The organism is Palleronia aestuarii, from assembly GCF_003253995.1.
GTDB lineage: Bacteria > Pseudomonadota > Alphaproteobacteria > Rhodobacterales > Rhodobacteraceae > Palleronia > Palleronia aestuarii.
This window is the reverse complement of sequence record NZ_QKZL01000006.1, coordinates 1-57,671: the sequence shown is the minus strand read 5'-3', so window position 1 is coordinate 57,671 and position 57,671 is coordinate 1. Positions and strand designations below refer to the sequence as shown.

Below are 57,671 nucleotides of genomic sequence, written 5' to 3'. Positions count from 1 at the left end.
TGTTCTTGATCGCCGCCCCGAGCGGGTTCGCGACCTGCGCCGCATCCGCCATGTTCGCGACGTAGCTCACGTCCTTCAGGGCGTTCGTCAGGGTGAACTTGTGCGCGTCGCGGTCCCGGTCGACGACATACTGCATGAAGGTCTCGAAGAACCCGCTCGACATGCGGCTGCCGCCGATCACTTGCCGCACCATCTGCGGTGACAGGCCGTTCTTCGCCGCCAGCGTCAGCGCCTCGGAATAGAGCGCGCCGTAGCCCATGGCGAGAAAGTTCATCACGAGTTTCATGCGGTGCGCGCTGCCCGTCTCCCCGATACGCGTGGCCGAGGCGGACCAGCACGCGAGCACCGGTTCGATCTCCTCGAAGGTCCTTTCGTCGCAGCCGACCATCGCGTCGAGCGTGCCCGCCTCCGCCTCCTTCGGCGTGCGCCCGAGGGGCGCATCGACGAAGCGCATTCCCGCGTCCCCGAGCTCCGCGGCGAGCCTGTCGGTGGAGGCGGGATCGGCGGTGGTGCAGTCGATCACGATCAGCCCGGACTTTCCGGACGCGAGGATCCCGTCGGGACCGTAGATCACCGCCTCGACCTGCGGCGAATTGCCGAGGCAGATGTGGACGATGTCGCAGGCCTCCGCCATCGCTTTCGGGCTCTCGGCCTCCGTTGCGCCGCGAGAGACGAGGTCGTCCACGGGCGCACGGTTGCGATTGCCCCTGACCTGAAGCGCGTAGCCGCCTTCGAGGATGTTCTTCGCCATGCCGTGGCCCATGTAGCCCACGCCGATGAATCCGATGACGGGTGTGCTCGCCATGCCTGTCTCCCTGCTTCGCTTGCCGACCCCGTGGATTGGTATACCATCGCGGCCGGTTCACAACCCGTCCGATCGCCCGCGGAGTTCCGAATGCTTGCCTTCGCCGCCGCCGTCTTCTTCCTCATCGTGACGCCCGGGCCCGGGGTGATGAGCGTCGCGGGGGTGGGATCGGCCTACGGGTTCCGCGCGGCCATGTCCTATGTCGCGGGCCTCTTCGTCGGCCACGCGCTGGTGTCGCTCGCCGTGATCACCGGGCTTTCCGCGATCGTGCTGGGCGTGCCCTGGGTTCGGGACGTGCTGATGGCGGCGTCGATCTCCTACCTCCTCTATCTCGCGGGGCGGATCGCCTTCGCCGGATCGAAGATCTCGTTTCTGGAGACGCGTTCGGCGCCCGGCCCCGGCGCGGGCATCGCGCTCCAGGCGATCAATCCCAAGGCCTATGCGGTGAACACCGCCCTCTTCACGGGCTTCGCCTTCCAGGGACAGAGTTTCGCGACGGAGACGGTGCTCAAGCTCCTGATCCTCAACGTGATCTGGATCCCGATTCACCTCGCATGGCTCTGGGCCGGCGTCACGCTCCGACGCCTCGATCTGAGCCCCCGGGCGCAGCGGGCAATCAATTTCGGAATGGCCGCGGCGATGCTCGCCGTCGTCGCTCTCGCGATCTTCGCAGCGCTCCGGACGCGATGAGGCATGACGAGACGTTGATGCGGCCGCTCCGACACATATGTCCGAGCGATGTCTGAGACCGAGCTCCCCGAGACCGCCCCGCCATCCGGCCCCGTGCTGTTCCTGCGCGCGGTCGAGCCGGCATCCGTCCGCCTCGCCGCGACCGTGATCCGGCCCGAGGGCGAGGCCGCGCCGGTCCTCGCCACCGCCGATGGCGAGATCGCGGCCGAAATGATCCACTCCGCTGCCGGCGTGGTGGTCTGGCGCTACGAATTCGCGTTGCCCGTGGCTCCGGATACGGGCTTCACGCTCGACGGCACGCCACATCCCGTCGCGACCGAGCTCGGCGGCGACCTTCGGATCGCCTACGTCGCCTGCAACGGTCAGGAACACGGCGACCTCGACCGGCCCGTGGCGAGCCGCAACGCGATGTGGCGCAGGCTCGTCGAACAGCACGCGGCCGAACCGTTCCACTTGCTCCTGCATGGCGGGGACCAGATCTATGCGGACGAGGTGACGAACGCCCACCCTCTCGCGCGCGACTGGCCCGAACGCTGGCCCGAGAGGCTCGACGACGCGCAGGAAGCGGAGATTGCCGAGGCGCTCGGCCAGGCCTTCTTCCTCCGCTACGCCGTGCAGCAGGCGCAGGGCGGTTACGGCGAGGCGCTGGCCTCGATCCCCTCCCTCGCCATGTGGGACGATCACGACATCTGCGACGGCTGGGGCTCGCTGCGGCCGGAGGCGCTCGACTCGCCGCTCGGCGTCCTTCTCTTCAAGGCGGCGCGGGACGCGTTTCTTCTCTTCCAGTTCGGGTGCCGTCCCGACGAGGTGCCGGAGATCTGCGTCTCCCGCGAGGGGCCGTCGCTCGACTGGGCGCTGAAGCTGCCCGGTCTCGACATCGTCGCGCCCGACCTGCGCAGCACGCGGCGGCCCGACCGGGTGATGGACCAGAACGCCTGGCGCGATCTCGACACCGTGCTTGGAAATGCGGGGCCCGGGCGGGTGCTCGTGATGTCGAGCGTGCCGGCGCTCGGGCCTCGGCTCTCCCTCGTCGAGCGCGTGATGCGGCTCACGAAACGGATGGAGCGCTACGAGGACGATCTCAGAGATCAGTGGCAAAGCTATGCCCACCGCGAGGAATGGAAACGGTTCCTCGCCGCGCTCGTCGCGGTGGACGACCGGGCGGAGACGGACGTGACCGTGCTCTCGGGCGAGATCCATCTCGCCACGCGCGGGACGATGAAGGTGGAGGACGGCGTCCTGCACCAGCTCGTCGCCTCCGGCATTTCCCATCCTGCGCCGCACCGTGCCTACGCCTTCGGTCTGGCCGCGCTGGCACGGCTGGGCGAGGGGCCGCTCGCGGACCATCCGATTCGAATGAAACCCCTGCCCGGGAAGCGCACGATCTACACCGCGGAACGCAACTACCTCGTTCTGACCCGCACGGAGGAGGAATGGACGGCCTGCTGGGAGCTCGAGAAGTCCGGTCCGACGCCGCCGATGTCGATCTAACGCGGCAGGAGCGTCACGATCTCCGCCTCGAGGCGGCCGCCTTCGACCGTCACGATCGCTAGGGTGACCGGCAGGGAGAAGCGGCGCGGTCCCGCACTGCCCGGATTGAGGAAGAGGACTCCGTCCCGCCGCTCCATCCCCGGCTTGTGGGAATGGCCAAAAACGACCGCGTCCCAGCCCTCCTCCGCCGGAGCCGCGTCGAGATCGGCGATGTCGTGGACGATATGGAACCGCGCGCCCGCGATCTCCACGGTCTCGCGATCAGGCAAGGCCGCGGCCGGGCCCTCCCGATCGATGTTGCCGCGGATCGCAACCACCGGGGCGATCGCCTCGAGCGGAGAGAGCATGTCGCCCCGCCCCAGATCGCCCGCATGGAGGATGTGATCGACGCCTTGGAGCGCGGCGAGGGCCTCCGGTCTGACGAGCCCGTGGGTGTCGGAGATCACGCCGATCCGCATCCTGCCTCCTAATGTCGCAATCACTGCGGGAACCTTCGCCCCGTGCTTCGGTTCCTGATCCGGGAAACGAGAGGCTAGCCATGAAGATTACGTTAAACGTCAACGCGACGCCCCATGATCTCGAACTTGATCCGCGGACGAGCCTGCTCGACGCGCTGCGCGACCATCTCGACCTCACCGGGTCGAAGAAGGGATGCGATCACGGACAATGCGGGGCCTGCACGGTGCTCGTGAACGGCCGGCGGATCAATTCGTGCCTGGCGCTCGCCGTGATGCACGAGGGCGACGAGATCACCACGATAGAAGGCGTGGGTACGCCCGACCACCTGTCGCCGCTGCAGAAGGCCTTCATCCGTCACGACGGGTATCAGTGCGGCTATTGCACGCCGGGCCAGATCATGTCGGCCACCGGAATGCTGAACGAGGTCGCCGAGGGGTGGCCCAGCAACGTCACCGCGGACCTGGAGGGCGATACCGACCTCACGCGGGAAGAACTGAGCGAACGGATGAGCGGCAATCTCTGCCGGTGTTCGGCTTATCCCGGCATCGTCGCCGCGATCTTCGACGCGGCCGAGGAAGACCGGCCCGGCGCCGATCAGAAGTCAATTGAAGAGAAGAGGGTGGCCGCGGAATGAGAAGTTTCGAATATATCCGGGCATCGAAGCCCGAGGACGCGGTTCGTAGTGGCGCGACGATCATCGCGGGCGGCACGAACCTGCTCGATCTGATGAAGCTCGAGGTCATGACGCCGGAAACGCTCGTCGACGTGACGCGGCTCGACATGAAGTCGATCGACGCAGACGATGACGGGGTCAGGATCGGCGCGCTGGTGACCAACAGCGATCTCGCGGCCGACCCGCATATCCGCCGCGACTACGCGGTGCTGAGCCGCGCGTTGCTCGCGGGCGCGTCCGGGCAGCTGCGCAACAAGGCGACGACCGGCGGCAACCTGTTGCAGCGCACGCGCTGTACCTACTTCACCGACACGTCCCAGCCCTGCAACAAGCGCGACCCCGGTTCGGGATGCGCCGCGATCGGCGGCAAGAACCGCATCCTCGCCATTCTCGGCGCTTCGGAGAAGTGCATCGCCACGCATCCGAGCGACATGGCCGTGGCGATGCGCGCGCTCGACGCCAGGGTAGAGATCCGCGGTCACGACGGGGAGATCCGTCTCGCCACGCTCGACGACTTCTATCTCCTGCCCGGCGGCAACCCGGAGAAAGAGACGATCCTCGGCGAAGGGGACCTGATCACCTCGATCCATATTCCCAAACCGGAACCGGGCAAGCACATCTACCGCAAGGTGCGCGACCGGTCGTCCTACGCCTTCGCGCTCGTTTCCGTGGGCGGTGTGCTCGGCATAGAGGGTGGCAAGATCGCCCATGCCTCGCTTGCCTTCGGCGGGCTGGCGCCGCGCCCCTGGCGGAACGCGGAACTCGAGCATGCGCTCGTGGGCCAGACGCCCGACGCGGCGCTCTTCGACCGTGCAGCCGACATCCTGCTCGCCGACGCCAAGGGCCAGGGCGACAACGACTTCAAGATACCGCTCGCCCGCCGCACGCTGAAAGCGGCCCTTCGCGAGCTGACCGGAGTAAGCCAATGACCGAACACCTGAAGATGGACAAGGTCCAGCCGCGGATGCTGGACGAAACCGGACAGGGCGCGATCACCGTGCCGATGGATCGGCCCGAGGGGCGGCTGAAGGTCGCGGGCCAGGCTACCTACGCCGCGGAATACAAGGCGGAGAACATGGCATACGGCGTGCTCGTCCGCGCGACGATCACGAAGGGCCAGGTCACGTCGATCGACGAGGGCAGCGTGACGTCGCTGCCCGGCGTGCTCGGCGTCTTCGCGACGGGGAAAATGCCCCGCAGCCCGGCGCAGGGCACGGCGGGCGCCGCCCCGATCCAGCCCGAGGGCCGAGTGGACTATTTCGGACAACCCATCGCCGTCATCGTGGCCGAGAGCTTCGAGCAGGCGCGGCATGCGGCAAGCAATCTGAAGATCGCGTACGAGGCAGAGACGGCCGAGACCGATCCGGAAACGGCGAGCGAAATCGACGTGCCGGACGGCCAGTTGCTCGACCAGGGCGATATCGAAGCGGCGATGTCCGATGCCGCATTCACCGTCGACGCAACCTACACGACGCCCCCGCACAATTCGGCCGCGATGGAGCCCCACGCCTCCCTCGCCGAATGGCACGGGGACAACCTCGTCCTGCACGGCGCCTACCAGATGCTGAAGTTCAACCGCGAGGAACTTGCCGATTCCCTCGGCATCGATCCCGAGAAGGTTCGCATCCATTCGCCCTATGTGGGCGGCGGTTTCGGCGGCAAGCTCGGGATATCGCAGGAGGCCATCGCCGCCGCCGTGGCGGCGCGGGAACTCAAGCGCCCGGTGCGGGTGGTCATGGCCCGCCAGCAGGTCTTCGAGATGACAATGCGCCGGACGGAAAGCCGCCAGCGCGTACGCCTCGCCGCCGACAAGGACGGCAAGATCACCGGGCTCGCCCATGAGGACCGGGTGTCGAACCTGCCCGAGGAGGGCTTTTCGGAGCCGACGGCGGTCGCCAGCCATTTTCTCTACGGGGGTGAGAACCGGTTCTTTCGCCAGGAGGTCGCCCGGATCCATCGCACGACCGCCGGATCGGTTCGCGCGCCCGGCGAGGCGATCGGCCAGCTTGCGCTCGAATGCGCAATGGACGAGCTCGCGGAGAAGACGGGCATCGATCCCGTGCAGCTGCGCATCCAGAACATCCCCGAGAAGCACCCGGAATCGGGCCTGCCCTTCTCGTCGAACAGCCTGGCGCAATGCCTCACCGACGGGGCGGAGCGTTTCGGCTGGTCGGAGCGCAAGGGCGTGGGCAAGCGGCGCGAGGGCGAGTGGTTCGTCGGGATGGGCGTGGCCTCTGCGGCACGGACCAACATCCTGATGGAGAGCCGTGCGCGCGTCACGTTGAACCCGGACGGTACGGCACTCGTGGAAACCGACATGACCGATATCGGTACCGGTACCTATGCCATCCTCGGACAGATCGCGGCGGAGATGCTCGGTTTGCCCACTGAGAAGGTCACGGTTGAGCTCGGCGACACGAACCTCCCTGGCGCGTCCGGATCGGGCGGTTCCTGGGGCGCGGCCTCGGCGGGATCGTCGGTCTTTCTCGGCGCGAAGGCGATCCGGTCGAAGATCGCAAAATCGCTCGGATGCGCGCCCGAGGAATTGCGGCTGAAGGACGGGATCGCGACAGGGGCAAACAATCGCCGTCCCCTGGCAGAGCTCATGTCGGGCCCGATCAGCGAAGAGGGCCATATCGAGCCCGGCACGACGATGGAGGAATTCGCGCAATCGGGCTTTGGCGCGCATTTCTGCGAAGTGGGCGTGAATGCCGTGACGGGCGAGGTGCGCGTGCGCCGGATGCTCGCGGTCTTCGCCGCAGGGCGGATCCTGAACGAGAAGACCGCCCGGTCGCAAGGCCATGGCGGGATGATCTGGGGTATCGGCTCGGCACTTACGGAAGCGATCGAGCACGATCCCCGTGACGGCCGGATCGTGAACCACGATTTCGCCGAGTATCACATGCCGGTGCATCTCGACGTGCCCGATCTCGACGTGATGTTCGTCGAGGAACTCGACGACCATTCCAATCCGCTTCAATCCAAGGGGATCGGCGAGCTTGGCCTTTCCGGCGCGGGCGCGGCGGTGGCGAACGCGATCTACAATGCCTGCGGCGTCCGGGTGCGGGATTATCCCGCGACGCCGGACAAGATTTTCCCGCATCTGCCCGAGTAAAAGGGCGCGGGCATCGCAAAAGAAAGGCGGCGGACCCTCGGGCCCGCCGCCTTTTTCGTTCTGAACCGAATTTGAGTTCAGGCAGCTTTCTTTGCAGCCGACGTGGTCTTCTGCGCGGCCTTGTTGGCGTTCGCGAAGACAGCCTCGGCGCCGTCGGTCACGATCTCGCTCGTTTCCGTGCCTGCCCGCTGCGTGACGCTGGCCAGTTCCTCGGCCGAACGGCGTGCGAGGTCGGCCTGACGGCGCATGAAGTCGGAATACGCTTCGGCATATTCGCCCGGCTCGTCCCGCATTGCGGTGAGATCACGGATGTTCGACAGCGTCTCGTGCGTCCCGGCCGTTGCGATCTCGGTCGAGCGGGCGGCGGCGTCGAGGAAGATCGACGTCATGCGCGCGTTGCGCTGAGCGGCATCGGACATCGCGTCCTGAAATGCCTTCGCATCGAACATGGAAGGGATATTCGAAAAGGTCGGGTTGCTCTTGGTCGTCTTGGCCATTGGTGCGTCTCCTCGGTCTCGTATCAGTTCCGGGGCTGTCCCCGTCTTCTAATCTCTAAATAATGCTGCACTGCAGCATTGCAAGTGCAGCATTGCGAAAATCCCGAATTTCCTGGGAGCTCTTTCGAGCACCTTCAACTTGCGGATGTCAGCACGTCCAGTCGAAGCGGACCGCACGGTCAGAGGACAGCCACGGAAAGACTGAATCCGTTTTGCCGCGGCCGGGCGCGATGCTAGAGAGGCTGAGGACGTGCGCCTTGACGCCGGACGAGGGGGTCTCGGCGGAACAGGGTGTGTCTCGTAGGTGTTCGTCCGAAACGATTGGAAATGGGGATAATTCGCATGGCCGGTGAGGCAGGACAAAGCAAGGCGACATTCTGGATCGTCGTTGCGGTGGCAATCGTGGGCTGGCTGGTGGCCGTCTGGGGCTGGACCACACAAAGCGCGACGGAGACCCGCCTGACCGAGGAAGTCGCGTCCGTGACCTCCGAACGGCAATCGGTTGAGGCCGAGCTTGCCAGCCAGATCGAGACGGCCGGAACCGTCGACGAACTGGAAGGGCGGCGCGAGTCGCTGTCCACCGAGATCGGATCGCTGACCGACGAGCGCGACAGCCTGACGAACGAATTGCCGCCCCTGCGGGACGAGACGTCTTCCCTGCAGGAGCAGTCGTCCAATCTGAGCGATCAGATCGCGCAGCGGGAGCAGACGCTTACCGAACTCACGCAACGCGTGGAGCCGATGCGCGAGGAAATCGCGACCTTCCAGGACCGGCGCGATACAGCGGAGCAATCCGTGATCGACCAGACGGCCGAGCTCGCCGCGGTCGGAGCCCGGCTCGAGGAGGCACGCTCGCAGGAAGCCGAGACGCAGCAAAGCGTCGCGAACCTGACGAACGAGGTCGCGCGTCTGACGCAACAGGCATCCGAGGCGGAATCGCGTCTGCAGCAATCCGTTTCGCAGGAAGCGAGCGTGCAACAGAACCTCGCCGACCTCCGCGACGAGGTGGAACAGCTTCAGTCGCGCGAAACCGAGTTGAACCGCAACATCGCCGATCTGACGCAGCGGCAGGAGACCTTGGCCAACGACGTAGCGCAGGCCACGACTCGGCGCGACGAATTGCAGACGCAGGTCACGGAGATGTCGCAGACCCTCTCCGCCCGCTCTGCCGAACTCGCAAGTACCGAAAACCAGATCGCGGAGACGCAGCAGCGCATCAATCAGCTCCGCGCCTCTGCCGGTACGCAGGAAATGGAGGAAGGCGGGGATCAGGCGCAATCGGGCGAGGGCGAAGAGACCTCGTCCGATGAGGGACAGGCGCAATCGCAGTCGGATGGCGACCAGGCCCAGAGCGGTTCCGATGGCGGCGACACGGCGCAGTCGGCAGGCAGCGATGGCGCATCGTCCGGCGAGGCTTCGGGAAACGAGCCGGCGCAATCGGATACGGACAGCGAACAGCCGCAGTCTGACTCCGACGCGTCGCAAGCCGCAGGCAGCGACGAAGCATCCTCCGGCGAGGCGTCGGGGGAGGAACCGGCGCAATCTGAGTCGGGCAGCGAACAAGCACAGTCCGGCTCGGAAAGGGGCGACGCGGCCCAATCCGGTGATGCATCCGAGCAATCGCAAGAGAACGCGGCATCGAACGGTGACTCCGGGCAATCCTCCGAGAATGGCGATGCGTCGGGCGGGGATGCGCAATCCGGCGAAGCGGGCGATGATGGACAATCCGCCTCCTCGCAGGACGAGGCTGACGCGTCCGGTGGTGCGGAAAGCGGGACGATCGTCGCCCCGGGGCAGTACCGCGTGCAGTCGATCACCGCGACGTTCACCCAGGAGGGGTCGTTCCAGATGTCGAGCGAGGATCAGCTGCAGAACGTCCGCGGAGACTACGCGGTGTCTGACGGGACGCTCACGCTCGACAACGTCGACGGCGATATCGGCAATGCGCAATTCCCGATGTCCTGCCCGGTGACTGAGACCGATGGCGGCTTCGATGTCGGGGACGCGGACGGTTGCCTCTTCTCCGGCGAGACTTTCGAACGTCAGGAATGACGTGGCGGGCGGGGCGTCCCCGATGCCCCTGCCCCGATCGAATGGGTCGCGGCGCGTCCAGCCGAGGGAAACGGACGCGCTGCCGCGAAGTCTGACGGCAGACCGGACAGAAGACTTGGGCCGGGCGGCGGAATACGGACGGAAGAGTGACGATGAGCAGCCCCGACATCGTAATCCTCGGCATCTTCGTCGCCGACACGACCTATCGCGCGGAACGTCAGCCCCGGTTGGGTGAGACGATCCTCGGTCGGTCGTTCTCCCTCGGTCCGGGCGGCAAGGGTTCGAACCAGGCCGTCGCCGCGGCGCGGGCGGGCGGTCATGTCGGAATGATCACGCGGCTCGGGCGTGACGTCTTCGCCGACATGGCGCTCGACATCTGGCGGGAGGCGGGCGTGACATCGCTCGCCTCGACCCACGACGACGGCCAGACCGGGGCGGCCTTCATCTTCGTCGACGACGTTTCCGGGGACAATGCGATCATCGTCACGCAGGGCATCGCGGCCGAGATCGGGCCCGAGGACCTCGACGCGCGCCGCGCCGAGATCCAGGGCGCCAAGGTGTTCCTCACCCAGCTCGAACAGCCACTCGACGCGGCCCATCAAGGGCTCGCGATCGCCCGCGAAGGCGGCGTTCAGACCATCCTCAATCCCGCTCCGGCCACCGAGCTGCCCGACGCGATGCTTGCGCTCTGCGATGTCCTGACCCCGAACGAGACCGAGGCAGAGGCGCTGACGGGGATCGCGGTATCCTCCGTCGCGGAGGCGGAACGGGCAGCCGATACGCTGCTCGCCAAGGGCGTGGGCGCCGTGATCGTGACGCTGGGAGAGCGGGGCGCGCTCTATCGCGATGCGACGCGCTCCCTGCACGTCGAAGGCCTCGATGCGGGGCCGGTCGCGGAGACGACGGGGGCGGGCGACGCGTTCAACGGCGCGCTCGCCGTGGCCTTCGCGGAAGGGCTCGATGCGGCGGATGCCGTCCGTTTTGCCAATGCCACCGCCGCGCTTTCGGTCACGCGGTCCGGCGCTGCGGCCTCGATGCCCGATCGTGCCGGGATCGACGCCCTTCTCGAACGGAGCAGGCAAGCGGAGTAACGTTCTCTACCCGAGAACCCCGCTGCGGACCCATAGAATTCGCGCTTCGCGATCCGCCCATAATTTACCGTTTGATAAAAAAACGTTCCGTGCCACTCTCGATGGATCATCGAGGATGGACGTTCATGACCGACACCCTGACCCCCGGCATCGCCACCGGCCGCCTGAGCGAGGAGCGCGTGGCGGCGAATTTCGCGGACCTACACCGCCCGCTCGACCTGCACGAGGCGGCGGTGGCGGCGGATCGCTGCTACTTCTGTCACGATGCGCCCTGCATCGCCGCCTGCCCGACCGAGATCGACATACCGCTCTTCATCCGGCAGATCGCGACCGGCCAGCCAGAGGCCGCGGCGGAGACAATCCTCGCGCAGAACATCTTCGGCGGCATGTGCGCGCGCGTCTGCCCCACGGAGGATCTCTGCGAAGGGGCCTGCGTGCGGGAGGCGGCGGAGGGCAAGCCGGTGGAGATCGGCCGGCTGCAGCGGCACGCCACCGACGCGCTGATGGCGCGGCAGGGCCACCCTTTCACCCGCGCCCCTGCGACGGGCAAACGCGTCGCCGTCGTGGGTGCCGGTCCCGCCGGCCTTGCCTGCGCGCACCGTCTTGCGACGAAGGGGCACGAGGTCGTCGTCTACGACGCGAAGGACAAGCCCGGAGGCCTCAACGAATTTGGGATCGCCGCCTACAAGTCCACCGACGATTTCGCCGCGCGGGAAGTCGAGTGGCTGCTGGAGATCGGCGGCATCACGCTGGAGCGGGGCCGCTCGCTCGGACATGGCCTGTCACTCGACGCGCTGCGTCAAAAATTCGACGCGGTGTTCCTTGGCCTGGGCCTCGGCGGCGTCAATGCCCTGTCGGCGGATGGGGCGGGTAAGGACGGCGTGATGGATGCCGTGGGCTTCATCGCCGCGCTGCGCCAAGCCGACGATCTCACCGCCCTGCCCGTCGGGCGCAACGTCGTCGTCATCGGGGGCGGCATGACCGCCATCGATGTTGCGGTGCAGTCAAAGCTCCTTGGGGCGGAGAACGTGACCATCGCCTATCGTCGGGACCGCGACCGGATGGGTGCATCGAAGTACGAGCAGGATCTCGCGGCCTCCAAGGGGGTCCGCATCGTCTGCAACGCGATGCCGGTGGCGATCCACGGCAATGGTGCCGCGGCGGAGATCGAACTCGAATACACCGCCGATAACGGAACCGGCCTCACGGGGACGGGGGAGCGGATGCGCCTCCCCGCGGATCAGGTCTTCCGCGCGATCGGGCAGACCCTGACGCTCGAGGCGGGGCTCCACCTAGAACGCGGTAAGATCGTCGTGGAAAAGGCGGGGCGCACGTCGATGGACGGCGTCTGGGCCGGGGGCGATTGTACGAATCGCGGCGACGATCTCACCGTGACGGCGGTGGCACAGGGGCGCGACGCGGCGGAGGACATTCACGCAGCACTTTCCCGCTCCGATGCCTGAACTGCCCGAGGCGGAGGCGAACCGCCGCCGGATCGAGGCGGATGCGCTCAACCGCACGATCGAAGGGTTCTGGCTCGGCGATACGGAGCATGTCGATATCCCCGGAGACAACGAACGCGCCCGTCTTGTCGGGCGGCAGATCACGGAAACCCGGCGCCACGGAAAGATCATCTTTGCCGGTTCCAAATCGGGCCCCTGGCTCGCCGTCCATCTGGGCATGACCGGATCGCTCCGGCCCTATGACGGGGAAGAGCGACCGGAATACACGCGGATCGCAGTTGAGTTCGAGGGCGACCGGCGGCTCGGGTTCCGCGATCCGCGGAAGTTCGGCTGGATGAAGGTGATCGACGATCCGGAGACCTACCTCGCCGAGGATCGGGTCGGCCCGGACGCGCGCCAGATCGGGCGTGACGCCTTCCGCGAGGTGATCGGCGGCAGCGGCGGCGCGTTGAAATCGGCGCTGATGAATCAGGGCAAGCTCGCGGGGCTCGGCAATCTCTGGTCCGACGAGATGCTGTTCCAGACAGGTGTCGCCCCCACGGCCAAGGGCAGCGATCTCGACGAAGAGACGCTCGACGCGCTTTTCGACGCGATGGGAGAGGTTTTGGGCACGCTCATCGAGGTGAATGCGGATTACTCGAAGCTCCCCTCCGACTGGCTGAAGCCGGGCCGCAAGGAAGGCGCGGATTGTCCGCGTTGCGGGGGGACCATCGCCAAGCGCAAGGTCGGAGGCCGGACGGCCTTCTATTGCGACAGTCACCAGGGCGCCTGAGCGCCGATCGAGAGGATTTGCAGATGGCCGATCTGAGAAGCGACTTCGTGGGGATCAAGTCTCCGAACCCGTTCTGGCTCGCCTCCGCGCCGCCGACGGACAAGGAATACAACGTCCGCCGCGCGTTTCAGGCGGGCTGGGGCGGGGTCGTGTGGAAGACGCTGGGGGCGGAGGGGCCGCCGATCGTCAACGTCAACGGCCCCCGCTACGGCGTGGTGCACGGGGCGGACCGGAGGGTGCTGGGCCTCAACAACATCGAGCTCATCACCGACCGGCCGCTGGAGGTGAACCTGCGCGAGATGAAGGCGGTCAAGCGCGACTGGCCGGACCGCGCGCTCGTGGCCTCGATCATGGTGCCCTGCGAGGAAGAGGCGTGGCGGGCGATCCTGCCGAAGGTGGAGGAGACCGGGGCGGACGGGATCGAGCTCAATTTCGGCTGCCCGCACGGGATGAGCGAGCGTGGCATGGGCTCCGCCGTGGGGCAGGTCCCGGAATACATCGAGATGGTGGCGCGCTGGTGCAAGCAGTACACGCGGATGCCGGTGATCGTGAAACTGACGCCCAACATAACCGATATCCGCAAGCCCGCGGAGGCCGCGCGGCGGGGCGGGGCGGATGCGGTGAGCCTGATAAACACCATCAATTCAATAACCTCCGTCGATCTCGACGCGATGTGCCCGGAGCCCACGATCGACGGGAAGGGTTCTCACGGCGGCTATTGCGGGCCGGCGGTCAAGCCGATCGCGCTCAGCATGGTGTCGGAGATCGCGCGGGCGGAGGCGACGCGGGGGATGCCGATCTCCGGCATCGGCGGGATCACGACGTGGCGCGACGCGGCGGAGTTCATGGCGCTCGGCTGCGGCAACGTGCAGGTCTGCACGGCGGCGATGACCTACGGCTTCAAGATCGTGGCGGAGATGACGGCGGGCCTGTCGCACTGGATGGACGAGAAAGGCTACGCGCAAACCTCTGATTTCGTTGGCCGCGCGGTGCCGAACGTGACGGATTGGCAGTATCTCAACCTCAATTACGTAACCAAGGCCCGGATCGACCAGGATGCCTGCATCAAGTGCGGGCGGTGCTACGCGGCCTGCGAGGACACATCGCACCAGGCGATCGCGATGTCGCCGGAGCGGGTCTTCACGGTGAAGGACGAGGAATGCGTGGCCTGCAACCTCTGCATCGACGTCTGCCCGGTGGAGGATTGCATCACGATGGTGGAGATGCGTCCGGGCGAGACCGACCCCAGGACCGGGAAGGTCGTCGAGGAGGAATACGCGAACTGGACGACCCATCCGAACAATCCGGGCGCGGTGGCGGCGGAGTAGCCGGAGGCCTGGCACAGCGCGTACACCGGTCGTGCGGATAACGTGCACGGGACGTGCGGCGCGCGTGCACGTTGCGTCATGCGGGCGTGCAGCGAACGTGCATACATCGTGCATGGAATGTGCAGCGAACGTGCACCGCCCGTATGACGCGGCCCCGAACGGGGTGCCGGCGGATTAACGGGGCGTTCGATGGCGGTCGGGACCGGGCAGGCCGGGGCGACGCCCCCTCGCCCGTCGCGACGGCCGCATCAGCGGGCGCGGGATCGGCACGGCCCCGCGATCGGGCCGTGCCGGGCGTCGGGGTCAGGTCGCGGCGGGTGTCCGGCGGTCGCGGACCACCGGTTCGCTTCGCAGCCCCATGACGATGCTCACGCACATGAGGAGCAGGACGAAGGCGAAGGGAAAGCCCGTCGTCACCACCATGGATTGGAGTGCGCCGAGACCGCCGCCGAGCAGGAGCGCGATGGCGACCAGCCCCTCGAAGATGCACCAGAACACCCGCTGCGGGATCGGCCCGTCATCCTTGCCGCCCGCGGTGATCGTGTCGATGACGAGCGAGCCGCTGTCCGAGGAGGTGATGAAGAACACCGCGACGAGGATGATGCCGATGAGCGAGGTGAGCTGCGCGAGCGGCATCACGTCGAACATCTCGAAAAGCTTCACCTCGAGCGCCGCGTCGGCCACGGCGGTGTAGCCGTCGTTGATGTACTGGTCGAAGGCCACGCCGGCGAAGATCGACATCCAGATGATGCAGACGGCCGAGGGGATCAGCATCACGCAGACGATGAATTCCCGCACCGTCCGGCCGCGGCTGACGCGCGCGATGAACATGCCGACGAAGGGCGACCAAGACACCCACCAGGCCCAGTAGAACGAGGACCAGCCCTGCGCGTAGTTCTCGTCCTCGCGTCCGAAGGGCATGGAGAGGGCGGGCAGGTAGGCGAAGTAATCAACCACCGAGGTGCCGACGCGCGACAGCGCCGCACCGGTCGGGCCCACGAAGAGGACGAAGAGGAGGAGCAGGAAGGCGAGCGCCATGTTGATCTCGGAGGCGAGCTTCACGCCGCCGTCGAGACCGCGCAGCACCGAGGTCAGGGCGACGCCGGTGATGACGGCGATGAGGACGATCTTGACGAAGCTGTTGACCGGCACGCCGTAGAGATAGTTCAGGCCCGCGTTGATCTGCTCCGCCCCGAGACCGAGCGAGGTGGCGAGGCCGAAGAGCGTGGCGAGGACGGCGAGGGTGTCGATGATGTGCCCCGTCCAGCCCCAGACGCGCTCTCCGAAGATCGGGTAGAAGGCCGAGCGGAGCGCGAGCGGCAGCCCCTTGTTGAAGGCGAAGAGCGCGAGCGCCAGCGCCACGACGGCGTAGATCGCCCAAGCCTGCAGGCCCCAGTGATAGAGCGTCGCGGCCATGCCGAGGCGGGCCGAGCCCGCCACGTCGCCGGGCATCCCGCCGAGCGGCGCCCAGCTTTCCGGCGTGCCGGCATCCTCGGCCACGGAACTCGCGAAATGGGTCATGGGCTCACCGACGCTCCAGAAGAGAAGGCCGATCCCCATGCCCGCGGCGAAGAGCATGGCGAGCCATCCGGAGGTCGTGAAGTCGGGCTTCGCATCCGGCCCGCCGAGCCGGACCTTCCCGTAGGGCGAGATCGCGAGGAAGATCGCGAAGACGAGGAAGATGTTGGCCGTCAGGATGAAGAACCAGTCGAACCGGGTCGTCACCCAGGACATCATCGCGCCGAAGACGCCGGTGGCGGTATCCGGGAAGAGGAGCGTCACGATCACGAAGATGATCACGCTCACGCCCGATATCGCGAAGACGGGATTGTGGATGTCGAGGCCAAAGGGGCCGATCTGGCCCCGGATATTGTCCTGGCCGATCTTGTAGTCGGTCTGGATCGCGCTTTCTTCGGGCGCCGGGGCGCCGGTTGCCGTCGTGTCAGCCATCGTCAGGTATCCCTCCTGGAACCGACGCGCCGACGCGATGCGATGCGCACGGCAAGCGGACCGTGCGGCGCGAATGGGCCACGTTAACGCCGCCGTGATTTCCGCCAAAGCGTTTTGTGGCCGCAGGGCGCCCTCTGCACAAATTTAGCGCAGCACTCCGCGTCGGTCGTCGTCGCGCGGGCGGTGGTCATTGGAAAACGGCGCCCGTCCGGGAGGGCATCGTCTATGTTCTGCAGCCAGTCGATCCCCTTAAGGCGTCATTCAGGGCGCCTACGCGCGCGGCGCGAGCAGCCTTTCGAAAAGCATCTCCAGATGCGCTTCCGCCCCGTCGAGGGGATCGTCGCGGCCGAGCACGGCGCGGACCTGGACGTCGAAATCGGCGTAATGCTGGGTGAGCGCCCAGACGGAGATGATGAGGTGGCGCGGATCGACGGGCGCGATCGCCCCGGTCTCCGCCCAGGCCGCGATCGCCTGCGCCTTCTCCTCGACGAGATCGCGGAGCGCGCCCGAGAGCGTCGGGCCGATCCGCGGCGCGCCTTGCAGGATCTCGTTGGCGAAGAGGCGGCTCTCGCGCGGATGGCTCCGGCTCAGCGCCAGCTTGCGGCGGACATAGCCGAGGAGCTCCGCCATCGGCTCGCCGTCGGGGTCGATGCGGCGCAGGGGCGCGAGCCAGAGATCGAGGAGGCCCGAAAGGAGCGCCTCGTGGACCTCTTCCTTCGAGGGGAAGTAGTAGAGCAGGTTCGGCTTCGAGAGCCCCGCCTCGCCCGCGATCCGATCGAGCGTCGCGCCGCGGAACCCCTCGGCGGCGAAAACCTCCAGCGCCGCGCCCAGGATGGCCGCGCGCTTCTCCGACTGGATGCGGGAGGGTCCGGTTTCGGTCAAAGCGCAGGCATCGCGGCCCGAGGGGATCGAAATCCGCCCGTATTTCCGGCAAAGCTCGGCCCCATCCGCGCCATCCTTGACTGACCCCCCCGCTTTGGTAGCGTCGCTTTGACCTTTTGGTCAAATCGGGATTGCGGGGGAACGGGAATGAGCGCTGCAGCGGGCGAGAACATGCGGGTCGATGGCGACCGTCTCTGGCAGAGCCTGATGGAGATGGCCGAGATCGGCCCGGGCGTGGCGGGCGGCAACAACCGCCAGACGCTGACCGACGCGGATGCCGAGGGCCGCGCGCTCTTCCAGCGCTGGTGCGAGGCGGCGGGCTGCGAGATGGGGCTCGACCGGATGGGCAACATGTTCGCCCGGCGCGAGGGAACGGATCCGGACGCCCTGCCCGTCTATGTCGGCTCCCATCTCGACACGCAGCCCACGGGGGGCAAGTACGACGGGGTGCTGGGCGTCCTCGGCGGGCTCGAGGTGGTGCGCACGCTCAACGACCTGGGCGTGAAGACCCGCCATCCGATCGTGGTGGTGAACTGGACCAACGAGGAAGGGACGCGCTTCGCGCCCGCGATGCTCTCCTCCGGCGTGTTCATCGGGCAATACGAGACCGACTGGGCCTACCAGCGCACGGACGCCGCCGGCAAGCGCTTCGGCGAGGAGCTGGAGCGGATCGGCTGGAAGGGCGAGGAGGAGGTCGGCGCGCGCAAGATGCATGCCTGCTTCGAGCTCCATATCGAGCAGGGCCCGATCCTCGAGGCGGAGGGGCGCGACATCGGCGTGGTCACGCATGGCCAGGGGCAATGGTGGCTGCAGGTGACGCTGACCGGGCGGGACGCGCATACCGGCTCGACGCCGATGGCGATGCGGCGGGACGCAGGCCTCGGCATGGCGCGGATCCTCGAGCGGGTCAACGAGATCGCGATGGCCGCGCAGCCCGACGCGGTGGGGGCCGCGGGCCATATCGACGTCTATCCCAACTCGCGCAACGTGATCCCCGGCCGCGTGGTCTTCACCGTCGATTTCCGCTCGCCCGACCGCGAGAAGCTCGACGGGATGAAGGCCGCGCTCGAGGCCGACGCGCCGCGCATCGCGCAGGAGATGGGGCTTGGCTGCGAGATCGAGGTGGCGGGGCATTTCGACCCGGTGACCTTCGACGAGGGCTGCGTGGCGGCGGTCCGCGGGGCGGCCGAGCGGCTCGGCTACAGCCACATGGACATCGTCTCGGGCGCGGGCCACGACGCCTGCTGGATCAACCGCGTGGCGCCGACCGCGATGGTCATGTGCCCCTGTGTCGAGGGTCTTTCGCACAACGAGGCGGAGGAGATCACCAAGGACTGGGCGCGGGCGGGAACGGATGTGCTCCTCCACGCGGTGGTGGAGACGGCCGGGGTGGAGGGGTGAGGGCCGCCTCCCCGCGCCATGCCGCCCCGGGCTCGACCCGGGGCCTCGCCGGGCGGAGGAGCGAGGATGGCCCATTACGTCTACCTGCTGGCCTCGCGCCCCGGCGGTGCGCTCTACCTCGGCTCGACGAACGATCTGCGCCGGCGGTTGGAGCAGCATCGCTCCGGCGCGATCCCGGGCCACACGCAGCGCTACGGCATCCGGACGCTGGTCTGGTTCGCGGCGTTCGAGACCTATTCCGAGGCGCTGACGCAGGAGCGGCGGATGAAGCGGTGGCGGCGGTCGTGGAAGATCGATCTGATCGCCGAAAGCAATCCGGACTGGCAGGACGTGAGCGCGCAGATCCCGCACGCGTGAGCGGACCCGCGAGGCCCCGGGTCAAGCCCGGGGCGGCGGGGAGACGATGCACCGACCACCTGTCCCGGATCCTGTCCGGGATGGCGGGGAACAGGCGAGGAGCGAGACGCACATGACAACCGTGATCAAGAACGGCACGATCGTCACCCACGACCTCACCTACGAGGCCGACATCCTCGTGGAGGGCAACAGGATCGCGGAGATCGGGCCGGGGCTCGGGGGCGACGAGGAGATCGACGCCACGGGATGCTACGTCATGCCGGGCGGGATCGATCCGCACACGCATTTGGAGATGCCCTTCATGGGCACCTATTCCGCCGACGATTTCGAGAGCGGCACCCGCGCGGCGCTCGCGGGGGGCACCACGATGGTCGTGGATTTCGCCCTCCCCTCCCCCGGACAGGGGCTGCTCGACGCGCTCAAGATGTGGGACAACAAGTCGACGCGGGCGCATTGCGACTATTCCTTCCACATGGCCGTGACCTGGTGGGGCGAGCAGGTCTTCGAGGAGATGGAGGCGGTGGTCCGCGACCGCGGGATCAATTCCTTCAAGCACTTCATGGCCTACAAGGGCGCGCTCATGGTGCAGGACGACGAGATGTACGCGTCGTTCAAGCGGCTCTCGGAACTCGGGGGCATCGCGCTCGTCCATGCGGAGAACGGCGACGTCGTGGCCGACCTTTCCGCGCAACTCCTCGCGGAGGGCAATACCGGGCCGGAGGGGCACGCCTATTCCCGCCCGCCGCAGGTCGAGGGGGAGGCCACGAACCGCGCCATCATGATCGCCGACATGGCGGGCGTGCCGCTCTACGTCGTCCACGTCTCCTGCGAGGAGAGCCACGAGGCGATCCGGCGCGCGCGCCAGCAGGGCAAGCGGGTCTGGGGCGAGCCGCTGATCCAGCACCTGACGCTCGACGAGAGCGAGTACTTCAACCAGGACTGGGACCATGCCGCGCGGCGCGTGATGTCGCCGCCCTTCCGCAACAGGCAGCACCAGGCATCGCTCTGGGCCGGGCTGCAGGCGGGATCGCTCTCGGTCGTGGCGACCGATCACTGCGCCTTCACGACCGAGCAGAAGCGCACGGGGGTGGGCGACTTCACCAAGATCCCCAACGGCACCGGCGGGCTCGAGGACCGGCTGCCGATGCTCTGGACCCACGGGGTCGCGACGGGGCGGCTCACGCCCAACGAGTTCGTCGCCGTGACCTCCACCAACATCGCCAAGATCCTCAATTGCTATCCCCGCAAGGGCGCGGTTCTCGTGGGCGCGGATGCCGATCTCGTCGTGTTCGACCCCGAGGCGGAGAAGACGATCAGCGCGGGTACCCAGCAATCTGCGATCGATTACAACGTGTTCGAGGGCCAGCGCGTGAAGGGCCTGCCGCGCCACGTGCTCTCGCGCGGCAAGCTCGCCTATTCCGACGGTGCGATCCGCGCGGAGGAGGGCCACGGCACCTTCGTGCCCCGCCCTCCCAAGGGCTCCGTGAACCAGGCGCTGTCGTCCTGGAAGGCGCTGACCGCCCCCCGACCGGTGGAACGGTCGGGGATCCCGGCGAGCGGGGTGTGAATGGCGTCGCGGCCGGACGGTCTTCTGGAGGCAACGCGTCGCGTTCGCGGTCACGCGGGCGACGGCATCGCATTCGGCGTGCCGAAGTGCCGGGCTGCGGCGTGAGATCCGCCACCCCGCACCGACGCGCCCCGGCCCCCGAGCCGGGGCCGCGTGGAGCGGCGAGGTCCCGGGTCGCGCCCGGGGCGCGTGGCGCGAGGGGGGGCGCGTGAGCGCGCCGGTCGTCCGGGCCGAGGGGCTCGACCTGACCTTCGCGACCGGCGACGGGTCGGTCCATGCGCTCTCCGACGTATCGCTCGATATCGGCCGCGGCGAGTTCGTCTCCTTCATCGGGCCGTCGGGCTGCGGCAAGACGACGTTCCTGCGCTGCGTCGCGGGCCTCGAGACGCCGACGGGCGGGACGCTCGAGGTCAACGGGATGAGCCCCGACGCGGCGCGGCAGGCGCGGGCCTACGGCTACGTATTCCAGGCGGCGGGGCTCTATCCGTGGCGGACGATCGCGGGCAACGTGGCGCTGCCGCTCGAGATCATGGGGTTCGCGAAGGCGGATCGGCGGCAGCGGGTCGAGGAGGCGCTCGCGCTCGTCGATCTGGGCGGGTTCGCGGGCAAGTTCCCCTGGCAGCTTTCGGGCGGGATGCAGCAGCGCGCCTCCATCGCGCGCGCGCTCGCCTTCGACGCCGACATCCTCCTGATGGACGAGCCCTTCGGCGCGCTCGACGAGATCGTGCGGGACCGCCTCAACGAGGAGTTGCTCGCGCTCTGGGCGCGGACCGGCAAGACGATGCTCTTCGTCACCCATTCGATCCCCGAGGCGGTGTACCTGTCCACGAAGATCGTGGTGATGAGCCCGCGGCCCGGACGGATCAGCGACGTGATCGAGAGCCCCCTGCCGGCCGAGCGTCCGCTCGACATCCGCGACAGCGCGGAGTTCATCGCCGTGGCGCATCGCGTCCGCGAGGGGCTGCGCGCCGGCATGGAGGCCTTGTGAGCGACGCGCCCCTCTCCGCGCCCTCCGGAGGGATCGGGCGGTCCGCGCGGGTGGCAGCAGTGGCGCGGGGGATGGGGCACCGGGCGGGGCCGGTCGTGGCGGTCGTCGCGGTGCTCGTCGCGATCTGGTACGCGGCCTGCCTGCCGATGAACGTGGGCAATACACTGCTGCAGGCCGAACGCGCGGGGGCGGTCGTGACGCCCGAAGGCCCGGCGGCGCGGCGGCAGATGGGGAGCGTGGCGCTGATGGCGGCCAATCCCTCTCTCCTGCCGGGCGCCTGGAGCCTCGAGCGGCCGCGCCTGCCGGCGCCGCACCAGGTGGCCGTGGCGCTCTGGGACGGGGTCGCGGGGCAGAGCGTGACCTCCGCGCGGAGCCTCGTCTACCACGCCTGGGTCACGCTTTCGGCGACGCTTCTGGGGTTCGCCATCGGCACCGGTCTCGGCATCCTCCTTGCCGTGGGGATCGTCCATAGCCGCGTGATGGAGATGAGCGTCATGCCCTGGGCCATCGTCAGCCAGACGGTGCCGATCATCGCGATCGCGCCGATGATCATCGTCGTGCTCTATTCCGTGGGGGTGCAGGGGATCGTGCCGAAGGCCGTGATCTCCGCCTACCTGTCGTTCTTTCCGGTCGTGGTCGGCATGGTGACGGGGTTCCGCAGCCCCGACGCGATGCAGCTCGATCTCCTCCGGACCTATGCCGCGACGCGGGCGCAGATCTTCGGCAAGCTGCGCCTGCCGGCGTCGCTGCCCTACCTCTTCGCGTCGCTGAAGATCGGCGTGGCGGCGAGCCTCGTAGGGGCGATCGTGGCGGAACTGCCCACGGGGGCGCAGGCGGGTCTCGGCGCGCGGCTCCTCGCGGGGAGCTATTACGGGCAGAACATCCAGATCTGGGCGGCGCTCTTCGCCGCGGCGCTCCTCGCGGCGGGGCTCGTGGGACTGATCGGGCTCGTCGAGCGCGGGCTGCTCGCGCGGATGGGGATGGGGCAGTGAGCCTCGTTCTGGTGGCCCTTCTCCTCTGGGCCGGGCTCTGGGCGCTCAATGTGCGGCTCGCCAACCGGTCCGGACCTGCCGGGCGGGGGCGGCGGATCCTCGTGCCGGTGATCTTCGGGATCACGCTTCTGCTGGTGTGGGAACTGGTCGTGCGCGGCCTCGACGTGCCGCTCGTCATCCTGCCCGCGCCGAGCGTGATCGCCGCGCGCTTCGTGGGCGCGCTGCCGATGCTCTGGGCCGATTTCGTGCAGACGATCGTGAAGGGCGCGCTCTCGGGCTATGCGATGGGCTGCCTCGCGGCCTTCGCGGTGGCGATCCTCGCCGACCGGGTGGAGTTCCTGCGCCGCGGATTGCTGCCCGTGGGCAATTTCATGGCGGCGCTGCCCATCGTCGGCACCGCGCCGATCCTCGTCGGCTGGTACGGGTTCGACTGGCAGTCGAAGGCGGCGGTCGTGGTCGTCATGGTGTTCTTCCCGGTGCTCGTGAACACCGTGGCGGGCCTCCGCGACACCTCCGCGATGCAGCGCGACCTGATGCGGACCTACGGCGCGTCCTATGCGCAGACGCTTCTGAAGCTGCGGCTGCCCGCGGCGATGCCCTTCGTGTTCAACGGGCTCAAGATCGCGACCACGCTGGCGCTCATCGGGGCGATCGTGGCGGAGTTCTTCGGCTCGCCCACACAGGGCATCGGGTTCCGGATCTCCACCAGCGTGGGGCAGCTCGCGCTCGACACCGTGTGGGCCGAGATCGTCGTCGCGGCCCTTGCGGGGAGCGCGTTCTACGGCATCATCGCGCTCATCGAGACACGGGTGACGTTCTGGCACCCGTCGCACCGGAGATGACATCCGGAAACGACCTTCACCAGGGAAAGGGTACGTCATGAGGAACTGGACGATCGCGGCCACGGCCGCGTTGGGGCTCGCCGGCGCGGCGGAGGCGCAGGATGCGGTGACGCTGCAGCTCAAATGGGTCACGCAGGCGCAGTTCGCGGGCTATTACGTGGCCGAGGACCAGGGCTTCTACGAGGAGGAGAACCTCGACGTCACGATCAATCCGGGCGGGCCCGACATCGCGCCCGAGCAGGTGATCGCGGGCGGCGGCGCGGACGTGATCGTCACCTGGATGGCCGCGGCCCTCGCGGCGCGCGAACGCGGCGTGCCGCTCGTCAATATCGCGCAGCCCTTCGCCACCGGCGGCCTGCAGCTCACCTGCCTCAAGTCGAACGGGGTCGAGAGCCCGGAGGATTTCCCCGGCCGCACGCTCGGCGTCTGGTTCTTCGGCAACGAATATCCCTTCTACGCCTGGATGGCGCAGCTGGGCATTCCCACGGACGGATCGGACGAAGGCGTAGAGGTGCTGCGCCAGGCCTTCAACGTCGATCCGCTGCTGCAGGGGCAGGCCGATTGCATCTCCACCATGACCTACAACGAGTACGGACAGGTGCTCGACGCGGGCTATGCGGAGGACGAGCTCGCCAACTTCAACTATCTCGAGGAGGGGATCGGGATGCTGGAGGACGGGCTCTACGTAATGGAGGGGAATCTGGAGGATTCGGCCTTCGTCGACAAGATGACCCGCTTCGTCCGCGCCTCCATGAAGGGCTGGAAATGGGCGGAGGAGAACCCCGAGGAGGCGGCGCAGATCGTGGTCGACAACGACATGACCGGCGCGCAGACGCTCGATCATCAGGTCTACATGATGAGCGAGGTCGCGAAGCTCACCTCGGGCTCGGACGGCGCGCTCGATCCCGCCGCCTACGAGCAGACCGTCGAGACGCTGCTCTCGGCCGTGAGCGAGGAGAACCCGGCGATCACGGAGGAGCCGTCGGACGGCGCCTGGACGCACGAGATCACGGACCAGGCGCTGAACTGACGCGCCGCCCCCGCGCGTGCCCGGGCGGCGCGTGCGGGGGACGCATCGCGCCGGTCCCGAGGTTTCGGGGTTCGCTGTCGATGAGAGGCCCGATCCCGGGCCCCTTTCCCGGGCGTCGTTCCAAAAGCATCGGCGGTGGCGGCCCCGGCGCCGTTCGAAGGCCCCGCGCGGGCGAGCCGCGTCGTCCCGGGGCGGGTTTCCGCCGCGTCGTTTGCAAAGCTCCGCTCGGGGCCGCACTATCTCCGGCGCCGTTCCGATGGATGCAGCCGGGCCGCGCCCGACGTCCGGGCATGATCTGCATCGCGGCGGTCGGGCCGCATCGGTCCGGCCGCATCGCGCCGTCATAACGAGGATCCGCCACGTGGCTGCCACAACGCATCTCGAAGCGAGCCTCGCGCGTCGCAGGTCGCTGACCGACGAGGAGCGCGTCGTCCTGCGCGCCCTCCCGTCGGAGAGATCGACATACGCGCATGGCGATCTGATCGTCCGCGAGGGGATCGCCCCGGAGGGCTCCTGCCTGCTCGTGCGCGGCATGGCCATGCGGGCCCACCGGATCGGGCGGTCCGAGCGCGTCGTCAGCGCGCTGCACGTGCCGGGCGACTTCGTGGATCTGCATTCCTTCCTTCTCGACCATCTCGACCACGACATCGTGGCCGTGGGGCCCTGCACGATCGATTTCGTCGCCGCCGAGCATCTCGAGGAGATCACCCGGGACTACCCGCATCTCGGCCGGCTCCTCTGGCTGGAGACGCTCATCGACGCCAAGATGCACCGGATGTGGGTCGCGACGCGCGCGGCGCTGCGCGGCTCGCAGCGGGTCGGGCACCTGATCTGCGAGCTGCATGCCCGTCTCGGCATGGTGGGGCTGGTGAACGGCGGCGGCTTCGAGATGCCGCTCGATCAGCGCGGCCTGGCGGAGGTGCTGGGATATTCGGTGGTCCACGTGAACCATGCCGTGCGGGACCTGCGGGCCGAGGGGCTCCTCGAATGGACGGGTGGACGCATGCGCCTCCCCGACCCCGGCGGATTGGCCGAGTTCGCCGGTTTCGATCCGGCCTACCTCGAGCTTACTCACCCTAAGGGGTAGCTGGATAAACTTGTTAAACGAAAGCTTGTTAAGGGCCATATCCGGCTAGCTGCGTGACGTGACCATCCCGTTCGGGTGGGAGGATTCATGCAGACCGCTTGCCAGACCCCCGACCCCCTCACCGCAGCCACGCTCGCCCTTGCCATTCCCAAGGTGCTCGACCGTCTGCGGACCGCGACCGCTACGGCGGCGCGCGACCTGCCCGACCTGAGCGCGGCGCTCGACCTGCTGCGCGGCGCGGGCGTCCTGCGTGCCGTGCTGCCGTCTCCGGAGGGCTGCGGGCTCGGCTGGGCGCGGGGCACGGCGCACCCGCTGTCCGACCTCCTGCGCCGCATCGGCAGCGCCGACCTCGCCCTCGCCCGTCTCGTCGAGGGGCATGTCAACGCGGCCCTCCTCGTGGAGGTGCATGGCGAGCGCCCCGTGCGCGACGCGATGCGCGCGGCCTTGCGGGGCGGCGCGCTTCTGGGGGTGTGGGGGGCCGACGGGCCCGAGCCGCTCGAATGGGTGGACCGGATCGAGGGCGGCGTCGAGCTCAGGGGGCGAAAGCGCTTCGCCTCGGGGCTGGGACACGTGGATCTCGCCGTCGTGACCGCGCGGGCCGCACCGGGCGCGCCCGGGCGCATGTTCCTCGTCCCCGCGGACGATCCGGCGCGCCACGACCATGACGCCTGGACGGCTTCGGCGATGCGGGCCACGCGCTCCGGCGGGTTCGACGCGACTGGGATCGTCCTCGACGAGACGGGATACGTGGGACGCGCAGGCGATCTCATGACCGAGCCGTGGTTCGAGGGCGGCGTCTGGCGATATTGCGCGGCGCATGTCGGGGGGGCCGAAGGCCTGATCTCGCGCTGGACGGAGGTCCTGCAGCGCATGGGCCGCCTCGACGATCCGGTGCAGCGCGACAGGCTCGGCCGGGCGATGGCCGAAGTCGTCGCGGCGCGCGCCGTGGTGGAAGCGGCGGCCAGGGCGGTGGAGGAGGCGGGCGACGCGTCCCCCGAGGTGATCGAGCGGGCGGTCGCGCACGGGCTTCTCGCGCGCGAAGCCGTGGAGGGGTCCTGCATCCGCATCCTCGCGCTCTGCGAGCGGTCGCTGGGCATGGGGGCGCAGGACACGCACGGACCCGTCGATCTGATGCGGCGGGACCTGTCGCTGTTCCTGCGCCAGGCCGCGCCCGACGCCAAGCTCGACCGCGCCCTCTCCATCGCGACGGATGCCGGGCTGGAGGCGCTCAGATGAGCCTCGACGACCTCGTGGAGGGTGCCGCGCCCGTCCTCGTCCTCGCGCCGCATCCCGACGACGAGACGCTCGGTTGCGGGCTCCTGCTCGCGGAACGCTGGGCGCGCGGGCGTCCCGCCCATGTCGCCTGCCTCACCGACGGCGCCGCCTCCCATCCCGGCTCGACCTGCTGGCCGGGCGCGCGCCTCGCGGAGCTGCGGCGACGCGAACTGGAGGAGGCCATAGGCCGGTTGGGCGGGGACCCGGCGCGGGATCTGACGTGGCTAGGCTTTCCGGACGCGGCGCTACATCGCCTGCACGGGCCGGGCGTCGATCTTGCCCGTGCGGTGGCCCGGTTGGCGGACGAACTCGCCGCCGGGACCCTGCTCTCCGCCTCGCCCGCCGATGCCCATTGCGATCACGAGGCCGGCGCCGAAGCGGCGGCGCTTGTCTGCGATCGTTCCGCGCATCTGCGGCTCTGGCATTACCCGATCTGGTCGCGCTGGATCGCGTGGCAGGCCGGGGACGAGATGCCGGGGCTCCCCCTCGACCTCTCCGCGCGGCGCCGCGCCAAGCGAAACGCGATCGCGGCGCATCGCAGCCAGATGGGTCTCGTGGTCCGTGACGATCCGGACGGGTTCGCGATGGCGCCGGCTTTCGTCGAGCGGTTCTGCGAGGAGGCGGAAATCTACATGCCGGTTCGCCCGTGAGCGGTCACTCGCCCGCCGATCTCGGCCATCTGCTCAACCTCTACGACGCGACGGACGACCCATGGAACTTCCGCACGTCGGCCTTCGAGCTGGGCCGCCTCGACGCGGTGGCGCGCGCCCTGCCCCGGCCGCGATACGAGAGCGCCCTGGAACTCGGCTGCGGCAATGGCGAGCTGGCGCGCCGGATCGCCTCCCGCTGCGCGGCCTATACGGGGCTCGACGCCGTTCCTACCGCTCTGGCGGCCGCGCGCCTCGCGGTGCCGGAGGCCTGCTTCGTCGAGGGCTTCCTACCGTGCGACCTGCCCGGGGAGAACCACGACCTCGTCCTTCTAAGCGAGATCCTCTACTTTCTCGACCGCGACGCGATCCGCGACCTCGCCGCCTGCATCGACCGGACCTCTCCGCAGGCGGATGTCGTGACGGTCACCTGGGGCGGTCCGACGGGTCATGCGTTGACGGGCGCGGAGGCCGTCGCCGCCTTCGCCGACGCCACCCCGCGTGCGCGGCGTCAGATCGAGACCGGGGCGCTCTACCGGATCGAAATCTTCACCCCCCTCGAGCAGGCGGCGCGATGATCCCGATCGCGGTGATCCCCGCCCGCGACGAGGCCCGCCGCCTGCCCGCCGCGCTCGCCGCGCTGCATCGCGAGGGCGTGACGGCGCTGGTCGTGGCGAATGGGTGCTGCGACGCGACCGCTTCGGTCGCCCGCGCGCTCGGCGTCGAGGTGATCGAGACGCCGATGCTTTCCGGCGGCGTGGGCGAGGCCCGCGCGATCGGATTGTCCTCCGCGCTCCTGCGCAATCCCGCCTGGGTGATGACCACGGACGCGGATTGCGTCCTCGCCCCGGGCACGGGCGCCGTCCTTGAGCGCGCGTTGCGCGACGCGGATGCCGTCTTCGGCCGGGTGGAGCCCGATCCGGGCGAATTCGCGGACCTGCCCCCCGCCGTCCGCCATCACGGCCTGCTCGAGGATCGCCGCGACGTCCTGAGCGCCCTGATCGCGGGTCACGTGGCCGCCTGTTCGTGGAACCCGATACCCTGCCACGGCCAGAGCCCCGGCGCCCTGATCGCGTGGCGCCCCGACGCGTACCGGTCGGTCGGCGGGATCGTCCCGATGCCGCGCAACGAGGATCGCCGGATGGCGGCCACGCTGCAGGATGCCGGATTGCGCGTCGCGCGCCCGTGGGACGCCGTCGTGATCGCGTCCTGCCGTCTTCGGGGCCGCGCACCGGGCGGCATGGCCGCCACGATCGCCGAACGCGCCCGCTCCGACCTGTCCCTCGAGACCGTCGCGCTCGGCCGCGAATGCGCCGCCCTCGAACGCCGCCTCGCGGCGCTCGTGCCACGCGAGGCATGGCCCCCGCTCCCCACACCGCATGAAGGAGACTGCGATGTTCTACCATTCAGGCAAGCTGCAATATGAGGTCCGGGTCGATCGGCCCGATCCGGTCTTCGCGAAATACCTCCAGCAGGCCATCGGCGGCGTCGAGGGCGAGATCCGCGTGGCCATGCAGTACATGTTCCAGGCCATGGGCGCGCGGGGCGAGAAGCGCTTCCGCGACATGCTGATGATGACCGCCACGGAGGAGCTGAGCCATATCGAGTTCCTGGGCCACGCGGTCGCCCTGAACCTCGAGGGGGCGCCCCTGTCCGCGCAGGAAGCCGCCTCCGCCGATCCGGTCGTGGGCGCGATCCTCGGCGGGCAGAACCCGCGCCACGTCCTGTCCTCGGGGCTGGCCGCGATGCCGGTCAACGCCAACGGCATCCCGTTCGACATGTCGCATATCTACGCCACCGGCAACATCGCCGCCGACATGCTCGCGAACGCGATGGCCGAATCCTCCGGCCGGGTCCTGGCGAGCCGCCTCTACAACATGACGGACGATGCGGGCATGAAGGACATGCTGTCCTTCCTGATCGCGCGCGACACGATGCACCAGCAGCAATGGCTCGCCGTGATCGAGGAGCTGGGTGGAATCGAGGCCTGCATGCCGGTGCCGAACTCGACGCCCGAGGAGCACGAGAACCTCGCGCATTCCTACTACTTCCTGAACACCTCGCTCGACGAGCCGACGCCCGAAGGCGTCTGGACGAACGGCGGCCCGGCGATGGACGGACGCGGCACCTACACCGCCCGCGATCGGGTCGAACCCGAAGGCCAGGTCCCGGATCTCGGCCGCGCCCGCGAGGGATCGGGCGCCCAGACCGAACAGATGTGACCCCGGTCTGTCGCCCCGTTCCGGCGGGGCGACAGTCATCCCGGTCCGCGCGCTCGGAATGACGCTGCAGGGCGGCGGATGCGACGGGGCACGATTTCGACGGAGAGATGGTTGCGCGAAGACCCGATACCGCTCGCGTCAGAGACAGTGAACGTATGCGCAGTCGCCACAACGGCTAAGTTTCACCGACTTGATTATCACCTTGCTTAGGCTCCAGGCCCATTGATTGAGAGCCAGAACGGAACGCTTCCTGCGAGGGCGATTGCTGACAGGGAGACCTTTGGGCAGCGATCATATCGAGTAGCTGCGCGACGCCAGTTCTGCAGACGCCCGAACATGATCTCGATCCTGCTGCGGCGTTTGTCGTATCGGACGGGCATGTCGCGCGACTTTCGCCTCGGAATGCAGGGCGTCATGCCCTTGCCTGCAAGGTCTTCCCGGAACCAGTCGGCATCATATCCGCGATCTCCCAGCAGCCATTCTGCCGCTGACAAACTGCCCGACAAAGCCCTGGCCCCGGTATGGTCGCTGACCTGACCGGCCGTGATGAAGAACCGGATCGGGCGCCCGATGCTGTCGGTTACGGCGTGAAGCTTCGTGTTCATCCCGCCGTCCTCGGGGAAACGATCCACTGGATCGTCTCCTGATCCTCGAACTCCGCCCGATCAGCCTGCCACGCCCCCTCTTTCAACCGCAGGCTGGAAGCCGTGCGGTGCGCCTTGAGATACTTGCGCAGGCTCTCTCGAACGCATGACGTTCCCCTGCTCACGTCGATCATGATCGTCTTGTGCTCGGGGCTATCGGCCGCCAGGCCATCCATGATCCTGGCGAACACCCCCATATCGCTCCACCGCTTCCACCGGTTCTAAAGCATCTTCGGCGGGCCATACTCGCTGGGATCAGACACCTAGGCTATGGACGACAACCGCGAGCGCCCCCATTCGGCCCTGAATTGCTGAACCCTCATGCCTACGCGCGGACCCTGACCTGCGCCATTGCCCGCCCCGCTGCGCGACATGAGGGCTCCGCGCGTCGGGCGATTGCTCAAGCCGCGCCCACACGCGTAAATACCAAACGGGCTCCGGTCGAAGCTGGATGAAACTCCAGCGGCAAGGCAGCAGTCCCTAAGTGAAATTACGTTGGATGATTGTCGACAACATTGCTATCAATTCCTTGTCGACCTTTTGTTCTACCTGTCGAGAAGGAAACAGAGATCGTGTCTTATGACGTGCAGACCCACGTGGCGGAGTCACCACGCGGCAAAAACCGATGCGCCGGGTTCCGCAAATGAGGCAACGCCCCGTTGTACATGTACTGGGCTCCGTACACCCCTCAGCTATCGCACTTCTCGAACACTCGGCTGATGTCCTTACTGATGCGGACCAGTTTCCTTCCGATTGCGATGCCGTGATTGTAAGAACTCGCCCGATCCCAAGAGCCGATATGGAGGCCTGTCCGAATCTCAGGGTCATCGGCAAGCACGGGGCCGGTGTCGATGCCATCGATGTCGAAGCTGCCGCCGCACGGGGAATCGTGGTTGAATCGACGCCCGGCACGAACGCCGGGACAGTCGCCGATCTCGCCATCGGGTTCGCACTGGCGCTTTTGAGGAACATCGTGCCGATCACGCTTGCCCTCAGGGACGGTCGCTCGGTGGACCCGTCCCTGCGCGTGGGCTGGGACCTTGGCGAACTCGAAGCGGGTATCGTGGGCTTCGGGGCCACGGGACAGGCCGTGGCGCGCCGCCTCGTGGACGGGTTCGGCACGAAGACCATGGCCTATTCCCCGAGGCTGGCGGACGCTCCCCCCGTCTCGGGCGTGATCCGGGCCGACAGCCTCGACACTCTGCTGCGCCACAGCCGGATCGTCTTTCTGCACCTGCCGCTCATTCCCGAAACGCGAAACGTCATCAATGCAGATGCCCTGGCCGCGATGCCAGAGGGATCGTATCTGATCAACTGCGCCCGTGGCGGGATCGTCGACGAAGACGCACTGGCCGATGCGCTCGCCTCGGGACATCTGGCAGGAGCCGCATCGGACGTCTTCGCGGTCGAGCCCCCCACGCCCGAAAACCCGCTCCTGCATCAGCCGAGCTTCCTTGCGATGCCGCATCTGGGTGCGTCGACCAATGGCGGTCTCGAACGGGTGGGGACGGAGATTGTTCGCAAGGTTCTCAATCACTTCGAGAGCGCCTCGAGATCGCGAGCATAGAACCGAAGGAAACATCGATGTCCGGAACACCCGAAATGACCGAGAAGGCCAAGGCACCCAGCGGGACTGCGCCGAACGCCGCGCCGTCCCCACGCTACGAGCCGGCAGTCTCGAAACGCGAGAAGACGATTGCGCCGCGCGGTCTGCGCCGGGCCTTCTCGCTCGACGATTTCGAGGCCGCGGCACGCAGGTACCTGCCGAAACCGGTCTTCGGTTACGTCGCGGGGGCCGCCGAGACCGGTCGCAGTTTCGCTGCCAATCGATCAGATTTCGCTGCCATCGGCTTCGTCCCCAATGCTTTGCAAGGTCATGTCGACCGGTCCCAGAAGACCACGCTCTTCGGCCGGCAATACGATCGGCCTTTCGGCATCGCGCCGATGGGTTTGAGCGCACTGGCGGCCTATGACGGTGACGTCGTGCTGGCGCGGGCGGCAGCTGAACGCGGCACTCTTGCGGTAATGAGTGCGACCTCGCTCACGTCGCTCGAGCGGGTCGCGTCGGAAGCAGGAAGCCGATGGTTCCAAGCCTATTTCCCTGGTGACAAAGACCGCGTCCTTGGCATGACGGACCGGATCGCGCAGGCGGGATTCGAGACGCTCGTCGTCACCGTCGACGTTGCCGTGAACGGAAATCGCGAGACCGATCTGCACAACGGCTTCGCCACGCCCTTGAAGCCGACGCCGCGCCTTGCCTGGCAGGGTATCACACATCCCGAATGGCTCTGGAACACGGCCTTCCGGACGCTGCGTACCCACGGGATGCCGCATTTCGAGAATCTCGACGTGGATCGGGGTCCGCCGATCCTCGCGCGCGACCTGATCCGGTCCTTCTCCGGGCGCGAGCAACTGAAATGGGATCACGTCGAGGCCGCGCGGGACCGCTGGAAAGGCAACTTCGTGCTGAAGGGCGTGCTGTCGCCCCGCGACGTCGAACGCGCGCGCGCCATCGGCTGCGACGGCGTGATCGTCTCCAACCACGGGGGCCGTCAGCTCGACGGTGCCGTCTCGGCCATCTCGACGCTGCCGCGGGTCCTCGATGCCGCGGGAGACATGACAGTGATGCTCGACAGCGGCGTACGACGGGGCACGGACGTCCTGAAGGCCCTGGCGCTCGGGGCGCAGTTCGTCTTCGTCGGGCGGCCCATGCTCTACGCCGCTGCAGTCGCGGGAGCACCTGGTGTTCGGTACGCCATCGATCTCCTCTCGGCCGAGATCGACCGGAACATGGCGCTTCTCGGCATCGCAGGAACGTCCGAGATGACGCAGGATCTGTTGGCTATGCCCGATGTCGGGCTATCGCATCGGATGACGACCGGGCAGCATCCATGATCGGACAGTTGTACGGCGTGCCGGCGCCAGTCGTAGCTTTCTTCGGCGCCGATCACGCGCCAGACGCTGACCGGTAGCTCGTGCATCGCCGCCGGCTCCATGAGCGGGATGGTGGCTGAACGTCTCACAGATGACGCCGAGCACCATCGCCTTCTCCATGCCCAAAGCCGCGCGCCTGCAACGCCCGTTTTCCTCTCTGTCTTTGCCATATTCCGCAGATCAACAACGTGCCGACCCCGCACGACCTGATCGAACGGTTACTGCGGGTTTACCCCGACACCGTTCGTGGCCGGGAGGAGTTCTTGCTCGAGGCTTGGCGCAATGGCGGTTCGGGTTGTAACTCGATCACTGCGGAGATCAGGTGATCAATCGGTGATGGGAAGTCCAGCTTTCGGAATCGCCATCAACGTTCTGCACTGACACCGGGTGCGGCCACCTCTGACGATGTTCGACGACGGGACCGTGCAACGGCTGCATAACACCTTGCCGGAGCAATCCTTCGCAATGCCAGACGATTGGAAGGTGCGGGGGTCCTGCCTGAACGGCGGAACCCGTCAGTCATCTGATGAGGGAACTTTTCCGGTAGCGGCCGGCACGAGGAAGCTGAAATCGCATCCCCTGTCTGCCTGGAGCACGGAGCTCAAGAACAGGTTCAGATAACCGCGATCGGACCCCTCATGGCTGCGCTCGGTGACCTCTCCGCGTCGGCGCTCGAGTTCCTCTTCCGGCACATCCAGTGTCAGCCGCCGCGCTGCCACGTCGAGTTCGATCATGTCGCCATCGCGCACGAGTGCCAGTGCGCCTCCCGCGCTGGCCTCCGGCGTGACGTGCAACACGATCGTTCCCGATGCCGTGCCGCTCATCCGGGCGTCCGAAATGCGGACCATATCCTTGATCCCATCGCGGGCGAGTTTTCGCGGGATCGGCATGTAGCCCGCCTCCGGCATTCCCGGGGCGCCTTTCGGTCCTGCGTTCTGCAGGACGAGCACGTCTTCGGCCGATACATCGAGATCGGGGTCGTCGACCCGCGCGCCCATATCCTCGACGGACGAAAAGACGACGGCGCGACCGCGGTGTCGCATCAGTTGAGGACTTGCCGCGGACTGCTTCACGATCGCGCCGCCCGGAGCGAGGTTGCCGCGTAGCACCGCCATCCCGCCTTCCGCATATACCGGATCGGCAACGGACGAGACGATTTCCTGCTCGAACCCGGCAGGCGCAGCATCGATCTCCTCGCCAAGCGTCCGTCCGGTGACCGTCACGCAATCGAGGTGGAGATGCTCCCGCAAGGCACGCAGGATCGTCACCAACCCGCCGGCGTGGTGCAGATCCTGCATGTAGTGCCGGCCCGACGGCTTGAGGTCCACCAGCACCGGGACGTCGCGCCCGATCCGATCGAACGCTTCTAGATCAAGGGAGAGCCCGGCGCGGCCGGCGATCGCGGCCAGATGCACGATGCCGTTGGTGGAGCCCCCGATCGCGAGAAGCACGGTCAAGGCGTTCTCGAACGCCTTTCGGGTCATGATGGCCCTGGGCGTTCGGCCGTCACGGGCCATCGAGACGGCGCACGCGCCGGTGGCCTCTGCGATCCGGCGTCGATCGGCGGAAACGGCGGGCGCGGTGGCGCCGCCTGGCAGCATCATGCCCATCGCTTCGGTAACGAGCGCCATGGTCGAGGCCGTACCCATCACGCCGCAGGTTCCCGCACCGGGCACCAGTTGGTCGTTGACCTCGGAGATTTCCTGGTCGTCGATCTCCTCGGCGCGGTAGCGCGCCCAGAAGCGCCTGCAGTCGGTGCAGGCACCGACACGCTCGTTTCGGTGGCTGCCCGTCAGCATGGGGCCGGTGACAAGCTGGATCGCCGGAATACCGGCGCTTGCGGCGCCCATCAGCTGGGCGGGGACGGTCTTGTCGCAGCCACCGATCATCACCACGGCATCCATCGGCTGGGCGCGGATCATTTCCTCGGTATCCATCGACATGAGGTTCCTCAGATACATCGAGGTCGGATGGGCGAACGATTCATGGATCGAGATGGTCGGGAACGGCACCGGGAGCGCCCCGGCCAGCATGACGCCACGTTTCACCGCCTCGATAAGGTCGGGCACGTTGGCATGGCAGGCGTTATAGCTGCTCGACGTATCGACGACTCCAATGATGGGACGTTCGAGCGCATCGTCGGAGTAGCCCATTCCCTTGATGAAGGCCTTGCGCAGAAAGAGGGAAAATCCAGCATCCCCGTAACTCGTCAGACCCCTCTTCAGACCCCGTGTGTCATCGGACATAAGGACCCTCCTTCAGTGCAGATTTCATCGCTACCGACGTGATACGGCACAGGTAGAATTGTCAACAATATGTTTGACAGTCTTCGAAAGCGCCGTCTAACGTTCACGCAGTGCGCTTGGGGGAGCGCCGATTTCTACGGATCAGGGAGGTTCCTCATGAGATTGACCATCGCCGCGGCACTCGCCGCCACAACGACCCTCACCGGTACGGCCGGTGCTCAGGATTCAGGATACAGCCAGACCGAAGTCGAGGTCATGCAGGGCTTCAAGGCCGGAGGCGGATCCGACGCGCTCGCGCAGCTCGTCCAACCATACCTTGCCGAGGAACTCGGCGTGAACTTCGTCAACGAATACATTCCCGGCGCGACCGGCGCCATCGCCTGGACCCGCCTCGCCAAGCAGGCTCCCAATGACGGCTCGACGATCAGCATTACGAACACGCCGATGCTGACGACGAATTACATCATGAATCCGTCGATCACCTACACGATCGACGAGATCACTCCGATTGCCAATATCGTCACCGATCCCGGCATCGCGGTCGTATCAAGTGATAGTCCCTTCCAGACATTCGAGGACTTCGTGGAGGCCGCCGAGGCCGCGCCCGGAACCGTGACGGTGGGCAATTCAGGGGTCGGCGGCGACGATTACTTCACGTCCCTTCAATTCGAGAAGGCGGCCGGAGTGCAATTGCAGAAAGTTCCGTTCCAGGGAGACGGCCCGTCGTGGACTGCGGCCATGGGCGGCAAGATCGACGCGAGCTTCACCAATGTCGGAGTGACCTATCCGCAGATCAAGGACGGCAATCTTCGCGCTCTCGCCGTCTTCGCCGAGGAGCGTCTGCCGGAACTTCCGGATGTCCCGACAGCCACGGAGTTGGGATATGAGTTGGTGGCCGGGTCATCGCGTGGCTACAGCGGCCCGGGCGATTTCCCTTCCGAAGACCGGGACGCGATGATCGCCGCAATGCAGAGGGTGATGGATAATCCCGACTTCCAGAAAGCCGCGGCGGACCAGGCTCTCAATATCGACTTCATTCCGGGCGACGAATACGCCGCGATGCTGAAGGAGCAGGAGGCCGAGTACCAGGAGATCTGGGCATCCATCAAAGACGAAGTCCAGGCAAAGTAACCGGTGATGGTCGGGCCCGCCATCGCGCCCGGCCAACCCGTGGAACGGAGGCGTCAGGATGGGCCGCATACTCGTTTCTCTGGCGGCGATCGCGCTGGTCGTCCTCTTCCGCATCCGGGCGGCGGAGTACCCCGAAACCGCGGCGCGTCTGCCCAATCTCATTGGCTGGGTGGTGGCCGGGCTTGCCTGCCTTGCCATCCTTCAGGTGGTTCTAAATTGGCGACGCCAGAATGCCGAAGGGCGGCTGGAAATCCTGCCGCCCCCCGATTGGCAAGCAATCGGTATCGGCGGCGGCTTCCTTCTGCTGATCCTGCTCTATGCCTGGAGCATCACCACCCTTGGCTACCTCATCGCGACGCCGCTTTTCATGCTGATCCCGTTTCTGGGACTGCGCCCGATCAGCCCGCTGGCAGCAGTAGCGACGACGGCGGCCGTGACGGCATTCATCTGGTTCGTTTTTGTCTGGTTCCTGAACCTGTCCATACCGCTCTACCCGGCAATGTGAGGAGCGCACGATGACGGATTCCTTCTTGCTCGTAGGGCTCTCGAACGTCGTCCAACCCTACAACCTCCTCGCAATTCTGGCGGGGACGATGATCGGAATGTTCATCGGCGCGATGCCCGGGCTTTCGGCCACGATGGCCATCGCGCTGCTCTTGCCGCTGACATACTCTCTTCAGCCAGAGACCGGGCTGGCGATGCTGGCCTCGCTCTACCTCGCGGCAATGTATGGCGGGTCCATCGCCGCGATCCTGCTGCGAACGCCCGGAACGCCTGCAGCCGCCGCAACCGTCATAGACGGCTACCCGATGGCCCAGAGTGGACAGGCGGGCAAGGCGCTCGGGCTGTCACTCACCGCGTCGTTGATCGGCGGGGTGATGTCGGCGGCGGCTCTCCTTTCCATCGCGCCGCTACTCGGTCGGATCGTGCTCAACTTCGGTCCCGTCGAGATATTCGCGGTTGCGGTGCTCGGGATCACTATCATCGGCTCGCTTTCCGCGGGATCGGCGATCCTCGGGTTGATGTCCGGCGCGATCGGATTGCTACTCGCAATGGTGGGGATGGACCTGACCACGGGCACCCCGCGATTCACGTTCGGATACCTGAACCTCTTCGGCGGCATCGATTTCACGGTCGCCCTGATCGGCCTCTTCTCGATTCCCCAGGCGGTCAGATTGATCGCGAAAGGAGACGGCCAGAGTGGTGAGACCGTCTCGAAGGTACGCGACCGCATGCTGCCGACGGGACGGGAGTTCCGTGCCCTCATTCCAAACAGCTTGCGGTCGGGCGCAATCGGCATCTTCGTCGGATTGATCCCGGGAACGGGCGGCGATACCGCATCTTGGTTCGCGTACAATGAGGCAAAGCGGTTTTCGAAGCGCAAATCCGAGTTCGGTACGGGGTGCGCCGCCGGCATCGTCGCGCCGGAGGCCGCCAACAACGCCGTCGTCGGCGGCGCGCTGATCCCCACCATCGCGCTGGGAATACCCGGTTCGTCCTCGACGGCCGTGTTGCTCGGTGGTCTGATGGTGCATGGAATTCTGCCCGGTCCGTCCCTGATGACGGACCATGGCGATGTGACCTACACCCTTCTATGGGCCGTGCTCTTCGCCAATGTCATGCTGTTCCTGGTTGGACTGCTCTTCACCCGCGCCTGCGTCGTCGTCACTCGTGTCCCGAACCGGGTGGTAGGCCCGGTCATCGTGGTTCTGTCGGTGATCGGATCCTACGCGATTAACAACTCCGTCTTCGATATCGGCCTGATGATTACGTTCGGGATGATCGGCCTGGCCTTCGACAGCTTCCGCATCCCGACACCGCCACTGGTGATCGGTCTTATCCTCGGGCCCATTCTCGACTCGACATTGCAGCAATCACTCCTGATCGGTGGCGGCAGCTATGCCATCTTCTTCCAGAACCCGATCTCGGCAGTCCTCCTCGTCATAGCGGCCCTCTCGGTCCTGCAGGCGACCCCCTTTTTCGGGTCGATTGGACGGCTTATCGGACGCCGCAAGGGCCAGCTCCGCCCCCCGCACAGACAGGCGGGTGGAAGTGCGGACGACTGACGTTCGCGATGGCGCAGCTTGATCGCCCGGATGCGAAAACGTATCGGGGCAAAAAGGCCGATATGGGCGGGACGATGACGGCGGACAGTACTGGCCATGCGACAAGTGCGGCGGCCGTCGTGACCGCACTCGAGGAAGACATCGTTCTTGGTCGCCTGCAGCCGCGCGAGCGCCTGATCGAGGAGGAACTCGCCGAGCGCTTCGCGGTCAAGCGCCATCTTATCCGGCAGGCGATCGCGGGCCTCGAGCGTTTGGGATTGATCGAACACGTACGTCACCGCGGCGCCGTCGTCCGCCTCTACACTGCGCAGGAGGTCGAGGACATCAACGCGGTCCGCGATCTTCTGGAGGGCCACGCCGCGTCGCTGGTGGCCTTGCCCGCCCCTGATGCGGACCTCGCGGCTCTCAGTGCCATCGCGGAACGTCATCTTGCCGCCATCACGGCGGGTCGGCATCGGGAGACATTCCGCAGCAACCTTGAGTTCCACAGTCGGCTATTCCGGCTTTGCGGAAATTGTGCCCTTGTCGCCGCCATCGAGATGCATGCTCAGAAATCGCACGCCTATCGTTCGATCCTGGTCAACGATCAATCATATCAGGAGTGGGCCGCGGACGCGCATCTGGCGATGATCGAGGCAATGCGCAGAGGCGACAGGGAGGCGCTCGTCCGGCTCTGCCGCGAGCATCTGACGCCCGCCAAAAACCGCTATATCGAGGTCTGGAATTCCCGGTACAGCTGACCTCCGGGCGTTCCACCTAGTTGGCCATTCTCGTGAAACTGGCGGAAATCGAGCCCTTGTTCGGATATTCCCGAGATAACGACATTGATCCGATAGGGGGCTAGGCACACCCTTAATTCGGGCGGAGGCGTCCGATCATGATCCACTCGGCGCCTCGGATGCGTTGGCACGTTTCTTCCAGATGCGGCTGGAAACCATCACCGTCCAACCGGCATCTTTTTGTCATTCCGGACCCGTCATGCCCAATCGTCGAGCGCATAGCTTTTGAGTGCACCGTCGTCGAAGTTGAAGCTCAGTCCCGGACCGGTCGGCAGAACCAGGTCCCCGCCGCGCAACTCAAGCTGGTGGTCGATCAATCGTCGGAAGTTCAGCACCTGATCGTCCGGAAAGTACTCCACGAACTCGCCGTTCGGCGACGATCCGACCAAATGGACGTGAAGGTCGTGAAACCAATGCGGACATACGTTCACACCATAGCTCGCTGCAGTGGCCGAGATGCGTCTGTACTCCGAAATGCCGCCGCAGACGGCGGCGTCGGTCTGTAGTATCTGCGCGGCGCCTTTGTCGAGCAGATCGCGGAAGCGCCAACGGCCGGCCTCGATCTCGCCGGTGGCGACAGGAATCCGGGTGCGGGCCGCAAGACGCGCGTGATTGTCGATATCGTCGGGTGAGAACGGCTCCTCGATCCAATACGGATCATAGGGTTCGTAGCGCGTCATGTACCGCATGGCGGTCGGCAGATCGCGCCAAGCGTTGTTGGCATCGAGCATCAGCAGAACGTCGGGGCCGATTGCATCCCGCACGGCACGGATCCGATCCTCTTCCTCGCTCGGATCGAGACGGCCGACTTTCATTTTGACGGCCTTGAAACCCTCCGACACATAGCCTGCCATCTCCTCGGCGAGACGGTCGGGGCCTTTCCCGTCGATGTAGTAACCCCCGGAGGCATAAGCTGGCACCGTTTCGTCATGGTACCCCCCAAGGAACCGATGAAGCGGCATTCCGGTCGCGCGGGCGTTGCGATCCCAGAGCGCCGTGTCGAGGATCGAAAGGCCCCGCATAACCGAACCCGCGCGCCCGTGCAGGAGTCCACTGGCGTACATCTTTTGCCAAAGCCCCTCCACCCGCGTCGCATCTTCGCCCATCAGGAGCGGCGCGAAGAGGTCGCGGACGGCATGCGCCACGAGTATGCCGGCATCGCTGCCGCCGTAGCAAAATCCGATCCCGCACACGCCGTCCTGCGTCTCAATGCGGGCGAGGACGTAATCACGGTGCGCGATGACACGTGTGGATAGGGAAGTCGTCACATCCAGCGGCACACGTACGGCGCGGGCTTCAACGCGGATAATAGCAGAGTATTTAGACACGGTACGTCTCCCGCAATAGTTCAGTTTCTGACCACCGGTGATGGCTTGTCCTGAACTGACGAGACTATGGCTTTTGAGGTGTCGCGTGTCCATTGCCAACGCGGCCCCGTGACCGTGGCCCGCGCTTGTCGGTTGGTCCGCCTCAAGCGGATGGTTGCCGTCTCCCGGCTCTGTTGCACGGAACGCCTGAAGGTCGCGCTTCCCCTTTCCGTTGCCGATGTCAGCCGACGGCCTCTGTGACGGGGATGCCGAGGGCGTTGAAGCGGTTCGGGATGGCAATGCGGATTTGAAGCTCGGCGGTCTGTCGATCGAAGGTGAGGCATCGAGCTGCCATCGGTCCGAGGCCGATGCCGAACGGCCATGAGCTTCTGGCCGAGCAGCTTCATGCAGTTCATTTTCGTCTCGTCTCGTCTCGTCTCGTCTCGGCGCGGCTTCGGCGATGGTATCCACTCCAGCGCCGCCAGATAGTCCGGCCGAGGCGCTTCATGGCACGCAGCGCCTCGTTCCTGCTTGTTGCTCCGGGGCTGTCTTTCTTCCACGGCCTTGCATTGCGCCGGGGCGGCACGACCGCGTCCGCGCCCCTGTTCGCGATGGCATCGCGGCAGGTGAGCTGGCGCGGCGCCACCGGTTCGAGCCCGCTGGCGAACGGTGTCGTAGGCACCGTCGGCGGTAACGGATGCGATTGGCTTGTCCACAGGGACTTGGCCAAGCAGGTCGGGCAATGAGGAGGAACAGGGATCGATCCAGTGGATCGATACCCCGACGAATGGCGCATCGCCGATGCCGCTGCCGTCTACCGGCTCTCTCGGACCAGTGGCATGCGCCAGTGAACTCTCGACTGCACGGATCTCGAGCGTGTTCTCATCGACGGCGAGGTGGACCTTGCACCAGACCCCCCTGCGCGCTCCACCATGCTTTCGGGCATGCCATTCGCCCTCGCCGCGGACTTTGACGCCATTCGGCTCCACCCTCGGACCGATGGCGGTCGATGCCTCATTGTCTACGAACAGGTGCAAAGGGTCGCCGCTACCACGGTCAGGCAACTGCACGGCCAAGGTCTTCTGCCGTCGGCAGAGCGTCGAGACTGAGGAGGATCAGCGAGTCTTCCAGTGGAAGGATCGCCCGACGAAGGGCACCGGCCAGTCGAGGTCTGCCAGCTTCGGAAGGCTCGCGACGAAGCCCGTCGTCTGACGAAGCGGCAGGCCGTCAAGGACCTCAATCGTCAGGCAAGCCTGGATTGCCGCGTCGCCGTAGACCAGTTGGCCGCCACGCTTGCCCGATGGCACTGCGTGCCAGGGCGTCGAAGGGTCGAACCAGACCGTCAACGACCCACGCTCGCGCAGCGAGGCATCGTAGGCGGACCAGTTCAGGGTGCGGTAGCGGGTCGGGACGGGCTCGGACATGCCGCCCAGCCATGCTGTTGGGCTCGCAGTGTGAATCCCAGGCAGGCTTCGTGCAACAAGGCCTTCTGGAGGCTTTCCGGGATGCTGAAACTCTTTCACTCCGGGAGATCGTCCAGCGGACCGGGCTCGACAAAAGCGCGGTGCAGAGGATGACCCATACACTCGTCGAGTTGGGTTACTTGCACCAATCCGCGGCCACGCAACGTTTCGGCCTATCGCCGCGGATCCTCGAACCCGCATACGAATATTTGCGGCGCCATCCGTTGGTCGAACGCGCCACGCCGATCCTGATCGACCTGCGCCGGCAATGCGACGAACGCGTCGATCTCAGCGTCCTCTTCCGAAACCAACTCACCTATATCCAGCGCCATCAGAGTCAGACCGCGTTGTTCTACACGACCCTGATCGGGCGCCGTGTGCCGCTTTATTGCTCGTCTGGCGGGCGCAGCGTACTGGCCAGCCTGCCAGAGGCGGAGGCGTGTAATCTGCTGGAACAAGAAGAGCGTCTGCCGATCACCCGCTTTACCAAGACCGATCCGTTGGAAATCTGGCGCGAGGTCGAGACAGCGCGGCAGCAGGGCTGGGCGGTCGCGACCTCCGAGGTGATCGAGAACGAGACTGTCTTCGCCGCCGCCATCCGCGCCGCAGACGGGCGCCCCGTCGGCGCGGTCCACGTCTCCTGCCGAACGGGCGCCTTGCCGCCGGACGAACTGACCGACAAGATTGTCCTGGGATTGCTCGGCACGGTGCGATTGCTGGGCTGAGGCACAGCCGTCCGTCCTGTCCGAACGGGAGAGGTGGGCCGCTGTTCGATGAGGGTAACGAGTGACGACATGAAGCCGGGAGCGCACGCGGCCGCTGGATTCCCCGCCAGTTCATTTTTTCGAAACCCATACCAGGCGGCGAACTTGCCTGGATCGTGACTGGTCTCGAAGCCGCAGCGAGCGTGCGGCATGTCACTAGGTAGATGCGACCGCTCGGGCCGGTTGGTTTTGCGCATGCAGATCAGAGGGCTCGACTTGGACGCAACTTTCGACGCGCTGTCACGGCGCGTGGGGGGTATGACCTCCCGCGCGCACGTCGTCTTTTGCCCTTCCAGCCTCATCGGCAGGGCGCCGATCGCCAGCCGGCACATGGTGGACTGATCTGTGCAACTGCACGGCCCAACCACTTATTCCGAAGCGCCCGGCCGAGCCCGCTCGCGCCACCGCAAGAGAGCGACGAGCCCCGCCAGGAGCAGCGTACCGACAATGAGGAGGAACGCGGCTGCGGCGATCGCGGGCGAGATGTTCTCCCGGATCGACGAGAACATCTGCCGGGCGAGCGTTCGCTGGTTGGGTCCGGCCACGAACAACGTCAGCACCACTTCGTCGAGCGAAGTGGCGAATGCGAAGACGCCCCCCGTCACGATGCCGGGAAATGCGAGAGGAAAGGTCACGCGGCGAAATGTTCGCAGTGGGCCGGCTCCCAAGCTCGCCGCCGCCAGTTCGACCTGCGTGTCGATACCGGCGAGCGCGGTAGAGACGGAAACCACAACGAAAGGAATGCACAGGACGGCGTGCGACACGACGACACCCAGATGAGAATTCGCCAGCCCGAGACGCACGAGTGTGATCTGCAATCCTACGCCGAGCACGACGGGCGGCACCACCATCGGCACGAGGAACATCGTTCGAACCGCCTCGCCGAGCGGAATACGGCCATGCCGCAGTCCCAGCGCCCCGGCCGTCCCGAGAACGACGGAAACCAGCGTAGCCGCGCCGCCGATGACAAGGCTGTTGATGATGGACATGCGCCAGACAGGCTCTTCGGCGAGTTCGTCGAACCAGCGCATGGAGGCACTCGGGATCGGATAATTCAGGAAAATGCTGGAGGTGAAAGCAAGCGGCAGGATCGCGACAATCGGGACGACCAGGAAGGCCGCGACCGCCGTGCCGAAAATTACCTGGATTACGCGCAGCACGGCTCAGCCTCCATCACGGGAATTCAGACCGTCGCACGGGTCGCCAGACGCGACAGGGTCCACCTCCGCGCATACGGATTCGGCGTGCCATGAACTCATCATGCCCCGATCGGAGCGCCGCTGCGCGACAGGCGGCCATAGACGATGAACAGGATGGTCGTGGCGGCAAGAAGGATGAGACCGAGCGCACCGGCCATACCCCAGTTCGCGGTCTCGAGAGCGAAGAAGGCAATCACCGAGGCGACCATCTGGTCGTCCGCCCCGCCGACGAGGGCCGGTGTGATATAGTACCCGATTGCCACCATGAAGACGAGGAGTGAACCGGCGAGGACGCCGGGCATGCTGAGGGGAAGCAGGACGCGGTAGAACGCCCGCAGGGGCGGCGCACCCAGTGAAGCGGCCGCAGGCATCAGGTTTCGCGGGATCGCGTTCACGACCGAGAAGATGGGCAGGACCATGAAGGGCAGCAAGACATGCGTCATCGCGATCACGACGCCCGTTCGGTTGAAGATGAGTGAAAGCGGCGTGTCGGATAGACCGAGGCCGGTGATCGCGGCATTCACCAATCCCTCGTTCTGCAGCAGGATTACCCAGGCGGTGGTGCGGACGAGCAGCGAGGTCCAGAGCGGCAACAGCACCGACAGAAGAAGGGCGTTGCGCACCCACCCCCCCGTTGCCGCAATGAGCATCGCGTAGGGCAGGCCGATCATCACGCAGATCGCGGTGACGGTACCCGCGATCGTGAAGGTGCGCACGATAATCGCGGCGTTGGCGGAGGCGCCCTCGGGCATGGACGCGATTGCCCCATCGGGATCACGCTCGAGGTCCACCGCGGCGAGGAGATAACGGTCGGTGTAGGGTTGCACGGCGTTTGCGATCGCGCGCCAGTAGCGCGTCTCCCCCCATCGTTCGTCGACGGCGACGAGATCGATCGGCGCGCCGTCCGTGACGTCATCTGCCGCGCGTTGCGTGCGCGCCATCAGCGTGCGGAAGCCCGAGATGTCGCTGTTCAGGCGGCGTACGGCCGGGCCGAGTCGCGTCCTCTCCGCCCCCCTGAGATCGTCAGCCAACGCTTGCCCTGCCGCAGAGCCGGGAATTCCTTCGCCGTTCCAGTCCGCGAGAGCCGCGGCTGTGCGCGGCAGCACCTCCGAGACTTCATCGTCGCGGATCGCGAGCGAGATCATGATCCACAACGGCCACAGCATGAAAACCGCGAGGAAGACAACGAGTGGTGCGATGAGCACGAGGGCTCCTGCCCGGCGGCGAAGGTGCCCTCGTTTCATTCGGTCAGTACCGTGCAGTCCTCGGCAGCGAAAGAGACCCGCACCTTCCGCCCAACCACCGGCGGCTCGATCCGGCGCTCGCTTTGGGCGACGAGCCGCAGGGGGCCGCACGACAGGTGGATGCGCAGGTGATTGCCCTGATAGACGACGTCATCCACCGTGGCGTCGAGATGGTTGTCGAGCTCCGGGGCGTCCAGCACCAGCCGCTCCGGCCGGATCGAGACAGCGACAGCGCGGTCTTCGCAACGGCCCGGCACCCGGATCCCGGGCCCGCCTTCGAGAGCGAGATCGAGATGGTCGTCGCCGCGTCCCGTCACCTCGGCCTCGAGGAGGTTCGTCTCGCCTATGAATTCGGAGACGAAGCGGTTGGCCGGGCGGTCGTAGATGTCGGCCGGCGTCCCGATCTGCGCGATGGCGCCACGATTGAACACGGCGATGCGATCCGACATCGTCAACGCCTCGGATTGGTCATGCGTCACGAAGACGACGGTCAAGCCCTCCCTGCGATAAAGCTCGCGAATCTCGAGTTGAAGGCGTTCGCGCAGCTGTTTGTCGAGGGCACTCAGCGGCTCGTCCATCAGGATCACCTTCGGCTCGAACACGAGGCAGCGGGTGAGCGCGACCCGTTGTTGCTGCCCGCCCGAGAGCTGCGAGGGCTTGCGGGAGGAGAGGTGCCGCAGCTGGACCCTGTCGAGCGCAGCGTCCACCCTCCGTGCAATCTCGCCGCGCGGAACGCCGCGCATTTGCAGGGGAAATGCAACGTTCTGCGCGACTGTGAGGTGCGGGAATAGGGCGTAGTTCTGGAACACCACCCCCATGCCCCGCCGATGGGCCGGCAAGTCGTCGATGCGCTTCCCGTCTACCAGGATCGTGCCACCGGACGGCGCCTCGAAGCCGGCCAGCATCAAGAGCGTCGTCGTCTTTCCGGATCCGGACGGTCCCAGAAGGGTCAGGAATTCTCCTTTCCTTACATCGAGATTGAGGTCGTCAATCACGACGGTGGACCCGAACGCCTTGCTGACGTTCTCGAAGCGGATGAGCGAAGCAGACATCGACTTCCCGTGTTCGAATGGAGCGCGCGCGTCCGCGGCGACGACAGTCCGGGGGAACGGACGAGGTGCCTACTGGGCGAGCCAGGCGTTGAAGCGTCCGGTCAACTCCTCGACGTTGTCGACCCAGAAATTGACGTCCGTCTCCAGCGCACCCTCGAGATTCGCGGGCGCGGTCGGAAGTTGCTCGAGAACGTCGTCCGAGAGCATGTTCGACACGTCCACATTCGACATCCCGTAAGGGATTTCCGGTGGCATCTTTGCCTGGTTCTCCGCGAGGGAGGCGAAACGGATGAACTCCATCGCCGCGTCCTTGTTCGGCGAACCGCTCAGGACGACCCAGCTGTCGACGGCGTAGATGCTGCCATTCCAGACCACCTCGAAGTTGCGGTCCTCGGTCTCGTTCGCGGCGAATATGCGGCCCGAATAGGCTGCCGTCATCGCCAGCTCGCCCGAGGCCAAAAGCTGCAGCGGTTGCGCGCCAGCCTCCCACCAGACGATGTCGTTCTTGATCTCGTCAAGCTTTGCGAATGCCCGATCGACGCCCTCATCGGTGCGCAGCGTGTCATAGACATCTTCCGGCGGCACGCCGTCTGCCATGAGGGCGATCTCGAGGGTCAGCTTTGGCCCGCGCCGCAGGCCGCGGCTGCCGGGGTAGGTCTCGATATCCCAGAAATCTTCCCATCCATCGATTTCGGCATCAAGGCGATCCCCGTCATACGCCAGTACCGTCGACCAGACGATGGCGCCGACCCCGCATTCGGAGACGGTGGAGTCGAAGAATTGATCCTCGCCGCCCATCATTTCCCAGTCGATCGTCTCGTAGATGCCGTCGAAGCAGCCGAGCTCCAGTTCCTCCGCTTCCACCTGGATGACGTCCCAACTGGGCGCGCCCCCCTGCATCTGCGCGGCAAGAACGCCGTATCCGCCGTTCCAGGATTCCTCGAGAATGGGAGTTTCGTTCTGCTCGGAGAACGGCTCGAAATAGATTTCGCGTTGAACATCCTGATAATTGCCGCCCCAGGAGACGACGGTCAGATCGCGTGCCGCCGCGACCCCGCTGGACAGACCCGTAATGATCGCGACCGCTGCGAGAAACGATGAGGAACCCGAAATTCCCATTGAAATACCTCTTTCTGTGTCGTCCGATGGATGCAGAGGCCGCTGACTGGTTAGAGCCCGGGCAAAACCTTAATAATCAAGGGGAACATGAAAGCCGTACTTCGGCAAGGGTATTGCAGGCCATGGGGCATCCGGAACGGAATGTGCAAGAGTACAAGGCGCATCACGCCACACCGGCTCGAGTAGTAAGCGGACTGAGGCTGTAAGCTGGTTTGCCAGAGGAGATAAGCCATGGAGCATTCCGCCGATTTCGAAGCGCGATGGGCGGCCGGCGCCGCCTATCTCGACGGGCGCTTCATGCCGGTAGGCGAAGCCGCGATCCCCGTGACAGATTTTGGATACCGCCGCTCCGATGTCGTCTATGACGTCGTGGGCGTCTGGGACGGCGCGTTCTTCCGGCTGGACGACCATATCGCCCGGTTCCGCGCCTCCATGACCGCGTTACGTCTCGAACCGCGCGAGACCGACGAAGAGATCCGCGCAATTCTGCATCGTGTCGTAGCTACTGCGGGTCTGCGCGCGGCATATGTGGCGATGGATTGTCTGCGCGGCGTCCCCAGCCCCGGAATGCCACGCCATCCCGCATGGGCGCGCAACTACCTCATGTGCTTCGCAGTGCCGTGGGTCTCCGTGGCGAGCGCCGAGCAAATGGAACGCGGCCTTCATCTCGTCATCGCGAAGGAGGTGCGACGCATCCCGCCCGAAAGCGTGGAGCCACGGGTCAAGAATTTCCACTGGGGCGACCTCACGCGAGGCCTCTTCGAGGCGCAGGATGCCGGAGCCGACTTCGCCGTCCTTCTCGACGCGGAGGGTAACATCACCGAGGGGCCGGGGTTCAACGTATTCATGGTGAAAGACGGCCATGTATCGACCCCGGCTCGCGGCGGCCTCGACGGCATCACGCGGGACAGCGTCTTCGAGCTCTGCGCTGAGATGGGCTACCCCGCTGAGGCCCGCGCTATCCCGGCTATCGAGTTCACCGAGGCGGACGAGATCTTCGCCTGCACGACCGCCGGGGGCATCATGCCCGCCTCCCGCATCGAAGGTCGCAGGATGGCGAACGATCGGCCCGGTCCGATCTCGACGGCATTGCGGGATGCGTTCTGGCGCCGTCGGTCGGAAGGCTGGCACGCGACCCCGGTGGATTACGGGGCCGCCGCGACGCAGGCCTGAGCCGGTTGTCTGCCGCGTCGACATCGCGCTCGAGCCGATGGCGCATTGATGTCGACCATGCCGAACAGCACCCTTGATCGAAAGGCACGTCGGGATGGCTGCATCGCTGTAGCTCGGCCGGCGGCCGCGCCTTCCCGTCGGCGTGGCCTCCTAGCTCATCTCGGGATCGAACCAGATCGTCAGCGAACCTTGGCGCTTGGGCCCTAAGTAATAGACCGGCCAGTTCTTTGCCTTGTAGGTGGGCGGTCGCAATCTGCTCGTGCATCCCAGCTACCACTCTGGAATTCACGAGATGAATCCCTCACGAGATCTATGCAACAGAGCCGGGGCGACCCTCGATCCGGACTGGCCTGATGGTGGAGACCTGCCTTTCCCGGAGCCTACCCAGGCTGGACGGCGGTGCGATTTGCCGTTCGCAGCATGAAGGGAAGCATGAGGCAGGCAAGAGGCAGGCCGACGAAGACCGGGTGGATTCCGAAAGGCTGGCCAAGGACCTGCCAGACCGATGCCGAAAAAAGGCCCAGCCACATCGACGCGACTGCGAACCGGGGATCGAGATCGTCGTAGAGGAGTGCGGCGAGTGCCGGAACGACGACGCCACAAACCAGCATGGCGCTTCCGAGGATCCAGATCGCCACGAGGTTCGGGGCGTAAAGCGCCAGCGCGAGGGCGATCACTGACATCGCGATGACGGCGTGACGGCTGTAGGCAAGAAGCCGGGCATCGTCTTCGACCTTGAGATAGGGCCTGAGGATATCGTTCGAGATCGACGAGGCGCCGGCGATGAAGAACGAGTCCGCGCAGGAGATCACGGTCGCGAGCAGCACGACGATCATCACGACGACGAGCGCGAATGGCAGCGTGGACTGGAGGACGGAATAGTAGACGAGGTCGGGGTTCTCGACGGAGACGTCCAGTCCGAGCCGGGCGAAGGTACCGATGAGCACGGCAGCGCCACCAATCAGCATCGTGAAGATCACGGCCACGACATAACCCGTGTAGGCCGTACGGGCGCTGTCGGCGGCCCAGAACCGCTGCCAGAGGTCCTGGCGGACGAACTGATAGCCGCCAATCGTCATCAGATAGACGAAGAGTTCGGCGGGGCCGATGCCGAAGATGCTCAGGAAACCCGGATTCTCGGCCAGCTCCGGGCTCGCGGTCATGGCGTCGATCCCACCCGCCTGGATGTAGACTACGCCGAGGAGAAAGAAGATGCCGACGGTCTGAAGTGCCCCGAGGATGGCGTCCGACCAGATGACCGCCATCAAGCCGCCGAGCCACGTCTTCAAGGTCAGGACGGCCCAGGTGATCACGATGGCTACGGACAGGTTCAAGCCGAACACAAGTTGTAGGACCGTGCCCACAGCGACGAACTGCATGCCCGTGATCGCAGCATAGGCGGAGATGACGCTGATGACGGTCGGCAAGCGTGCAGCGGGCCCGTACCGGCGAACCATGAAATCCGCCAGCGTCACCATGTCGTATCGCTCGCCCCACCGACGGATACGGGAGACGAAGAACATCAACAGGATGATCCCGGTAACCGTGATCGCACCCGGCAACCAGATTTGTCCGACTCCACTGGCGAAACCCGCAGACATGAAGCCCAGAAGTGTCGAGCCGCCGATCGCCGTGCCGACGAGGGTACAGATCAGCGGAAACAGCGAGGTCTTGCGGCCTGCGACGTTGTAATCCTCCGACGTCCTGATCTGGCGGTGAAAATACCAGGACAGGCAGAGCAGTGCCGCCGCGCACAGTATGACCATGATCGCGAGAATTAGGGACTGGCTGGCACTGAACATTGGAGATCTCCCATGGGGTGAGCAACGTCTGGCGGGTACGTCAGCAGAGAGTGTCCCTGACCAAGGGTCAAGGCAAGACTATCGGGATGGAGGTCCGGCCTGCAATTTACCGGCTCGGCGCAGATGCAGGGCTTTGGGATCTAGTTTGATGAGCCGTCGCTTACCGGTCCCGAAAATGCGCAAATTCGTATCGTTCTACTTGATCAGCAATGGGTGGTCCGCATCCCGATCGAGAGGCCCCCAGATGAAAGCCAGTCGAGACGCTTGCTGCGACGGACCAACGTGTTCGGTCGCAATACAACGAAACCTCAACGTGGACTTTCAACGAAATCGTGTCGAAGGACCGTTCCGTGTCGCTTGCGTTCGTAAATACACCCTGCTGGGATCAGGTCTCCCACGTGTACGCGACGCAGTCCAAATTGTACCGATCCCTTTTGCCGCGCGGCTCGGCAGCCTACTCTGCGGCAGGCAAAATCCCTTCACCCAAGGATCACTTCATTGGTTCAGATCAGGCCGGCCACCCCGGACGATACGCAGGACATCGTCACGTTGCTCGATGCCCTCATTGCAGCCGGCAAGCGGACGATCCCCGGAGATGAGGCCTACGTACGGGCCCACTACACCGGCGGCACTCGTCTCGTCACGCATCTGGCGCTGGAAAGCGACCGGGTTCTCGGCCTCCAGGTTCTCAGTCGCTCCGACGGCGCGTCGCCCTACGGCACTCCGGAAGGCTGGGGCGCCATCGGCACCCACGTCCACCCGGAGGCCGGTGGGCGAGGCATCGGCCGTCGCTTGTTCGTCGAGACCCTCGCCGCTGCCCGCGCTGCCGGTCTCACCGAGATCGAGGCTGCGATCGGTCTGCACAATGTCGAAGGTCAGGCCTATTACGAGGCCATGGGGTTCCGCACGTGGCGCACCACGTCGGAGCGCAACTGCAAGCGCTTCGACGTCACCCGCGCCACTCCGCTGGGCTGATGCTAACGCTCGGCATGGGTGTGACGAGCGCGGGCTATGCAGACCATTCCCGCGAAGTCTACGGGGGCTCCTTCAGAAAAGAACCCCCGTCGAAGTTCATCCGGTCAGGCAGTGCCGATCAGTTCTGGCGCTTCTTCAGACGACGGATGCCGCCGAGAAGGCCGAAGGCCGGCGCCAGAAGCCAGAACGAGGCCGGGACCGGCACCGGAGCGGGGTCGGTTATCCCGGCCGCGGCGGACACGACGCCTGCGACCGCCGTATTGTCGAAGAACGCCCCGTCGTTGAACTCGAGGATCGACGCCAGGAAGGGATCGTTTCCGGCAATCTCGTCAGCGAACAAGTCCGACCCGACACCGTGTGCCCAGAAAAGGGTGTTCTCGGTCGTGTGGCCGCCCGTGTGCCACATCACACCCGGCAGCACCCCCTCGCCGTTATTCTCGATCGGCTGGAAGGCGATCTCGTCGGAGTTGGGGCCCATGGGCATGCCGTTTCCGTGGTCGGTAAGCACCAGCATCAGCGTTTCGTCCCAGGACGATTCCGCCTCGACCCAATCCACGCCCGCCTCGACTGCGGCATTGAAGTCCATCTGCTCCTCTATGATGCCCGCGGTGCTGTTGGCATGGGCCGCCCAGTCGACGGCGCCGCCTTCGACCATCAGGAACAGGCCGTCCTCGTCGTCGCCGAGCTGCCTCAGCGCCCCTCGGGTCATCGTCTCGAGCGTGGGAACACCGTCGACGAAGGCGACCCCGGTGGGATTGTCAGGATCGGAACCGACCACTTCGGGGTCGCGGTTGACCTGCAGCGTATCGCCAACCCGTGGCAGGCCAATGACGCGGTCATCGATCTTCCGCGATCCGTCAGCAAGGGCCTCGAACGCCTCGCGGGTCTCGATCAGGGTCATCGGCGCGTCTGCACCGTTCAGTGCCTCCCAATCCGCCTCCGAGATGCGGTTGTAATTCGCTTCGTCGAGACGCTGGCCGCTGCCGTCGTAATTCGGGTTGCCGCCTCCCATGATCACGTCGAGGGTGCCCTCGTTGATCATCTGACCGGCGATCTCGAGGTAATTGTTCCGGTCGATGTTCTGCGCCCCGAAAGCTGCCGGTGTGGCATGGCTGAAGGGCACGCTGGAGACGACGCCGGCCTTCTTGCCGGCCGTCTTCATCGCCTGGCTGAGAAACGGCAGCTTCTCTCCGTCGGGCCCGACATTGATCCGCCCGTTGAGCGTCTTCGTCCCTGTCGCGAGCGCGGTACCCGCCGCGGCGCTGTCCGAGGCGCCCTGCTTGATACGCGTGTAGCCCTCGAAGCGATCCTCGTCGCCCGTCGGCGTGCCGTTCCATGCCGCCTCGGGATCGTAGGGCTGCTCGGTCGACGCCGACCCGGTGGTCATGCCGAGTTTGGTGTCGAACGCGTCATAGGCCTGCCGACCGGTCTCTCCGTGTTCGTAGTAGCTGGCCATGTCCCAGGTACCCCAGGACGCGCCGTCCGACACGAACATCATCACATTCTTGGCTCCGCCCAGCGTGGCGGCGTCGGAAGCTACTGGCAGGATGAATGCCGTTACCGAAGTGGCAAGAAGGGTACGGCGGGACATCGACAATGTCATGGAGGACCTCATGGGTTTTGACGGACGCGGCAAGGGATACAAAGCCCACAAGCCGTGGCTGCCATCTCACAACCGGAGGTAACGGCACGATGACTGCGATCTGAAGGTTATGTGTCGCTTTCCTGAATTGGGTCTCTCTGCATGCTCCGCATTCCGATCGCGCTTGCGACCCGGTATGCCGAGGCCAGTATTGGCCCGCACCACTGACGTTCATGCCCCGGTCCATACTGCGCGCGGGCACGAACGGCCGGTTCCGGGTCTCGGGTTGTGTAATGCCCGTTTGAAGGAGGTGTTGGCTTGAAGAAGATGATGGGACGAGCCGGCCGGGTATTGCTGGCCGGGTTGTTCGTTGCCGGCGCCGTGCAGAAGGCGGTGTCGCCCGAGATCGTCGAGGGCCTGCTGGCCGGATACGGCTTGCCCGCCTGGCTCGCCTGGCCGGCACTGGCATTCAATGCCTTCGGGGCAATCGCCCTGGTCTGCGGGTTCTGGCTGGGACCCGTAGCCTTGGCGCTTGCGATCTACTGCATGCTGACGAGCGTCTTCCACTTCGTACCCGAAGACGGCTGGCAGATGTCGATCTTCATCAAGAACTGGGCGATCGCAGGCGGCCTGTTGATCCTGTCGGCGGACAATCTCGGCCCCGATCCATCATGACATCGGCTCCGTCCCTCGCCCCTTAAGCCGATCGAGGCCGCATGACCTGCAGGAGAATTTCTTCCACGTCTGGTGAGGATCCGGCCCAATCTGGGACGGACAGCGCGTCGCAACTGAGCAGGAATTACGGCCAAGCAGACCCTCGGCGATCCTGACCGAGGCAACATCCGACGTGCGGCGCCAGTCGGTTTCAAGCGCTGTTAGACCAGCGCTTCGCAGAACATCACGAAATGCACGGGAAGAAAGCCCCGCGCATTCAACATGCTGTTCCACGCAAATTCTGTTTCCACTCCTAGGGGTTCTGAAAGTCAAAGGTGTGCATCGCGACAACAAATCCGTCGCATTCGGTCCTATCAACGCACCACGCCCTTCTGGAGGAACTCGATCGACCCGGACCGTTCCTCGTACCGGGCTGGCGTGACGCCGATCGCGTGGCAGAACTTTCGCCCCAATATCCCGACGGTGCCGACGCCGAAGGCTGCAAAAGTATTTGGTAGGGACAGCTACCCCTTCTTCCCAAGCTCTGCCCCGCGCGAGACGCGCGCTGCGAGCCATGCGAGCGGGGTCGTCTATACCTCGTCCGCGAACAGGCAGGGCAGCGTTCGCGGTCTGACCGCCGCTGCGTTTCGTATGGAAAACGAGGTGACACCGCGACAACCCTTGCTCCGTAATTATGCCGGATGACAAGAAGGACCAGATCGAGCCCCTCCGTCGACCCGAACTAGGTTAGTGGGCGCCCCTCCTCGACGAACAGCATGTCCGGATCGACACGAGCATCTGGATGGGCTCTCGACGATATGTCGACCTAGCACCAATCTGCCGTGATCCTAAGTCGGTCGAGGAGCCCACAGCTGCAAAACGAACACGTTCGAATAGAGCGACATTGCCCGTGCGTGCCGACGATGGGTCTCCTGCATGACCTTGCTGAGTGGTGTCGGCAGAGAGACGTCGATCCTCGTCCGACCCGGAACCACGATCACGTCGGCTTCGGCTCTTAGTCAGAATTGGTCAAACCGTGGGAAACTCGAGGATTCCACTCCGCCTCTTGGATCGCTGACGATTCCACTTGACACATCGATGCCGTCGGGGGGCGGTCATACCATCAACGCCCCGTTGGGGGGTGATTACACCATAAAGATCCTTCAAGACAAAAAAACCCTCGCGCTGAAGCGCGAGGGCCTTAGGCCGGGCCGGGGAGTACGCCGGTTCGGCCTACATTGCGATCAGTCCGCCTTCTTCTTGCGACGCGCGACAACTCCACCCGACAGCAGGGCCGTCAGCAGAAGCGCGCCCGCAGCGGGGACCGGAACCGGAGCAGGCGCATCGACGGCCGTGAAGCTCGTCTGCACACCGACATTGCTCGTCGTGGTCTTTCCATCCGCGACGCGGAAAAGAATGGAGAAAGTGTCGCCCGAAACGAAAGACATTCCATTGAGGAACTGGCCGCCGAAGGTAACGCGGCCCTGACCGGCATCCGTGTCGGGATTCAGCATTGCCTCGAGAGTAACGCTCGAACCACCGCCATGCGTCAGGCTGGCAATGATCTTCTCGATGTCGTCTCCTCCGTTGAACCCAACGGCCGAGAGTGCGAATTCCCGCACAAAGAGATCGTCGGACACCTGGTAGTCGTACTGAAACGAGCTGCCGTTTCCTGCCGTGACGATGCCGCCGACGCTCAGAACCTCGTCGCCCGGATTGATTACGGTTGCGGCCGAGGCCATGCCGGCGCTGCACGCAAGTACGGCAGCCGCCATTTTCAGTTTGCCGAAATGCTTCATCTTTTACTCCTAAACAGTGCGCGACCTGTGCGCTTTACAGGCTTTTGTTTACGCTCCATTAGGGATTCGACGCAAGCAGAATTACGTTGTAACGCCTTGTTAACCATAAATAATATTGACCATGGTTAATTTTTCAGTTTTACCCGACCAAAGCATGACGAAATTTTCTAAGGTATCGGTTCACAGAGCATGCCGCGCTTTCTTGTTGGAAACGAGTTGATCATTCGAGCATGACTTTAATGCAGCGAACGTGAGGTGATGGTCGGTAACGACCCGATACGGGGAAGAACGGCCCGTCGTACTCGCACTCGAGGATGAACTCCTCCTCCGGATGAACGACGTGGACATGTTCGAGGAGGCAGGCTTCGAGCCGCTCGGGGCGGCGGATGCAGAGCAGGCCATCGCCATCCGGGGACGGCGGACAGATATCCGGATCGTTTTCAGCGCTATCGACATGCCGAGGGGCATGGGGAGAGGAGGCTGGCGACCGCGATCCGGGACGGGTGGCCGCCGATCCGGATTGACTTTGCCTCGGGGTAGGCGTTGCTGCAGAACGGTGTTCCGAGGCGAGAGGACCCCTTTCCCCATAGGCGTCAGCCCACGCGGACGATCTCGGCTGTGCCGAGGGCGTTGAATCGGTTCATGAGTGCGACGCGGGTGTGGATTTCGGCGGTCTGACGGTCGGGGTCTCTCGCGGCGATACGCTCGCCGAAGGACTTGAAGTAGCGTATCCTGGCTTCGGCGCGGCTGCGGACGTGGTATCGGGTCCACCGCTTCCAGAACGCCCGGCCATAGTGACGCGTGGCGCGCAGGGTTTCGTTGCGCGCCCGGGCGGCTGGGCAGTCTTCTTTCCACCGTCGACCGTTCCTGCGGATCGGGATGATTGGCATGGCGCCGCGCGCGATGATGGCGCTGTGGCAACGACGGGTGTCGTAGGCGCCGTCCGCGGTCACAGTGCCGATGTCTTCATCCTTGGGGACCTGATCCAGCAGGTCCGGCAGGACGGGACTGTCGCCCTCGCGGCTGGGGGTGAACTCGACCGCACGGATGTCGGATGTGGCAGCGTCCATGGCCAGATGGACCTTGCGCCATTGGCGTCGTCCCTGAACGCCATGCTTGCGGGCCTGCCACTCGCCATCGCCGAGAAACTTGATGCCGGTGCTGTCCACCAGCAGGCTCAAAGGCCCGTTGGCGCGGCGATACGGGATCTGGACCTTCAGGGTCTTCTGCCTGCGACACAGGGTGGGGTAGTCCGGAACAGGCCAGTTCAGCCCAGCCGAGCGAAGGAGGCTGGCGACCATGCCAGCGGTCTGCCTTAGCGGCAGCTTGAACAGCACCTTGATCGACAGGCAGAACTGTATCGCCGCATCCGAGAAGACCGGAGGGCGCCCGGGGCGGCCCTCATGCGGCGCGTGCCAGGCCATCTCCTTATCCAGCCAGATCAACAACGACCCGCGCTTCCTGAGCGCATCGTTGTAGGCGGACCAGTTCGTCGTGCGGTAACGGGCGGGCTTGGGCTTGCTCATGCCGCCCGTCTAACCGCATGGATTCCTGATGTGAGTCCTTCACGGCGAGCGTTCTGCAACAACGCCCATTTGGAGTGCATGTCGCTCTCTAATACGCCGCGGAAATCCGGCCGCTGTCGGATCGGGAGAACAAGTTCGCAATTGTAAGTGGCGGAGGGGAAGGGCCTGACGTCCAACCTTCTCTGATCGGCCTTGTTGCAGAAAGCCTGCGTGGGATTCACATCGTGAGTCCAGCGACATAGCTGTCCGGCATGTCCAAGCCTGCGCCCACCCGTTGCCGCACCCTGAACGGGTCGAGTTACAACGCGTCGCTGCGTGAGCGCGGGTCTCTGACGGTCTGGTTCGACCCGGGCATGGCTTGGCACGCGGCGCCTTCGGGCAAGCAGGGGCGGCAGCAAACCTTCTCGGACGCGGCGATCCAAGCGTGCCTGACCATCAAGGTGCTGTTCGGCCTGCCGCTTCGCCAGACAACGGGCTTCGTGGCGAGCCTGTTGAAGCTCATGGGGCTCGACTGGTCGGTGCCGGACTACTCGACG

General features: G+C 65.8%; 49 protein-coding genes and 3 pseudogenes (1 of these 52 running past the window's edge). 34 read left to right on the top strand and 18 right to left on the bottom strand.

The window, feature by feature from the left end; genetic code table 11:
- A protein-coding gene (locus tag LX81_RS09355) for an NAD(P)-dependent oxidoreductase (protein WP_111537056.1) crosses the window boundary here: on the bottom strand, window positions 1-805 show its 5' portion. The gene continues 119 nt to the left of window position 1, outside the view; 805 of the gene's 924 nt are visible here — the first part of the coding sequence; its start codon is at window positions 803-805; its stop codon lies beyond the left edge, outside the window.
- A gap of 90 nt (window positions 806-895) precedes the next feature.
- Between LX81_RS09355 and LX81_RS09350 the strand changes: the two genes are divergently transcribed.
- Both LX81_RS09350 and LX81_RS09345 read left to right on the top strand, forming a co-directional pair.
- Window positions 896-1,495, top strand: a complete 600-nt coding sequence (locus tag LX81_RS09350) for a LysE family translocator (protein WP_111537055.1) — start codon at window positions 896-898, stop codon at window positions 1,493-1,495.
- 48 nt (window positions 1,496-1,543) lie between these two features.
- Complete coding sequence (locus LX81_RS09345) at window positions 1,544-2,986, top strand: alkaline phosphatase D family protein (protein ID WP_111537054.1); 1,443 nt, start codon at window positions 1,544-1,546, stop codon at window positions 2,984-2,986.
- On the opposite strand, the gene LX81_RS09340 is transcribed toward LX81_RS09345, so the two are convergent.
- Window positions 2,983-3,444 (bottom strand): metallophosphoesterase family protein, encoded by a 462-nt coding sequence (locus LX81_RS09340; RefSeq protein WP_111537053.1) that lies wholly within the window; start codon window positions 3,442-3,444, stop codon window positions 2,983-2,985. The genes LX81_RS09345 and LX81_RS09340 overlap by 4 nt on opposite strands.
- An 80-nt stretch (window positions 3,445-3,524) precedes the next feature.
- Between LX81_RS09340 and LX81_RS09335 the strand changes: the two genes are divergently transcribed.
- Genes LX81_RS09335 through LX81_RS09325 form a run of 3 tightly spaced genes read left to right on the top strand, consistent with a single transcriptional unit; the run spans window position 3,525 to window position 7,233 of the window.
- The gene (locus LX81_RS09335; protein WP_211322740.1) at window positions 3,525-4,079 is read left to right on the top strand and encodes a 2Fe-2S iron-sulfur cluster-binding protein; all 555 of its coding nucleotides are present in this window, start codon (window positions 3,525-3,527) and stop codon (window positions 4,077-4,079) included.
- Complete coding sequence (locus tag LX81_RS09330) at window positions 4,076-5,047, top strand: FAD binding domain-containing protein (protein ID WP_111537051.1); 972 nt, start codon at window positions 4,076-4,078, stop codon at window positions 5,045-5,047. Before LX81_RS09335 ends, LX81_RS09330 begins: the two co-directional genes overlap by 4 nt.
- The gene (locus LX81_RS09325; RefSeq protein WP_111537050.1) at window positions 5,044-7,233 is read left to right on the top strand and encodes a xanthine dehydrogenase family protein molybdopterin-binding subunit; all 2,190 of its coding nucleotides are present in this window, start codon (window positions 5,044-5,046) and stop codon (window positions 7,231-7,233) included. Before LX81_RS09330 ends, LX81_RS09325 begins: the two co-directional genes overlap by 4 nt.
- A 77-nt stretch (window positions 7,234-7,310) precedes the next feature.
- On the opposite strand, the gene LX81_RS09320 is transcribed toward LX81_RS09325, so the two are convergent.
- Window positions 7,311-7,730 (bottom strand): phasin family protein, encoded by a 420-nt coding sequence (locus LX81_RS09320; protein ID WP_111537049.1) that lies wholly within the window; start codon window positions 7,728-7,730, stop codon window positions 7,311-7,313.
- Window positions 7,731-8,072: 342 nt separating this feature from the next.
- On the opposite strand from LX81_RS09320, the gene LX81_RS09315 reads away from it, so the two are divergent.
- The 5 genes from LX81_RS09315 to preA all read left to right on the top strand — a co-directional run bounded on the left by LX81_RS09315 (window position 8,073) and on the right by preA (window position 14,436).
- Window positions 8,073-9,782, top strand: a complete 1,710-nt coding sequence (locus tag LX81_RS09315) for a coiled-coil domain-containing protein (RefSeq protein WP_111537048.1) — start codon at window positions 8,073-8,075, stop codon at window positions 9,780-9,782.
- A 152-nt stretch (window positions 9,783-9,934) separates the two neighbouring features.
- On the top strand, window positions 9,935-10,873 hold the full coding sequence (rbsK, locus tag LX81_RS09310) for a ribokinase (RefSeq protein WP_111537047.1): 939 nt from the start codon (window positions 9,935-9,937) through the stop codon (window positions 10,871-10,873).
- 125 nt (window positions 10,874-10,998) lie between these two features.
- Window positions 10,999-12,336 (top strand): NAD(P)-dependent oxidoreductase, encoded by a 1,338-nt coding sequence (locus LX81_RS09305; RefSeq protein ID WP_111537046.1) that lies wholly within the window; start codon window positions 10,999-11,001, stop codon window positions 12,334-12,336.
- Complete coding sequence (locus LX81_RS09300; RefSeq protein ID WP_111537045.1) at window positions 12,329-13,108, top strand: Fpg/Nei family DNA glycosylase; 780 nt, start codon at window positions 12,329-12,331, stop codon at window positions 13,106-13,108. The genes LX81_RS09305 and LX81_RS09300 overlap by 8 nt, the downstream gene beginning before the upstream one ends.
- A gap of 23 nt (window positions 13,109-13,131) precedes the next feature.
- A complete protein-coding gene (gene preA, locus LX81_RS09295; RefSeq protein ID WP_111537044.1) occupies window positions 13,132-14,436 on the top strand; it encodes an NAD-dependent dihydropyrimidine dehydrogenase subunit PreA in 1,305 nt (434 codons plus the stop codon).
- Window positions 14,437-14,739: 303 nt separating this feature from the next.
- Here the strand turns inward: preA and LX81_RS09290 are convergent, their stop codons facing one another.
- Window positions 14,740-16,386: a BCCT family transporter gene (locus tag LX81_RS09290; protein ID WP_111537043.1), complete on the bottom strand. Its 1,647-nt coding sequence runs from the start codon at window positions 16,384-16,386 to the stop codon at window positions 14,740-14,742.
- A gap of 270 nt (window positions 16,387-16,656) precedes the next feature.
- Window positions 16,657-17,268 carry a TetR family transcriptional regulator C-terminal domain-containing protein gene (locus LX81_RS09285; protein WP_111537042.1) on the bottom strand — a complete coding sequence of 204 codons (612 nt, stop codon included), beginning with the start codon at window positions 17,266-17,268 and terminating at the stop codon, window positions 16,657-16,659.
- A 147-nt stretch (window positions 17,269-17,415) separates the two neighbouring features.
- Between LX81_RS09285 and LX81_RS09280 the strand changes: the two genes are divergently transcribed.
- The 13 genes from LX81_RS09280 (at window position 17,416) to LX81_RS09220 (ending at window position 29,676) form a co-directional block, all read left to right on the top strand.
- Complete coding sequence (locus LX81_RS09280) at window positions 17,416-18,669, top strand: Zn-dependent hydrolase (RefSeq protein WP_111537041.1); 1,254 nt, start codon at window positions 17,416-17,418, stop codon at window positions 18,667-18,669.
- A gap of 66 nt (window positions 18,670-18,735) precedes the next feature.
- Complete coding sequence (locus LX81_RS09275; RefSeq protein WP_111537040.1) at window positions 18,736-19,026, top strand: GIY-YIG nuclease family protein; 291 nt, start codon at window positions 18,736-18,738, stop codon at window positions 19,024-19,026.
- 112 nt (window positions 19,027-19,138) lie between these two features.
- The gene (hydA, locus tag LX81_RS09270; RefSeq protein WP_111537039.1) at window positions 19,139-20,593 is read left to right on the top strand and encodes a dihydropyrimidinase; all 1,455 of its coding nucleotides are present in this window, start codon (window positions 19,139-19,141) and stop codon (window positions 20,591-20,593) included.
- 208 nt (window positions 20,594-20,801) lie between these two features.
- On the top strand, window positions 20,802-21,581 hold the full coding sequence (locus LX81_RS09265; protein WP_111537038.1) for an ABC transporter ATP-binding protein: 780 nt from the start codon (window positions 20,802-20,804) through the stop codon (window positions 21,579-21,581).
- A gap of 71 nt (window positions 21,582-21,652) precedes the next feature.
- Entirely contained in the window at window positions 21,653-22,573 is a 921-nt protein-coding gene (locus LX81_RS09260) for an ABC transporter permease (protein WP_111537180.1), read from the top strand.
- Complete coding sequence (locus tag LX81_RS09255) at window positions 22,570-23,415, top strand: ABC transporter permease (RefSeq protein WP_111537037.1); 846 nt, start codon at window positions 22,570-22,572, stop codon at window positions 23,413-23,415. Before LX81_RS09260 ends, LX81_RS09255 begins: the two co-directional genes overlap by 4 nt.
- A 37-nt stretch (window positions 23,416-23,452) precedes the next feature.
- Complete coding sequence (locus tag LX81_RS09250; protein WP_111537036.1) at window positions 23,453-24,445, top strand: ABC transporter substrate-binding protein; 993 nt, start codon at window positions 23,453-23,455, stop codon at window positions 24,443-24,445.
- A 361-nt stretch (window positions 24,446-24,806) separates the two neighbouring features.
- Window positions 24,807-25,532, top strand: coding sequence for a Crp/Fnr family transcriptional regulator (locus tag LX81_RS09245; RefSeq protein ID WP_170133901.1), 726 nt, complete (start codon window positions 24,807-24,809; stop codon window positions 25,530-25,532).
- A gap of 87 nt (window positions 25,533-25,619) precedes the next feature.
- Window positions 25,620-26,768 (top strand): acyl-CoA dehydrogenase family protein, encoded by a 1,149-nt coding sequence (locus LX81_RS09240; protein ID WP_111537034.1) that lies wholly within the window; start codon window positions 25,620-25,622, stop codon window positions 26,766-26,768.
- Window positions 26,765-27,457 carry a PIG-L deacetylase family protein gene (locus tag LX81_RS09235; RefSeq protein WP_111537033.1) on the top strand — a complete coding sequence of 231 codons (693 nt, stop codon included), beginning with the start codon at window positions 26,765-26,767 and terminating at the stop codon, window positions 27,455-27,457. Before LX81_RS09240 ends, LX81_RS09235 begins: the two co-directional genes overlap by 4 nt.
- Complete coding sequence (locus tag LX81_RS09230; protein ID WP_111537032.1) at window positions 27,454-28,032, top strand: SAM-dependent methyltransferase; 579 nt, start codon at window positions 27,454-27,456, stop codon at window positions 28,030-28,032. Before LX81_RS09235 ends, LX81_RS09230 begins: the two co-directional genes overlap by 4 nt.
- Window positions 28,029-28,880 (top strand): glycosyltransferase family 2 protein, encoded by an 852-nt coding sequence (locus tag LX81_RS09225; protein WP_111537031.1) that lies wholly within the window; start codon window positions 28,029-28,031, stop codon window positions 28,878-28,880. The genes LX81_RS09230 and LX81_RS09225 overlap by 4 nt, the downstream gene beginning before the upstream one ends.
- On the top strand, window positions 28,849-29,676 hold the full coding sequence (locus LX81_RS09220; RefSeq protein WP_111537030.1) for a manganese catalase family protein: 828 nt from the start codon (window positions 28,849-28,851) through the stop codon (window positions 29,674-29,676). Before LX81_RS09225 ends, LX81_RS09220 begins: the two co-directional genes overlap by 32 nt.
- A gap of 206 nt (window positions 29,677-29,882) precedes the next feature.
- Here the strand turns inward: LX81_RS09220 and LX81_RS09215 are convergent.
- Window positions 29,883-30,574: pseudogene (locus LX81_RS09215) on the bottom strand (IS5 family transposase); the annotation flags it as partial.
- A 371-nt stretch (window positions 30,575-30,945) separates the two neighbouring features.
- Here LX81_RS09215 and LX81_RS09210 point away from each other — a divergent pair.
- The gene (locus LX81_RS09210) at window positions 30,946-31,887 is read left to right on the top strand and encodes a hydroxyacid dehydrogenase (RefSeq protein WP_111537029.1); all 942 of its coding nucleotides are present in this window, start codon (window positions 30,946-30,948) and stop codon (window positions 31,885-31,887) included.
- A gap of 17 nt (window positions 31,888-31,904) precedes the next feature.
- The gene (locus LX81_RS09205; RefSeq protein WP_234822549.1) at window positions 31,905-33,215 is read left to right on the top strand and encodes an alpha-hydroxy acid oxidase; all 1,311 of its coding nucleotides are present in this window, start codon (window positions 31,905-31,907) and stop codon (window positions 33,213-33,215) included.
- 554 nt (window positions 33,216-33,769) lie between these two features.
- Here the strand turns inward: LX81_RS09205 and LX81_RS09200 are convergent.
- Window positions 33,770-35,500, bottom strand: coding sequence for an IlvD/Edd family dehydratase (locus LX81_RS09200; protein WP_111537028.1), 1,731 nt, complete (start codon window positions 35,498-35,500; stop codon window positions 33,770-33,772).
- Window positions 35,501-35,656: 156 nt separating this feature from the next.
- Between LX81_RS09200 and LX81_RS09195 the strand changes: the two genes are divergently transcribed.
- The 4 genes from LX81_RS09195 to LX81_RS09180 are packed head-to-tail and all read left to right on the top strand — an operon-like array spanning window position 35,657 to window position 39,437.
- On the top strand, window positions 35,657-36,631 hold the full coding sequence (locus LX81_RS09195; protein ID WP_111537027.1) for a tripartite tricarboxylate transporter substrate binding protein: 975 nt from the start codon (window positions 35,657-35,659) through the stop codon (window positions 36,629-36,631).
- A gap of 58 nt (window positions 36,632-36,689) precedes the next feature.
- On the top strand, window positions 36,690-37,136 hold the full coding sequence (locus LX81_RS09190) for a tripartite tricarboxylate transporter TctB family protein (RefSeq protein ID WP_111537026.1): 447 nt from the start codon (window positions 36,690-36,692) through the stop codon (window positions 37,134-37,136).
- 10 nt (window positions 37,137-37,146) lie between these two features.
- Window positions 37,147-38,697: a tripartite tricarboxylate transporter permease gene (locus LX81_RS09185; RefSeq protein WP_111537025.1), complete on the top strand. Its 1,551-nt coding sequence runs from the start codon at window positions 37,147-37,149 to the stop codon at window positions 38,695-38,697.
- Window positions 38,698-38,705: 8 nt separating this feature from the next.
- A complete protein-coding gene (locus LX81_RS09180) occupies window positions 38,706-39,437 on the top strand; it encodes a GntR family transcriptional regulator (RefSeq protein ID WP_211322739.1) in 732 nt (243 codons plus the stop codon).
- Between the two features lie 236 nt (window positions 39,438-39,673).
- Here LX81_RS09180 and LX81_RS09175 read toward each other — a convergent pair whose 3' ends face one another.
- Complete coding sequence (locus LX81_RS09175; RefSeq protein WP_111537024.1) at window positions 39,674-40,897, bottom strand: mandelate racemase/muconate lactonizing enzyme family protein; 1,224 nt, start codon at window positions 40,895-40,897, stop codon at window positions 39,674-39,676.
- 127 nt (window positions 40,898-41,024) lie between these two features.
- Window positions 41,025-42,207 (bottom strand): annotated as a pseudogene (locus LX81_RS09170) (transposase).
- An 11-nt stretch (window positions 42,208-42,218) separates the two neighbouring features.
- On the opposite strand from LX81_RS09170, the gene LX81_RS09165 reads away from it, so the two are divergent.
- Complete coding sequence (locus LX81_RS09165) at window positions 42,219-42,971, top strand: IclR family transcriptional regulator (RefSeq protein WP_111537023.1); 753 nt, start codon at window positions 42,219-42,221, stop codon at window positions 42,969-42,971.
- Between the two features lie 407 nt (window positions 42,972-43,378).
- Here the strand turns inward: LX81_RS09165 and LX81_RS09155 are convergent, their stop codons facing one another.
- The 4 genes from LX81_RS09155 to LX81_RS09140 all read right to left on the bottom strand — a co-directional run bounded on the left by LX81_RS09155 (window position 43,379) and on the right by LX81_RS09140 (window position 47,624).
- The gene (locus LX81_RS09155; protein WP_111537021.1) at window positions 43,379-44,170 is read right to left on the bottom strand and encodes an ABC transporter permease; all 792 of its coding nucleotides are present in this window, start codon (window positions 44,168-44,170) and stop codon (window positions 43,379-43,381) included.
- A 98-nt stretch (window positions 44,171-44,268) separates the two neighbouring features.
- Complete coding sequence (locus LX81_RS09150) at window positions 44,269-45,414, bottom strand: ABC transporter permease (protein ID WP_211322738.1); 1,146 nt, start codon at window positions 45,412-45,414, stop codon at window positions 44,269-44,271.
- Window positions 45,415-45,449: 35 nt separating this feature from the next.
- Entirely contained in the window at window positions 45,450-46,505 is a 1,056-nt protein-coding gene (locus LX81_RS09145; RefSeq protein ID WP_111537019.1) for an ABC transporter ATP-binding protein, read from the bottom strand.
- Between the two features lie 69 nt (window positions 46,506-46,574).
- Window positions 46,575-47,624 carry an ABC transporter substrate-binding protein gene (locus tag LX81_RS09140; RefSeq protein ID WP_111537018.1) on the bottom strand — a complete coding sequence of 350 codons (1,050 nt, stop codon included), beginning with the start codon at window positions 47,622-47,624 and terminating at the stop codon, window positions 46,575-46,577.
- Window positions 47,625-47,855: 231 nt separating this feature from the next.
- Between LX81_RS09140 and LX81_RS09130 the strand changes: the two genes are divergently transcribed.
- The gene (locus tag LX81_RS09130) at window positions 47,856-48,797 is read left to right on the top strand and encodes an aminotransferase class IV (protein WP_111537016.1); all 942 of its coding nucleotides are present in this window, start codon (window positions 47,856-47,858) and stop codon (window positions 48,795-48,797) included.
- On the opposite strand, the pseudogene LX81_RS09125 reads toward LX81_RS09130, so the two are convergent.
- Window positions 48,798-49,067 (bottom strand): annotated as a pseudogene (locus LX81_RS09125) (transposase); the annotation flags it as partial.
- Window positions 49,068-49,177: 110 nt separating this feature from the next.
- Complete coding sequence (locus LX81_RS09120) at window positions 49,178-50,599, bottom strand: sodium:solute symporter family protein (RefSeq protein WP_111537015.1); 1,422 nt, start codon at window positions 50,597-50,599, stop codon at window positions 49,178-49,180.
- Between the two features lie 498 nt (window positions 50,600-51,097).
- Between LX81_RS09120 and LX81_RS09115 the strand changes: the two genes are divergently transcribed.
- Window positions 51,098-51,574 (top strand): GNAT family N-acetyltransferase, encoded by a 477-nt coding sequence (locus LX81_RS09115; RefSeq protein ID WP_111537014.1) that lies wholly within the window; start codon window positions 51,098-51,100, stop codon window positions 51,572-51,574.
- A gap of 118 nt (window positions 51,575-51,692) precedes the next feature.
- Here the strand turns inward: LX81_RS09115 and LX81_RS09110 are convergent, their stop codons facing one another.
- Window positions 51,693-53,165, bottom strand: a complete 1,473-nt coding sequence (locus tag LX81_RS09110; RefSeq protein ID WP_170133899.1) for an alkaline phosphatase — start codon at window positions 53,163-53,165, stop codon at window positions 51,693-51,695.
- Window positions 53,166-53,483: 318 nt separating this feature from the next.
- Between LX81_RS09110 and LX81_RS09105 the strand changes: the two genes are divergently transcribed.
- Window positions 53,484-53,831 (top strand): DoxX family protein, encoded by a 348-nt coding sequence (locus tag LX81_RS09105; RefSeq protein WP_111537177.1) that lies wholly within the window; start codon window positions 53,484-53,486, stop codon window positions 53,829-53,831.
- 1,223 nt (window positions 53,832-55,054) lie between these two features.
- On the opposite strand, the gene LX81_RS09100 is transcribed toward LX81_RS09105, so the two are convergent.
- Together LX81_RS09100 and LX81_RS09095 are read right to left on the bottom strand one after the other, a co-directional pair.
- Window positions 55,055-55,609 (bottom strand): PEP-CTERM sorting domain-containing protein, encoded by a 555-nt coding sequence (locus LX81_RS09100; RefSeq protein ID WP_111537012.1) that lies wholly within the window; start codon window positions 55,607-55,609, stop codon window positions 55,055-55,057.
- 593 nt (window positions 55,610-56,202) lie between these two features.
- Complete coding sequence (locus LX81_RS09095; RefSeq protein WP_111537011.1) at window positions 56,203-57,135, bottom strand: IS5 family transposase; 933 nt, start codon at window positions 57,133-57,135, stop codon at window positions 56,203-56,205.
- Between the two features lie 251 nt (window positions 57,136-57,386).
- Between LX81_RS09095 and LX81_RS09090 the strand changes: the two genes are divergently transcribed.
- Window positions 57,387-57,671, top strand: a 285-nt coding sequence (locus tag LX81_RS09090) for a transposase (protein WP_211322737.1), incomplete at its 3' end; no start/stop codon positions are given.

Bases quoted from the DNA above. Each gene is read 5' to 3' on its own strand.
- LX81_RS09350 (WP_111537055.1), top strand. From the start codon at position 896: ATGCTTGCCTTCGCCGCCGCCGTCTTCTTCCTCATCGTGACGCCCGGG.
- LX81_RS09345 (WP_111537054.1), top strand. From the start codon at position 1,544: ATGTCTGAGACCGAGCTCCCCGAGACCGCCCCGCCATCCGGCCCCGTG.
- LX81_RS09340 (WP_111537053.1), bottom strand. From the start codon at position 3,444: ATGCGGATCGGCGTGATCTCCGACACCCACGGGCTCGTCAGACCGGAG.
- LX81_RS09335 (WP_211322740.1), top strand. From the start codon at position 3,525: ATGAAGATTACGTTAAACGTCAACGCGACGCCCCATGATCTCGAACTT.
- LX81_RS09330 (WP_111537051.1), top strand. From the start codon at position 4,076: ATGAGAAGTTTCGAATATATCCGGGCATCGAAGCCCGAGGACGCGGTT.
- LX81_RS09325 (WP_111537050.1), top strand. From the start codon at position 5,044: ATGACCGAACACCTGAAGATGGACAAGGTCCAGCCGCGGATGCTGGAC.
- LX81_RS09320 (WP_111537049.1), bottom strand. From the start codon at position 7,730: ATGGCCAAGACGACCAAGAGCAACCCGACCTTTTCGAATATCCCTTCC.
- LX81_RS09315 (WP_111537048.1), top strand. From the start codon at position 8,073: ATGGCCGGTGAGGCAGGACAAAGCAAGGCGACATTCTGGATCGTCGTT.
- rbsK (WP_111537047.1), top strand. From the start codon at position 9,935: ATGAGCAGCCCCGACATCGTAATCCTCGGCATCTTCGTCGCCGACACG.
- LX81_RS09305 (WP_111537046.1), top strand. From the start codon at position 10,999: ATGACCGACACCCTGACCCCCGGCATCGCCACCGGCCGCCTGAGCGAG.
- LX81_RS09300 (WP_111537045.1), top strand. From the start codon at position 12,329: ATGCCTGAACTGCCCGAGGCGGAGGCGAACCGCCGCCGGATCGAGGCG.
- preA (WP_111537044.1), top strand. From the start codon at position 13,132: ATGGCCGATCTGAGAAGCGACTTCGTGGGGATCAAGTCTCCGAACCCG.
- LX81_RS09290 (WP_111537043.1), bottom strand. From the start codon at position 16,386: ATGGCTGACACGACGGCAACCGGCGCCCCGGCGCCCGAAGAAAGCGCG.
- LX81_RS09280 (WP_111537041.1), top strand. From the start codon at position 17,416: ATGAGCGCTGCAGCGGGCGAGAACATGCGGGTCGATGGCGACCGTCTC.
- LX81_RS09275 (WP_111537040.1), top strand. From the start codon at position 18,736: ATGGCCCATTACGTCTACCTGCTGGCCTCGCGCCCCGGCGGTGCGCTC.
- hydA (WP_111537039.1), top strand. From the start codon at position 19,139: ATGACAACCGTGATCAAGAACGGCACGATCGTCACCCACGACCTCACC.
- LX81_RS09260 (WP_111537180.1), top strand. From the start codon at position 21,653: ATGGGGCACCGGGCGGGGCCGGTCGTGGCGGTCGTCGCGGTGCTCGTC.
- LX81_RS09250 (WP_111537036.1), top strand. From the start codon at position 23,453: ATGAGGAACTGGACGATCGCGGCCACGGCCGCGTTGGGGCTCGCCGGC.
- LX81_RS09240 (WP_111537034.1), top strand. From the start codon at position 25,620: ATGCAGACCGCTTGCCAGACCCCCGACCCCCTCACCGCAGCCACGCTC.
- LX81_RS09235 (WP_111537033.1), top strand. From the start codon at position 26,765: ATGAGCCTCGACGACCTCGTGGAGGGTGCCGCGCCCGTCCTCGTCCTC.
- LX81_RS09225 (WP_111537031.1), top strand. From the start codon at position 28,029: ATGATCCCGATCGCGGTGATCCCCGCCCGCGACGAGGCCCGCCGCCTG.
- LX81_RS09220 (WP_111537030.1), top strand. From the start codon at position 28,849: ATGTTCTACCATTCAGGCAAGCTGCAATATGAGGTCCGGGTCGATCGG.
- LX81_RS09210 (WP_111537029.1), top strand. From the start codon at position 30,946: ATGCGCCGGGTTCCGCAAATGAGGCAACGCCCCGTTGTACATGTACTG.
- LX81_RS09205 (WP_234822549.1), top strand. From the start codon at position 31,905: ATGTCCGGAACACCCGAAATGACCGAGAAGGCCAAGGCACCCAGCGGG.
- LX81_RS09200 (WP_111537028.1), bottom strand. From the start codon at position 35,500: ATGTCCGATGACACACGGGGTCTGAAGAGGGGTCTGACGAGTTACGGG.
- LX81_RS09195 (WP_111537027.1), top strand. From the start codon at position 35,657: ATGAGATTGACCATCGCCGCGGCACTCGCCGCCACAACGACCCTCACC.
- LX81_RS09190 (WP_111537026.1), top strand. From the start codon at position 36,690: ATGGGCCGCATACTCGTTTCTCTGGCGGCGATCGCGCTGGTCGTCCTC.
- LX81_RS09185 (WP_111537025.1), top strand. From the start codon at position 37,147: ATGACGGATTCCTTCTTGCTCGTAGGGCTCTCGAACGTCGTCCAACCC.
- LX81_RS09180 (WP_211322739.1), top strand. From the start codon at position 38,706: ATGGCGCAGCTTGATCGCCCGGATGCGAAAACGTATCGGGGCAAAAAG.
- LX81_RS09175 (WP_111537024.1), bottom strand. From the start codon at position 40,897: ATGGACACGCGACACCTCAAAAGCCATAGTCTCGTCAGTTCAGGACAA.
- LX81_RS09165 (WP_111537023.1), top strand. From the start codon at position 42,219: ATGCTGTTGGGCTCGCAGTGTGAATCCCAGGCAGGCTTCGTGCAACAA.
- LX81_RS09145 (WP_111537019.1), bottom strand. From the start codon at position 46,505: ATGTCTGCTTCGCTCATCCGCTTCGAGAACGTCAGCAAGGCGTTCGGG.
- LX81_RS09140 (WP_111537018.1), bottom strand. From the start codon at position 47,624: ATGGGAATTTCGGGTTCCTCATCGTTTCTCGCAGCGGTCGCGATCATT.
- LX81_RS09130 (WP_111537016.1), top strand. From the start codon at position 47,856: ATGGAGCATTCCGCCGATTTCGAAGCGCGATGGGCGGCCGGCGCCGCC.
- LX81_RS09120 (WP_111537015.1), bottom strand. From the start codon at position 50,599: ATGTTCAGTGCCAGCCAGTCCCTAATTCTCGCGATCATGGTCATACTG.
- LX81_RS09110 (WP_170133899.1), bottom strand. From the start codon at position 53,165: ATGTCCCGCCGTACCCTTCTTGCCACTTCGGTAACGGCATTCATCCTG.
- LX81_RS09105 (WP_111537177.1), top strand. From the start codon at position 53,484: ATGATGGGACGAGCCGGCCGGGTATTGCTGGCCGGGTTGTTCGTTGCC.
- LX81_RS09100 (WP_111537012.1), bottom strand. From the start codon at position 55,609: ATGAAGCATTTCGGCAAACTGAAAATGGCGGCTGCCGTACTTGCGTGC.
- LX81_RS09095 (WP_111537011.1), bottom strand. From the start codon at position 57,135: ATGAGCAAGCCCAAGCCCGCCCGTTACCGCACGACGAACTGGTCCGCC.